The sequence below is a fragment of the Weissella sp. ESL1156 genome (assembly GCF_058505625.1).
Map to the genome: position 1 here is coordinate 1,384,118 of NZ_CP196372.1, position 57,671 is coordinate 1,441,788.

Here is a 57,671-nt window from a genome sequence, read left to right on the forward strand (position 1 = left end):
AAGCTGAGCCCATCACCAAACCAACCGTTCCCATAACGGTACCGCGATGTTCTTTGGGTGTAATCGCTAAAATAATTGATTGGTATGATGGAAATAACACGCCAACACTAAAACCTTCCATCAAGCGTCCGACCATCATTAATGGAAAATTAGGTGCCAAAATAATAAATAACGTCCCAACTGCAAAAATACCTAACAAACTCAGATATAATTTTTTAAATGGCATGTTGCTCATTAACCATGGTGATAATGGCATCACCACTGACATCATTAACATAAAACCCGTTGTTAACCAAGCAATGGTACTCGCAGGTAAATGAAAATATGCCATAAATGTCGGATATGCTGTCGATAAACTTGACTGGCTAATTGACATCGTAAAAGTGCCTAACAACAATGTTAAAACAAATAGGTTCCTTTTTGATTGACTTAATGCCATACAATAAACATCCTTTCATGATAAATTAAGATTCGAATTTATTATAATCTTATTCATATGACTTTATTTTTAATAAAAAAATATTTTTTATCGAAAAATTTTTCAGTGTTTCACTGTTATTTCGTACTTATTTTGATATGATAAAAGCAATCAATCATTATTTCATAAACGAAAGTGTCGGACTAATATGGCTATTAACTTAACTGTCTGTATTAATCAAAAAACAACAGATATCATTTGGACAGAAAAAAATATCAGTATCCAATTATTACCAAAGATGCCCGCAAATATTGCGACACAAACTATTGTCTTACTATTTCAAAAGAAACAATTACAAAATATTGTCATGGCCACTGACGTTCAAACAACCAATGCAGACGATATAATGTTGATTACCTTACCAACTTCAAATTGGGAATCTACACCAACATATATCTGCCGCCAATTAATTCTAACAGCACAAACGAATGGCTTACTCTCTGATAAAATTGTTGAAAAAGTACCTCATCATATTCAAACCCAATTAGAACCAACAATCGCTGGTTTAATAACAATTATGGCTCGCTTTGGCTATTATTTTCAAAATATTAAGTCCAAAAAGGTTGCTAAACCTCGACATCAATGGACAAAGGAAATTGCTACTGAACCTTTTTATATCAATTATGAAGGAGCCAAAGCAACTGTTTATTGGCAGCAACGAAATCAATTATTGATTAAGAAAGGCGCAATCATGCGTTCAGATACGCCTTTAAACAAAGATGGCTCAGTTGGCTTTTCTGCACGTTTCGGTGAAAAACTTCGTAGTGAACACACCAACGACTTTGATAACAATATAACGACTACTGACATTATTCTGAAAAGTGTTAATGAAGTTGGCCTTTTTCTATACTTTGCAGGTACTAACAGTTGGTTACAAATCAAAAACGAAGCTGGCAAAACATTAAATGAATTAACTATCATTAGATAATCATTATGACAATGCGGTTGCAGTCTTTTGAGCCATTTTTAAAGCCATCAATCTCCCTTATAAAAATAGGAAAATTGATGGCTTTTTCAAAATGCAATTACAATTAGTGCATGAGCTATTTTTTAAATTAACATAAATCTGTTATTACTTTGTTGTGTTTTCTCTTTTCAAGAGTAATAAATTTAGTATAACAGCTGTAATGGCTGCAACTGTAATGGGTGAGCCCAACAAATATTGTAACAACTGTGGCGCTGCGTTTGTTACCTTATCAGGTAGAAAAACAAGTGCTAGCGTCATCACAATTGGTACACCAATGACATAACCCTTATTGCCAGTCATATTCAAGTCACCGATAACATTCAAACCACTCAACATGATAATAACGACAATCACTGCGAATATCCCACCAATCACCGCAGAAGGTACAGCTGCCAATAGTGCTGATAATTTACCAAAAAATCCCAGAATAACAAACCAAATACCAGCAGCAACGAAAACACGACGACTTGCAACACCAGTAATTGATACTACCCCAGCGTTCGTTGAATAACCTGTCATTGGTGTGCTACCCAACAAAGCTGAGATAGCACAACTCACACCTTCACCAATAATGCCACGATTCCATTGCTGATCAGTTATCTTTTCGTTGGTTACTGCACTCATTGCAAACCAAGTACCAGTTGTCTCTGAAGTTAGCACCATAAAAATAATAATAAATGTAATAATAGCTGATAAATTAAAGCTAATGCCATAATGTAGCGCTGTAAACTTAGGTAAACTAAACCAAGCTGCATCATTAACCGTTTGCCAATTCATAACGCCCATAAAAGAAGACGCGATTGTCCCAACTGCTAAAGCAATCACAATCGAACCAATCTTAAATATTTTTTGCAATTTTGGTAAATATGTACCAATCGCAATTGATACAAGTAAAGCAGCCATTGTAATTGCTGCTAATTCAATATTTTGAAAAACATTACCACTCGCTTTAAAAATATTATCATTTAAGGCTGACGGTAATAACGATAGTCCAACACAAGTAATAATTGTTCCCCCAACAATTGCAGGGACTAATGCATTAACAATCTTTTGATAAACACCTGAGAGTCCTAACAAGATTAACAGAATAGCACCAACTAATGTTGCGCCAATAACAGCGGACATTCCCCCATGAGCAGCGCCATTGGCAAAATAAACACCAGCAACTGCTCCAACAGGTACATAAGATGGACCTTGTGACATTGGCATCTTCATAAACACTGATGTTTGTAGCAATGTTCCTATGCCACAAGCCAAAAATGCAACCTGTAAAAATCCTGTTGTCTGCGTAGCACTTAATGATAGTAGTCCTGCAATAATTAGCGGTGGTACGTAAACATCCATTGCTAGCACATGTTGTAATCCTAATAAACCTGCCTCAGCAACCGGTACCTTATCATTCGCACCAATTAGCAACCCGCTCTTCTCTTCAGCCATGAACTTCTCTTCTCCTTTTAGTCCACTATGTTTCACATGAAACAATTTACTTAACAAATATTCCTTGCGTCATGACATGATCAATTTCCGATGATGTTGTCTGATACATTAATTTTTCAAACATCTCCGTCGCATTTTGGTGTCCAAATGTTGGATACTTGGTATGCAAAATTTGTAAATCCGCTGCATAACCTGTTTTTATCTGACCTGTTGTTAAATTCAAACTTTCGGCACCACCAATCGTTGCCATATAGAAGGCATTTTTAGCAGTAATTGATGTCTCTTTACGCCCACGTTCTTCAGGCGCTAAACGATTATCAACACCATCATTTAACAGCCGTGCCGACATAATTGCTTGCCGAATATTTTGATAAATACTGGCATCAAATCCACCAGAAATATCTGTTCCCAAACCAACTTTTACATTCTTAGCCAAAATTTTTCTGGCGGGCATAACAGCATTTCCAAAATAAACATTTGAAATTGGACAGTGCGCAATACCAACACCCCGTGTTTTAAATCTATTCAAGTCCTCGTCATTTAGCATGGTACCATGTGCCATAACTGCTTTATTCGTTAATAAACCAAATTGATCAAGCACTGCTGCATCTCGTTGACCATGTGTTTCCAATGCATAGCCATTTTCCCAATCACTTTCACTACAGTGTGATTGAATCGGCAAATCATATTTCGCTGCCAATTTTCCCAAACCAGCCAGTACCTCATCCGTACAAGACGGTAAAAATCGAGGCGTAATAACCGGTGTGACAGGTATTGGTTGTTGGTCATTTAATTTTTCAACGATATGAATAAACTCTTCTGTGTCTGCTAATGCAGATTGTGCTGATTTATCACGATAATATTCAGGTGTTTGTTCTGGATTATCCATCACGACTTTGCCAACAAATCCTCGTTGATGATGTGCTAAACAAGCTTTCGCCAATGCCACATTTCCGGTATTGTCTACAGAACCAAAATAAAGCGCTGTTGTCGTCCCATTAGCCAGCATCGTCTCAACCAGATTGTCATAAACTAAGTGCGCAAATTGAGCATCTTTAAATTTTGCTTCCAACGGAAATGTGTATTCTTCCAGCCACTCATATAATGGTCGATCAAGGGCCAAACCTGCATTTGGCCATTGTGGAGCATGTACGTGTAAGTCAATAAATCCTGGCAGAATGACTTGATCATTTGCCAATACGACTAATGAATCATTAGCTTTTGCCTTTTCTAGGATTGCTGAATAGTCGCTGTCAGTTGGCTTTGCAATGTGCGCAATGTTTCCCTGTTCGTTGATACAAATTAAGCTATCTGCTTGATACATAATTTGATTTTTATCAAGGGCCGTATAATAGCCACCCTTAAGAACTGTTTGATAAATAATAATAGTCACCTCAAAAATTCGATTGTTTGTGAACAAATCAAATTATAACAAACATTTGCACCATCCGCACCTAAATAAGTATAAAAAAATTAACTAAAACAAATCAATCATTTAAATTGTTCGTTTTTATCCATTAGTAACCTACACATTGATTTAAGGGTCACTAACGAATATAATAATTGTATATTAAAAATTTAGGAATGGACACACGCTTTTTATGAAAAAAAATCAAACACACAGATTAGCTCTCGCTGCCATGATGACTGCGATTTTAATCGTTTTAGGTATCTTTCCAGGAATCCCCTTAGGCTTTATTCCTATCCCAATCGTCTTGCAAAATTTAGGTGTCCTATTAGCTAGTGAAATTCTAGGACCGAAGTATGGTACATTATCATTAGCCTTATTTTTGGCATTAGCCTTGTTTGGATTGCCTGTTCTATCTGGTGGTCGTGGTGGTGCTGCTATTTTTATTGGACCAACAGGTGGTTATCTTTTTGCTTGGTTATTCGTACCTGCTGTCCTTGGTTCAATTATTTATCTATTTCATCAAAAGGGATTACTATCTTGGTGGCTAGAATTAATCATTGTTCTCGTTGCTGGTGTTTTATTGATTGATTTTATCGGTTCAGTCTGGCTATCTATCCAGTCACATATGCCATTCATGACTGCCCTAACGTCAAATATTGCTTTCTTGCCTGGTGATACGATCAAAGCCATTTTATCTGTCATCATTTCAAGACGATTAAGAAAGCTCCCTGTTTTACAAGGTATTTTTTAAAGGAGTTCTATTTTGGTAACAACAAAACAACAAGTATTATATGAATTATTAGCAAAGAAAGGCACCTGGCTTTCAGGTGACAAATTAGCGACAGACTTAAACGTTAGTCGCGAAAGTATTTGGAAAGCAATCAATGCGCTAAAAAAGAAAAATCATGACATTATTAGTCGTAAAAATCTTGGTTATCAATATATAGGCACGCCCTTTTTAGATGCTGACATTATTCATTACTACGAAAACGAGCCACTCTTTGAAGCAATCTATATTGAAAAAGAAGTGACTTCAACACAATTTTTAGCAAAACAATATTTAACAACGCACACTATCACACAGCCAGTTATTTTTGCTGCTGAATCACAAACAAATGGCTATGGTCGTCGAGGACGTGCATTCTTTTCACCAGCTACTAGTGGCTTGTATTTTACTATTATTTTGCCAAATACATCTGATGATTGGTCACAAGTCGGTTTACTAACTACCGGCATGGCCGTTGTCATTGCACAAACCCTTGAAGAATTTTTCCCAGAACAGCACATTGACCTAAAATGGGTAAATGATTTGTTTATCGATGATAAAAAAGTTGGAGGTATCATCACAGAAGCCAACATTGAACTAGAATCACAGTCTACATCAGCTTTTATTATGGGCGTTGGTCTAAATCTAACAACGAAAAATTTCCCAAATGAACTTGCTAATATTGCGCAAGGTATCAACCAAACAGCGTCAATCGATCGCAACTGTTTATTAGTTACCTTAGCAAAACGTATCATTACAGCTTACAATGACGGTAATGTTGCGTCACTGTTAACAGAATATCGTCGTCGTTCAAACGTCATTGGTAAACGTGTCACGTTGAAATTAGGTACCCGTACGATTACTGGTGTTGCAAAACAGATCGCTGACGATGGTGGTTTAGTCATCCAAGATGAAAATGGCATGACAAAATCATTTACAAGTGGTGAGGTGATTAAAACTCATGTCTTCTAATCCCACCCCCCTTGATCCAACAATATATGGCATTGACATTGATCAAGACGGTCGTTGCCAACACTATCATACTGAAAATGACGTTGCTGCACTCCTTTGCCAGACATGTCAACAGTATTTTGCTTGTTATTTGTGCCATGATCAATTAATGACCCATCAATTTGTCCCAACAAATCCGGATGAGCAGTCGATTCTTTGCGGTGTCTGTCGTCATACAATGGATTATCAAATTTATGCTAAAAATCGTTGTCCGTTTTGCCAACATTCGTTTAATCCACGTTGTCAATTACATCACCATATTTATTTTAAAGCTTAGTTTTTTAAACATATTTAAACTCCAAATATGACGTGAAGATTATCGTGATACAGATTGAGACCCAAATAGGCAGTACACTCGTTGTTATCATAACTTTTATCTTTTGAAACACACTTAAAAGGACCGTGAATCTACCAAATTAACCTGGTTAGACTCATGGTCCTTATTTTATATATCGTCTTATTTTTAGACCATTAAATATTTATAGCGCTTATTGTAATGCCGCAACAAAACGCGCTGTCATTTCTTTTGGCCGTGTAATAGCGCCACCAACGACGACGCCAGCAACACCCATTTGTTGAATTCTTTTTGCCTCAGCAGGTGTATGTATCTTACCTTCTGCAATGACATCAATACCTGCATCTACTAACTGTTGTATTAATTCAAAATTAGGACCATCAATCACTTGACTATTCGATGTATAGCCAGCTAGGGTGGTACCAACAAAATCAACACCTGCTTGCCAAGCATTTTGACCATCAGCAAAAGTTGCAGTATCTGCCATTAACAATTGATCAGGATATTTTTCCTTGATTTGGCCAATAAATTCACTAACCGTGATGCCATCATGTCGGGGACGTAACGTTGCATCAAAAGCAATCACATCAGGTCTGACTGTCATTAACTCATCAATTTCTTGCATCGTTGCCGTAATGTAAGGTTCTTCTGGTGGATAATCTCTTTTAATGATACCAATAATTGGCAAATCAACCGCCGCTTTAATTTCTTTAATATCGCGTACTGAATTTGCCCGAATACCAACAGCACCACCTTGTTGTGCTGCAAGTGCTAATAAAGGCATCACACCGCCCTTTTCAGTATAAAGTGGTTCACCCGGTAACGCTTGGCATGAAACAATTAAACCATTGTGAATCTGATTCACAAATGTCTGCTTATCCATCTGACTTTCCTCCTAGTCACTCTTCTAATATTGTAACATGATAAAAAACGGTAATCGCACAACATATCTCTATGCACCATTACCATTTTATAAACTCTTTCATATGAAGAAATTTAACCCGTCGTTGCTGGGCTTTAATGCTAATCTCTGTTTTTCGTTCAATCATTTTATAGGTCATGCCTTGCTGGCGTAACTCGTAAGCAAAGCGAATTTGTTCATCTGTATAGGCTGCTTTAGGTCGTCTCTCTCTAAAATGGGGGGATGTTTTTCGCATAGGCTTTGCCTTCCTACGTTCTCGTCACAATCATATCTCGTTCAAATTGAGCAAATGCACTAAAAATCGCGAAAATAAAATTTCCTGTGGGTGTGTTATCAATAACGCCCATGTTCAATATATGAACTTTAACACCTTGTTTGAAAAATTATTGAATGCTGTCTAAGGCGTCTCGGATGTTTCTAGAAAAACGATCACTTGGTAATGATTAGCGTATCGCCAGTAACTAGTATTTTTAGCAGTTGATTAAATTTTTTTGAGGGCGTTGCGTGGTTTCGTCGGTAAATTTTTTCAGCACCTGCGACTTGTAATTATTGGACTTGATTTTCTAGTTTTTAGTCAGGTGTACTCACTCGTGCATAGCCATACTTCATAACATTACCTACTTTCTAAAACCGTTAATTTTTGAGGTATACTCTTGAATTAACTCATTTGAATATTTATTAGGTTGGTTACTTTTTAACTTTTTGCCATAGAAGAACGGCTACTTTTAACTTATTTGTAAAATTATTATTTTCAGGGCTTTGATAAAAATCTTTCACAAAATTATTCCATTGATAGGTTGTTTCTGCGGGGGTTTTGGCTATAACATTAAGCTTTTTGGTACTGTTCTTTTTAAGAAGCATAGATTGTTTAATTAGGTCATTAACTGTCAGGCTAGTGTTATTATCAGCTTTGGCTTGCCATTTAATGATTGCCATTAAAATAATCTGCAAAAAATTTTCTAGCTTCGTTATTAAAAGAAAACCAGAACTGACTAGCTTAGTATCTAAAGTAATTTCATCAGCTGTTAACGTTGTTTTTTCTGTATAACTCGGTGGCGTTTAATTTTTCTAACAGATATGCCTGTCAAATATAGATAAAAATAGTGATTAAGTTCTGCTTTAGTCCCATAGATGGGTAAATGATGTTCGTGACAACTGAAGCAACCAAGGAAGTGTTAGCGTTACAGATTAATGCGCACCCAGATAAGCAATTAATTACGAAAACGATTGACCAATTGTGTGTTCATTTACCAACTGGTACAAAGCCAATTATTCATTCTGATCAAGGCTGGCATTATCAAGCAAAGCTAAAGACTATGCACTTTATTCCCAGCATGTCACGTAAAGGAAATTGTTTGGACAATGCGCCCATTGAAAACTTTTTTAATCTGTTAAAACGGGAAAGTCTTAACCAACAACATATTAAAAATATTGCAGAATTGTACGTTATTGTCCATAAATATGTTCACTCATTTAATCATAAGCGTATTTCATTGAAAACAAAAGGCCTGTCTCCGGTTGCATATCGGAAACAGGTCTTAGGTAATTAAAATTTATTTAAATGTCTAACTTTTTTGTAACACTTCAAACAACTTCCATTTCGATAGGCATACTGCTTTTTAGTATTCTTGCTAAAATATTCATAAATTTTGAATCATATATGAACTAATTGATGTGTCCTTTTAACAATGCTTGTCCATTTGTACTAAAAATTTTTTCCCGTTGTATGTCATTTAATATAGATGTACTACGAAGAGCCTCATTAAGCTTCTGAGATTGTGCTAGTGGTGTATAAGGAATATCGCTGCCGTAAAGAAGATGGCTTTCATCCACGAGCGAGAGCAGTGCCGGTAATTGGCGTGGTAAAACAGCACCAGCAGTGTCAAAGTACAACTTCTTCATTACTGCATAGACGTCTTGCTGGTAGAACGTTTGGACATACCCTGCAATACGATCATCCAAGATGCTTAGAAAAGCACCAGCATGAGGAAAGATAACTTTAATTTCAGGGAAACGTTCGAAGAAATGATATTTGAGCATATTAACAAAGGTGAGCGTTGTATCAATAAAAAATCCTAGAAGCGGTGTAGGAAAATCAGCGGCGACATTTTGTGGCAGTGCGGTAGGTTCGTTAGGATGAATCAGCATAATTGCTTTACGACTATTTAATTCATGGTAAATTTGATCTAAGAGTGGTGAACCAAGATAAATTCCTTTAGAATTTGATGGTAGAGTGACTCCTAGAGCGCCGAGTTCATCAAATGCTCGCTTAATTGCAACCAGAGACTCATCTTGGTAAGGAAGCGGTAAAGTCGCAAGATAGCCAAGCTTTTCTGGATGTTTTTGACTAAGTTTGAATCCGAGTTGATTAGCATCTTCAGCTAATTGAACAGTCTCAACTTTATTACCGAAATTGACATGTGGCGAAGAAAGCGACAAGACAGAATAGGCAATCTGATTTTTTGCCATGAAATCTAACGTAGTGTGAACATCCCATTCTGGGGTTGGCCAACCATCAGGATTGCCGCTAAAATGTTTTTTCAATGCGGTTGTATAACTTTCAGGTAAATAATGGGTATGAAAATCAATACTTTGAAGTTGCATCATAAAAAACCTCCTAATTTGGTATAATTAAATTATAGAGGAAAAGCACCATTTTTTAATGTACAAAAAAGCACTTTTTGTCTAATTGATGTGAGGATTCGAGGAGGTTATGCTGAATGAAATATGCTCAATTAACTGAGGCGCAGAATCGGTTGTTAGATTCGTTAGTTGTTTTGCTTGAAAGTGTTCCGTTGACCAAAATGAAAGTTTCGCAATTGGTAACGCAAGCACATGTTAGTCGTGGAACCTTTTATTTGTGCTATCAAGATTTACCTGATTTTTTAAAAAAGTCGAGGAAATCATCTTCAATGATTTAACAGAACGACAACAACCGATTATTGCACCGGCTATTTCACAGATGCAAGCGCATCCGACACCGGCAATTACGCAAATGTTTTTAATATCTTGGTTCAGACAATTGCGCAGCATTTTCTTTTATTTAAACGATTATCAGGTGCTAATCGCGATCCCTTTTTTGGGCAGAAACTATTAGAGTATTTATCTGACAAGGTGGGTTCTTTGTCCTTAGTTAAATTGTTTAATTCAACTTTGTACTTAGCTAAATCAGTTCTTTTCGTTCCGACCTCAACATGTATCAGAGAAAAATTATTGTTGTTAATTCTTACTACATCATTAAAAATGTTACCTCCCCATGATTCAATTAAAGGCGCTGCCAATTTGTTTATATTATCTAGCGGAAATGGCCCAGGTATATTTGTATTCAAAATAAAACGCCATTCATTTAACTACTTATTTTTAAAGATACGTTATTTAAGACAAAAAGTTTAATCACATTATTTATGTTATTTTTTTAAATTGTCTAAACTATTAGCATACTTATGAAATATAATTTTTCCCATTAAACCCCGTTTTTTTAGTAGTATAGTTTTGAATATATATTTCTAAAATTGTTATACATAATATATCACAATCGGCTGTTATTTTTTCAGGTTCTACAATATTTGGTACTGATGGCTAATCTGACGGATTAGTCATCAGTACCTTTTTCTTCGTTTTTTTATATAATTTATAAAAAAGGACCCCCAAAAAACAGACCAGCTGTAACTAGTTTGCCAAACAAAATTTCTTTGGAAAGGACCTCTAATGTGGATAAGTATATAAAAATTTTGAACAAGTACTCATGCCTCCAGCAACTACCAGAATTCACGAAAAAGTGCCTATTTAAAGGCGCTTTTGGTCTTATCGTTGAATAGTTGTTAATTTCGGCTCTATGCTTTTTAGCGTGAAAGTAAAAATTTCACGCTTTTATTGGTGTCTTTTTCACAAGAAAAAACACCAATAAAAATACCGGCATAAAATATAGTTGTCTAAAAAATAAAAAACAAGGTATTCATTGATGTCTATAAATGATTCTATCCTAAATTCAGTTGGTTCAACAGATAAGAATATTATTTTTTGATTTCTGATGATGGTAATTTTAATGAAGTCGTACCTGAAGGACGTGCTCATCACCTCGTATTAAACAAATTAATCGTACAGCGTATGATTTTCATCGTTTTAAAACGTATGCTTTAAGAATTCGCTTTGCACTATTTAATCATCACACATTACAAAACACTTTTAACGGTTTATTAATAAACAAAAAGCTCATAAATTCGATGTAATGAACATCAAATTCATGATCAGTTTTCACAAACTCAATGAGACAATTTCACGGTTTTCACGCTATTTGAAATTGAGCCTAATTTTAACTATTAAATCTTCAAAAATAGGTAAATTAATTAGCGAAATATTATCCAAGTATAATGTTATTCATCATAAGTTTTTGTCGGATAAATTGCTGGTTTTAAGTGAACATAAAGTCAAGTGTTAAGCGGAAAAGTGAGCTCGTTATTAATCTAGATGATTAATTTAGTAAATGTAGGCAATATCAACAATGTGGAATACACATTTCAATTTGTTCTCAACATCCAATGGTGTATTGTTGTTTAGATCAAATTACTTATATAAACTTTATTTGTTTTGTCGCACTTCTACGCCTTGAATGCCATTTTGGTATGTCCACTCTTTAATGGTTTGCATGTCATTTATGTCATAAAAATCAGCAATTAACTCATGCCACTTAGCCCATTTATCTAACGGCACATTGATAAGACCTGCACCACCGTCAATCAGGAAAATTAGGATAAAATGTTTACATTTATCTTTGATTTATTTAGGTAGGTTAAAAAATTATAAATGGTCATATCTTAGATTGACTCCTAGATATGACCATTATTTTATCGCTAAAGTTAAGTATATGCCTGATACCCTAAATAAAGGGACAACATTATGGCAAAGGTGCCAACACTGACCTTAATAAATTTAGAGGGAATATATCGTAAAATAATAGGTCCAAGATAACCGCCAATAAATAATCCAAACATTAAAGGTACAATGACCGCCCAATCTATTTGCAACATAAAGACAAATAAAATCGCGGATACAATATTATTAATTAACGACGCAAAATTACGCATAGCATTATAAATAATATATTTTTCATTTGTTATTTTAGAAAGTACTGCAACCATTAACAAGCCTGAAGCTGCACCAAAATATCCATTATACATTCCCACCAGGAAAAGACTGATCCAATTAACACAAATAATTAATTTATTATTTTTATATGATTTTGCAGAATTTTTAGGAATTAAAAGCATTATACCAGCAAATAAAATAAAAAATGGGACAACTTTTTTAAATTCAGTATTAGAACTATGAATTAATATAAAAGCTCCTAATACGCCTCCAACTGCATTCAAAATGGCAATACGAATACTACTCTTCCAATGGCCATGTAACTCCTTTAATGACGATAAAACTGTACCACATCCACCACCAATTTGCGCCACAGTAATTGTGGCACTAGCCGAAATTGGTGGTACACCAACTGAAAGTAAAACAGGATACAACGTTAACGAGGCCATGCCAATAATACCTGTTAAAATGCCGGCAATCAAACTCATACAGATGAGATAAATTATTGGTAACATAAATTCCCTTCACATCAACGGCACTGTTTTCTTGGTTACGCCTGCACTTACCAATATTAAACTCATTATAACATTTTTGAAAATATACCATCAAAAAATACGATAATCCAAACAGATTATCGTATTTTTCAAAGTTTTATTTACTTATCGCCTAATTTTGCTAATTCATCAATCTTATCATAAAAAGCAGCTGCATCTACACTCGTGACAAAAGTAATTTCACGACCATCATCTGTTTGATAAGTACGACCTTCTGATTCACCAGTCGTGATAACATCTGTTTTTACTTGCACTGATTCGACTAATTCTGGATAGCGACTAGCTAATGTTGTTAGCACATCCCATAAATAGTAGATTGAATTGGCTTCAAAAGAGTGAACCAATGAATAGCCCTGACCTATCAAATCAATGGCTGGATGCTGACGTTGCTTTGCCCAACGTGACCGCAATTCTGGTGTCAATGGCACCTGATCAGTACTATCCAAACCAACCATCACAATCTTTAAATCAGAATCCCAAACACGCTTAACTGCTTCTGCATCCCAGTAAGCATTCCATTCCATCGTATCATCAGCACCTGGCTCAGCAACGTTACCCTTACTATTAAGCGCACCGCCCATCCAGTGTAAACTTTCAATATTCTCGGTAATGCTTGGATCAACCTCTAAGGCACGAGCTAAATCTGATAAGGGACCAGTCATAACAAGAGTCACTTTTTCTTCAGATGCCTTAATTTTATCAATCATATCAAGGTGTCCTGGTTTTTCAGCAACTGGTGTTTTTGGTGCCCCGTGTTCGTTTAAAATTGGGAAATCATCAAAAGAAAATGAACTTAAGCGCCATTCTTTTGGAAATTGATGACTTGCACGTGAGTTTGACTTCGCAATGTCTAATGGTTGACGACCTTCATGACCAAATAAATCAACAATCTTTCTTGATGCCGAAACTGACGGTTCAACGTACCCATCAGCATCAGTCACCCCAACACCCAAAAGATTAACATCCGGCATCTGTAACAAAAGTAATAATGATACTAAATCATCAACGTTGCCATCGTGATTGAAATACACGTTTATCATTAAAAATTCCCCACTAATTCTCGTTATTTTCTTTAAACAATACGAAATTTAGTCACACTAGTCAAGTTAAAAATTCGGAAAACACACTTTTTACTTTCTAAATTTTAAATCATTGTTACCGAAATCAGAATATTTAATTAATAATACGTAAAATTTATATGCTAATATAAAGCATTAGGGAAAATTTTTATAATTACCTAATCAGGTAATCACTAAAAGGATATTATTTATGACAAAAAAACAATTAATTATTAAAAATACTGATGAACTCACAAGTTCAAATATGATAACCATTATGCAAGAGCGCACCAAAATATTCGTTGTTGAACAAGAGTGTGCCTATCAAGAAGTTGATCAAGCCGACTTTAAAGCCCGCCATGTCTACCTGACGATTGATGATCAATTAGTTGCCTATACTCGAATTATCGCTGATGATAATCCGCAGTATATTCGTTTTGGTCGTGTACTTGTCACAAAGCCTTTCCGTGGTCAGCATTATGGTCGCGAAATTGTTTCAACAACCATTCAAGAAATTCACCGTATTTATCCTAATCAAACCATTAAAATTGGTGCACAAAACTATCTACGTCAATTTTATGAATCATTTGGATTCAAACCGGTTTCTGACGTCTATTTAGAAGACAACATTCCTCATATTGATATGACTTTAGTTGGAGGACATTAGTTTGCAATATCTTGTTTTAATTGGTGCTGCCTGTTCTATTATATTTGGCTCATTCTATTTAATAGCGACTCTGCAGGGCAAAGTACAACCTAATAAAGTGACTTGGTTATTGTGGGGGATTTCTCCCTTAATCTCTGTTGTTGCAAGCATTTCAGCTAGCGGATTTGATTGGGCAATTTTGCCTGTTTTTATGGCTGGATTTATGCCAATGCTCGTGTTTATTGCATCGCTCTTTAATAAATCTGCTTATTGGCAATTAAATACCATTGATTATTTATGTGGTCTTGTTGCTATCTTTGCATTAATTATTTGGCGACTAACTAATAATCCAATCTTAGCAATTGTGTTTTCAATTTTAAGTGATGGGATTGCATCTATTCCAACTTTACGTAAGGCCTGGTTCTATCCGACGACCGAGACACCTGTTTATTACTCAGGTGGCGTTATTTCTGCAACAACTGGTATTCTTGCTGCGACAACACATTGGTCATTTAGTACCTATGCATTTCCTGTTTATCTATTAATACTGAACACCTCATTAATGCTTATCGTGATTAAACGAAAACACCTGTTATCAACCAACAAGATGGCTTCCTAAATTAGCGATCCTATATTCAATGTAAATCTGATAAAATGATTCTATAAGCGATACAAAAATGCTTTTATAGAAAGGATATATCATGAAAATAGCAATTGCAGGTAGTGGCGCTATGGGAAGCCGTTTTGGTTACATGCTCCAACAATCTGGTAATGAAGTCACACTATTGGATCTATGGCCAGAACATATTGCCAATATTAATAAAAACGGTCTTTCCGTAGAAATAGCTGGAAAACAACAATTTGTTAAAATTCCAGCTGCTTTTCCTGAAGATGTTCATGATCACTTTGATCTGATTTTACTATTTACAAAAGCTATGCAGTTAAGTGATATGCTTAAAAGAATTGCACATTTATTAACTGACAAGACGGCTATTTTATGTTTATCAAACGGTATTGGTAATTTAGAAACTATTCAAAAGGTTGCTCCAAACCTAGCTTTACTAGTGGGTACCACTTTATGGACTAGCGAGTTAATTGGTCCTGGAGCTATTGCTTTGACTGGTTCAGGTTATATTGAATTTCAAGCAATTAAAAATGTTTCACATGAAACAGTTGTTAAAATTAACAATACTTTAAATGAAGCCGGATTAGATGCTCGACAAAGCGATAATGTTTTATTGTCTATTTGGAAAAAAGCTTGCTTAAATAGTGTGCTAAATACACTATGCACCATTTTAGATTGTAAGATTATGGATCTTAACAAAAGTGATGCTACACCAATGCTAATACAGCAAATCGTTAATGAGTTTACAGCTGTTGCTCAAGCCAAAGATATTCCTTTAACTGTTGAATTAGCGATGGCAACGATTAATGCATCACTAGCGCCTGATCAAGCTGGTGACCACTACCCATCAATGCATCAAGATATTGCATCTGGTCGTCGTACGGAAATTGACTATCTCAATGGTGCAATTGCACGTATGGGAAAAGAGCAAAGTATTCCTACCCCAATAAACGAATTCATTACAAGGTTGATCCATACTCGAGAAGACATTGTATTGTAATTAAAAAAAGCGACTTGATTAAAAATTAAGTCGCTTTTTATTTATCAAAATATCAAAGTTTGTTTTGTATCTTTTGATACGATTTGTACTTGATTACCTGAAATTTGTACATATTTAAATTTACTAAAATATATTTTTAATTTATAAGAATGATTTATTTATCATACCAACTTATTTTTAAATATTTTCATTTTATTATTTTAGATGATACCGTAATCAAACACGCAGACCAAATCTGCTTGGTATGTTTCTTCCAAATAATGAATCATTAAAATAATCGTTAACTCTTCCCATTTTTGTAAATTATTTATTTTTAATTTTTTTATTGATAGCATCAATACTTCTTTTCACACGAATCATTGTATAACTCCAAGTGGCAACATATATAACAACGAAGACAATCAATTCACTTGCAATACTGTTAATATTTAACGGATACCATCCTGCAAAATAAGCAATCATCATAAACCCTAAAACCGTTATGACAAAATGGGTTAGTGTTTGTCGCGTCAAACTCCAATTTTCTTTTTGAAATAATACTGACGTAGTTGAAAAAAGTGATCCAATTAATGCCCATAGGATAATAGCAACAGTAAATGCATGTAACGAACTAGAAAAGTGCTCAGCAAATCGTGCTTCGTATGGTTGGTAAATTTGGCTGCCTCGTCCATAATCATTTAGCAGTGAAACTAACAGCCCATATGTAATTCCAAAAGGCATGCCCATAAAGAAACGTTTCGTCATTTGTCGAATCATATGCCTAACCTCCTTCTTATTTTTGAAACAAACCGTCGCGATACATAGGTTTCTTCTTTAGTGATTAGAATTAATTTAATGTTTCCACTACCACTCAGTTCCAGATGATCAATAAAATCAAAATTAATAATCTCACCACTCGAAATTTGAATAAATTTTTCTGGTAATAATGCTACTAATTGATAAATGCGCTGTTTCGATCGATACGTACCTGAATCAGTTTGCACGTGAACTTCACCAGATGATGTCATAATTCTAATTATTTTATCTGACTGCAATGGGACTACTGTCTTACCTTGATATCCCCATAATTGCGTGTGTTGTTGCTGTAAATTATTGACAATTGCTTGCATTTCAGGAGTTATTTTTTTGACATGAAAATCAATGTGTTCTGGCTGGTCATCATCTATAAAAAAATTCACTTTCAATTGAATAATGCTCCTTTCCAATAAGTCTTATATTTTATAAGTATTATTATACCCGCTTTATTCTCATGAATATTTAATTTTATATAATTGGTCAATTTAATTGATTAATCGGTACAAATTTTTTTATAAACGTTAGTACTTTTAAAAATGACCATTTAACTGATGCCAGTAACTCACCTTGAGCAGCTATGTTTGCTACGCCAATTACTTTAAGGCAAAGTGGCAATGAACTAGCAATCACACAACCAATGTTATCCCAAACTGTTTGCCAGTTTATCTTCATACAATATTCATTGTATTATGAAATTAGAAATTTTAGAAAGCGTTTTCAGTGTAAAGCATCGAGGTCAATATTATGGTTTCAATATCAGACGTGGCAAGCGAAGCTCATGTATCAAAAATGACTGTTTCTCGTGTGATCAATCATCCTGACCAGGTATCATCTGAAATTAAAACAGATGTTCAACGGGTCATTGAACAATTAGGTTATGTACAAAATCGTGCTGGTAGAGCACTAGCAAATAATCGTCATTACAATATTGCCTTTATCTTGTTGGACGATATTAACGAAATTGAACCCTATTATGCCCACTTACTGATGCACTTAACCGATGCCTTACAAGCAAAAGGTTACACTTTAGAAATGCGTCATGATCGTAATTTTGATTTAACAAATGTTGATGGTTTCTTAGTCAGCGGTGCTCGCCAAACAGATTTCGATGTACTACATAACTTACCGATTCCAGTTGTATTGTACGGTACCGAATCTGGTGTCACATCCGTGTACATTGACAATACAGCAGGTACATATTTAGCAACGCAACTACTACTGAATCAAAACTATCAACGTATCCTATTCTTAGGTATGGACATTGATGAACCGTTTGAAACAAACCGTGAAAACGGCTACCACAAGGCAATGCAAATTGCTGGCTATCAGCCTGAAATTCATCGTTTACCAAACGATGAACATGTTGTCCAAGACTTCCTTATGAACGGTAATTTAGTTGCCCATACAGGCATTGTAGCCGCAACAGATCGTTTAGGACTTGGTGCGTTACATGCTAGTCGTGAACAAGGATTACAAGTACCTACTGAGGTTGGCATTGTTGGGTTTGATGGTATATATATTCACCAATTAGCTGAACAACCATTGACAACAATACAACAACCCCTTAAAAAAATTGCTGAACACATGGTGAAGTTATTATTGGCAGAATTAGCTGGGAAAAATGTAGACTCTGTCTATGTACTGCCAGAATTAATCATTGGTGAGGCAACTTTACCAACAAGCTAGTCTCGTATTATTGTCGTATTTTAGGAGACTTTTCATGAAACGTCAGGAATTAATTAATCTTGTTAAAACACATACCAATTCATTTGAAGATTATCCATTCAATGGTGGTAAACGTACTGAAAAAATTCTTTGGACCGTGATGAAACAAAAGACTAACGGTAAAATCATTGCCTTTATTTTTGAAAAAGATGGTGAATTACTGATTGATCTGAAATTGCTACCTGAACATGGCGAATTAATGCGTGAACGCCAAGGTATTTTCCCCGGCTACCATATGAATAAAACCCATTGGAATACCATTTCTGTTAACAATACAGATGTCTCAAAAAAAGAACTATTGCATATGATTCATGAAAGTAGTTCCTTAACATCATAAAAAGCAGCATCACATAACAAGTCGTTATCTGATGCTGCTTTGGTAGCTATTCAACTTTTAATGTTAGTGAATTAATGGCAACGATAATTGTACTTAATGACATTAACACTGCACCTACCATTGGGCTTAATACAAATCCAACTGGCGCTAAAATACCTGCTGCTAATGGGATTGCAACAATATTATAACCAGCTCCCCACCAAAGATTTTGGGTCATCTTCCGTGTGGTCCGCTGTGCTAATTCAATAAATTGGATAATATCATGTGGATCACTCTTAACTAATACCACGTCTGCCGATTCGATGGCAACATCTGTCCCACTACCAATGGCAACACCAATATCCGCACGGGCTAAACTGGGTGCATCGTTCACACCATCACCAATCATCATGACTTTTCCCATTTTCTGATACTTTTTGACAGCTTTTTCTTTGTCTTCAGGTAGTAATTGTGCTTTAAACTCTTTTATGCCTAATTCTTTGGCAACGCCTTGGGCTGTTTGTTGATTATCACCAGTTAACATCACAGGTATCATCCCCTGCTCCTGCAATCTTATCACTAACTGCTTTGCTGCTGGCTTAATTTGATCACCCTGTGCAACAAATCCTAATACCTGATCATTCTGTACAAGGAAACTTAATGAATTACCTTCACTTGCTAGCTTATCAAATCGTTGATTATCAATGGCTAGCTTATTTTTGTCCAAATAACCAGGTGAAACAATGAAATAATCCTGATTATCTACTTGTCCTTTTAAGCCCACACCTTTAATTTGATCACTATTAACCGTCTGATATGAAATACTTTCTTTTTGTGCTTTCTTTGTGATACCAATAGCTAGTGGATGTGACGAACCTGACTCTAACGTTGCCATGATCCGTAATATATCATGATTTGACAAATCATTAGTCAAGCTACCATATGCATTAACTTTAAAATTTCCTTCTGTTAAGGTCCCGGTCTTATCCATTAACACATATTTCAACGCTTTAACCTGTTCCATGGCATTACGATCACGAATTAACAATCCTTTTTTAGCGCTTAAAGAAGTACTTCTAGCAATAACTAATGGAATAGCCAATCCCAGTGCATGTGGACAAGCAATGATCAAAATAGTCACTGCACGTGGTAAAGCTGTTGCTAAATCACTTATCACCCACCAAGCAATAAAGCTGATCACCGCTACCGTTAATGCCACGTAAAATAGCCAAGATGCAACACGATCAGCAATATTTTCACGATCTGACTTTTCATTTTGTGCAGATGTAACCATCTTTGTCACTTGTGCCAAAAAACTATTTTCACCAATTCCGGTAACTTTAATTTGAATTGTCCCATCCCCATTAACAGAACCACCAAAAACTTTAGCATCAACTTGTTTTTGAACTAACTTTGCCTCACCTGTAACCATCGCTTCATTGACGGCTGATTCACCTTTAATAACTTGCCCATCAGCTGGTATTTTTTCACCACCACGAACAATTAAATGATCACCTGTGACAACATCTTGTAATTTCACGTCAATGATTTGTCCCTGATCATTAATTAAATGTGCCTGATTAGGTAATAATTTTGCTAATTCATTAAGTGCTGAACCAGCATGACTGACCGCATTCATTTCAATCCAATGACCCAACAACATAATGTCAACCAATGTCGCCAATTCCCAAAAGAAATCCATCACATGTGGTGAAACATGTAACATATTGTTCACCACAACTGAATAAATACTGTAAACATATGCAACGGTAATACCCATTGTAATCAAGGTCATCATTGCTGGTTTTCTTTCTTGTAATTCTCCTTTTGCACCAATAAAGAATGGCATACCACCGTAAAAGAAGATAATTGTCCCTAATAGGGCAACTACCCAGTCACTACCTTGAAAATGAATAAGTGGTTGATTCATCCCCATCATTGATGACATCAATAATAAGGGAATCGTTATAATAATTGACCACCAAAATTTCTTTTTTAAATTACCCATGTGCATCATGTGACCACCATGCATCATCATATCATCATGCCCCATATCAGATTGATGATGCATATCCATCTGTTCCTCATGCATCCCCATATTCATATGTTCTTCATGTTCATTCATGTTCATCTGATTAAGCCCCCTTCGTTTCATATTCTACCGATAGTTTACAATTGTAAACAAAAAATAGCAACTAAAATCTATTTCAATAAGTATTACCCATTGGTAATCACCAAAGTTAATGAGATACTTTGATAAAAAATAACTACTTAATCAGCAATAAAACACCGCCTTTGACAAAATTAGCAGTGGCGCAAACATTGATTTCTCATTAGGTATTTTCTTTGCACGTCGTCTGAAAATGTCTATTAACACTGATTCTTTAAATAACACTTTTATTGTCGCATAGTCATGCCACAATTCTTAATGTTTTGAATAATCAATTACGCCGCTGTTTCATTCACTCTCAGCAAGTCATCATTTTAGTGCATTGAATGGGTATAGAGATTATTGTAGATTGTTAACAATTGCGCTATTTGAATAGACATGTTAGATTAAATTTAATCATAATTTTGGAGGCTTTTTCATGAAAATCGATGTGACATTAGACAACAACCATTTCATACCGGATAAATATGCAAAATTTGCGCCAGCAGAATATCGCTTGGATGATACACCTGTCGTTAATTTTCCAATCCGGGTACATGATATTCCCACGGGCACAGCATCACTTTCAGTTGTATTTATTGACTACGATTCTGTACCCGTTGCTGGATTTGTTTGGATTCATTGGTTAGCTGCTAATTTACCAGTAAGTGATATTCCTGAAGACATTGCCCATACAGACATTTCGTACGTACCAGGTACTAATTCAAAATACGCACAATATCGTTTAGATAATCCAACACTAACGCAAAGTTATACTGGACCAATGCCACCTGATAAAACTCATGATTACACTATTAAAGTGTTCGCACTAGATACTAAATTAGATCTCAAAGCCGGCTATTTCTTAAATGATTTCCGACGCGCCATTAAAGGTCACGTTCTGGCAGTTGATTCATTAGACCTACCTGCACGAAGCAACTAATGTTTCATGTGAAACATTAGTTGCTCATCAAACATATAAATGAAAAGAGGCTGAGGCATAAGTCGTTATAATCAGCCAAAAAAGGCGCTAATCTATCAATTTTGATTGGTAGATTAGCGCCTTTCAACGTGTTCCAAAAGACCGGAGCCTTACTATAATAACAATTAGGCGCTTCCGGTTCTTCGTTATACTGCAAACCAAAATCATCTAATTGTTGTTACAATCGGCTTCAAAGCATCTTTTTTCACACTCTCTTAAATTTTATCCAACTTGATGTGCAATTGTCTTGCCATTAATAATAGCTAACGTATCATCCAAACTAATATCTACCATGTTTTGCACAGCAATATTAGTATAGAACCCAACATGAGGCGTAATAATGACATTATCAAATTCTCGTAACGTGATTAAATCTTGATTTGGTAACTGCTGTCCACGTAAATCAAAATTGAAGAAAGTCTCTTCACCAACCATCGTATCTAATGCTGCTCCTGCTAATCGTTTCTCGCGCAAAGCAGCGATCAATGCTGTTGTATCCACTACCGGACCGCGACATTCATTGATTAAGTATGCTGTCGGTTTCATTTGTGCTAATGCTGCTGCATTTATTAATCCCTGTGATGTTTCATTTAAATCAACATGTAAACAAATAACATCTGCTTGTTGTAAGACTTCTTCAAATGATTTAAACGTTAACACATCATCTAGCTCATGATTTGGTTTAATGTCATAAGCAATCACATTTGCATTCAATGCATGAAATAACCGAGCAGCAGTCCCACCAATTCGTCCAGCACCAATAATACCAATCGTTAACGAATGAATTTCACTACCTTGCAAACCAGCCCAACGAAAATCTTGTTCTCGGACACGCTGATCAACTAATTCTTGTTTCCTAATCAAACGTAGTGTATGTGTCAAAGATAACTCAGCAACTGACCGTGGTGAATAAGCAGGTACATTACTAACCACAAGTCCATTGGTCTTAGCTGCTTGAACATCGATCACATCATAGCCAGCTGTTCTTGTTGTTATTTGTTTGATGCCAAGTTCATGCAAACGTGGATAAACGTCTGACTCAATTTGACTACGTTGCTGAATTACTACCCCATCATAACCAGCAACCTTATCAACTGTATCTGAATGTAATTCCCATTCAGCTATTGTTAAATCAATATTTGGATGCTGTTCACCCCATGATTTAATCGCTGCTTCTTCATCTGGTCGAACACTTAATAACAAAATTTTCATTTCTATTTGCTCCTTTAATCTATACTACTCTGTGTTGCCCGTTGCTTGGCAACATATTCCTGTAACTGGGTCATACCACGTTTAATTTCGGCCATACTAGTGGCATAACTCATTCTGAGATAATGTTCACCACCAGGTCCAAAGTAAGATCCTGGTACCGCTGCAACACCCCCTTGTTTCGCTAAATCATATGCAAATACTTCATCATCTTGTTCTAAATCAGATGGCATCTTGGTATAAATATAAAATGCCCCCTCTGGCTTCACGGTTTCAAAGCCTAATTCATCCAACGTCTCTAAAATAAAGTCTCGCCGTTGCCGATATTCATCTCTCATAGGCAATGCATCATCCTGCCCATGTCCAAGAGCTTCTGTTGCAGCATCTTGCGCCACTGTTGCGGCACTTGTGATCGTAAACTGATGGATCTTGCTTAACTCATCACTAATTACTTTGGGTGCACATAGGAAGCCAATTCGCCAACCAGTCATTGCATGTGATTTTGAAACACCCGTAATTAAGATGGTCTGTTCTCGTAATGATTTCACTAATGACGCATGCGGTTGATCATAGTTTAATTCACTATATATCTCGTCACATAGTACAAAAATCGGCTTACCCCGCAGAACATCTCCTAAGGCATCTAACTCAGCTTGTGAATACACAACCCCAGTTGGATTACTTGGATAATTAAGGACAACCATTTTCACATCATCGCCAACCCGATTTAACGTCTCAATGAGTACCGTTGGTGTTAATTTAAATCCAGTTGATGACGTATCGACTAAAATTGGTTGACCACCTGCCACTGTGACATCTGCAATATACAATGGGAATGTTGGTGTCGGAATAATGACTTTATCACCTGGGTTGAGTACTGAATTAATGGCTGTATAAATTGCTTCAGTTGCCCCTTCTGTCACAATGATTTCATCTGGTGCATACGTTTGTTGATATTTAGTGGCTAAGAAATTGCTAGCTTGTTCTCGTAATGCCTGTGTCCCATTAGCAGGAGCATAATGCGAATGATTTTCTTGAATACTATGAATAGCAGCTTGTTGAATATGCTCTGGTACATCAAAATCTGGTTCACCAATCGTAAAATTAACAATATTCGGTATTTGTTGTGCAAAATTTGCAAATGCTAAAATGCTCGAAGCTTTGACATATGCTAGTCGTCTATTAAGATGCGTTGTCATGTCCATCATTTTTCTCCTTTAATCATTAATACAAGTATGATTTCTACGAAAAAAAGCCCTCTTGATTGAAAACAATCTCAAGGGTCATTACAGACATGTCATTCTCCCCCAACAGATTATTTTCTAACCTGTTGGGCTTTTTAAATCGAGCCAAATCGCTCTCATTCCCACAGGTACAAACATGATCTCGTGTTTGTACCTAATATTAGTTAGACACAAACACTACCTAAAGAAACGAAAGTAATAGTTCCAGTTATTCAATTTTGTCATATTGTGTAATTTCATGAATAATAACTCCTGGCTCTTAATATAGTTCTAATCATAGTCTAATTTAATGAGATTTGTCAACGAAAAATTGTGATGATTTTAAAAAAAAACACTTTGTGCTAACCTAATGTTAACGTTTTATTGAGGGGGATAATATGAATTTAGAAGAAAAATTTGCGTATATGGCCACTGGCAAAACATATAATGACTTAGATCCACTTTTAGTAGCCGAACGACATCGTTCAACCAAGTTAACGACTGAAATCAACGCTGAAACTGATCCAGAAAAAAAAGAACAGCTCATCCAGCATTTATTTGGTAGTGCTGGTATTGCACCTGATCTTAATCCAAATTTTCGATGTGAGTTTGGTCGTAACATTCATGTTGGTGATTATTTTTATGCGAATTATGACGCTGTCATCTTAGATGGTGCGAAAGTAACGATTGGTGATCGTGTACTTTTTGGTCCTAAAGTTGGCCTATACACAAGTAATCATTCCTTTGATGCACGTGAACGTGAATTGGGTGGTTGTATCGCTAAGCCAATTACAATTGGTAATCGATGCTGGCTAGCTGCAAATGTCACTGTTCTGCCAGGTGTGACTATTGGTGACGATGTCATCATTGGTGCTGGCAGCGTGGTGACCCATGACATACCAAGTCATGTTGTCGCAGTTGGCAATCCTTGTCATATATTACGTCAAATCACTGATGATGATAAAACTGGTTTTATCGGTCAAGACTTTGTTTAAACAAAAAAACTGAGAAGCGACAAGCTGAACAAGTTGTTCAGATGTTACCTCTCAGTTTTTAGTTTATACGTGACGGATAATTCGTGCAGGGTTACCTGCAACCACCGTATTACTAGGCATATCGTGAGTTACCACGCTACCAGCACCAACAACAACGTTATCACCTATCGTGACACCAGGTAATACGATGACTGAACCCCCAAACCAACAATCATCACCTATCGTGATTGGCAAATCATATTGCCAATTTTCGCGCCGTAATTGCTTATTATTAGGGTGATGATTTGGCGTGTATAACTGCGTATTAGGTCCCAAGAAGCAATTTTTACCAATCGTTATTTTACCAGCACTTAAGATAGTGAAATTCAAATTAATAAATGTGCCTTGGTCAATAAATAAGTTATCAGGATATTCAATATTAACAACTGGAAAATAAACTTCCACATCGTCAGCCATATTTGGCACTAATTGATGTAACGCTTTTAATGCTTTATCAAAATCAGTAATCGCAATCTGATTAATTTTTTGAATGGCCTGCGTACTTGCTTTAACAATCGCCTGCAACTGAGGTTCCTGACCATATTGATACCAATCACCATCGGCTATCTTATCAAAGATAGGCTTTTTCGCTAAAGCTGCAACATCTGGTTCGTCTAATTTTTTAGGCATAGTCTCTCTCCGACTCACGATAAAAGTTAAACTCTCATTAGTTATTATAAATGTTTTAAAAACAACTGAATAGTTTTTTATCAAAAAAGACCCGATGATTTTCATCGGATCTAGCTATCTTTCAATTATAGACCAAATAATACTAATAGTACTGCAGCCATAACAAAATTCAGCACCATGAATAACTTTAAGAACGTTGAAGATGAATCTGGTTCAATTTGGCGATAAACACGAAAGCCAATTAAATTAGCCATAGAAGCAATAATGGTTCCTAATCCACCAATATTCGTTCCTAGAAACAACTCGTGTGCATGATTCGTAAATGTCGAAATTAAAATTGTTGATGGCACATTTGAAATGATTTGGCTTAATGCAAAACTACCAAATAAGACATGTGCCGGCGTATTAAATAGGGAACTAACTAAATCTTGTACGATATGTATGTTGGCTAAATTGTTAGTTGCAATAAAAAAGAACAAGAATGTGGTTAATAATCCATAATCCACCATTTTATATATTTTATGATTATAAATAAGGAATATAATCAACATAATTGGTACAACCGTATTAAAGGGTAACCAACCAAAAATGGTCGCAATTAAAATCAAACCTGTCACAACCAAAAAGAATAATTGACGCCGGTCAATGCTTTCCACGGGTTTTAAATCGATAGACAGCGGTGTTGCTTTGATAAATCGCGTAATAATAAACATTAAAATCATAGATGCAATGGTCAATGAGATTGACCAACCAAAGAATTCACCAACGCCAATCCCATAATGCCCGAATAAGAACAAATTTTGTGATTTACCAAATGGAAATAAAATTGCCCCTGAATTAGCAGCCATGATAATCAGCGTTGAGCCGATAATTTTTAGTTGTGTTGATAAACTTGATGCTAATCGTAAGTAAATTGGCATTAATGTCAAAATTGCAATATCGTTTGAAAGTAACATTGCCCCAAAAAACGATAAAAATGTCACACTCGTCATTAACGCTCGAGCATGATGACTACGACTAACTAACCAGACAGATACCGCATGTAAGACACCTGCATTTTCTAATAAACTAACCCAGATCATCATAGTCATCAAACTAAAGATGGTATGCCAATTAACTGCTCCTAAATCAGGCACCACAAAAAAAGAAGTGACAACTGCCAGCACCATACTGACAGTAAACATGATGTCACTTTTTAAGTACGTAAAAATACGATTCACCATGCACTTATTTCTCTTTCTCGATTGCCTGACTTTTGGCATTCGCTAATCGAATAATTTCATATGATTTTGCTGCCATTAAAGATGTTATCCCCACTGATAATGTCATCACAGGTACTAACAACACGGCGAGCTTTGCAGTTGTCATTTCGACATTGTCATGATGCTTTTTAAAAATCATGCCTTATCTCCTTAAATGATCCTCAAAATAATAACGTTGCAAGTATATTATCGAAAAATATCATGGCAGACGCAACAAATTACTTGTAACATAGGAATCTTTAAAAAAGGGGAAAATTATTATTTTTAGTTAAAAACCGCCTTATTTGCCCCACTATCAGTCATTCATTCGCATTATAGCGAACAATAACAACTTTTATAAAAACTTTTATTAGTATTTTTGTTGTAACAATCTTTACAATAAATTGACAGCCTATTTATAATCATCAACAATTCTTTACAACTGCTATACAAACTACTTGAAATCGTTTTCTGTTTGTTTTCAATCAAATTAAATGCTTTCTTATTTAATAAATCTATTAAAATTGCCTCAATAATCCCTAATTTGGTATTATTTCATAAATTTGTTACAATATTGGCTATTACCTGAAGGAGGTATTATGAAGTCAAATAAAACAAAAAAAATTGGCTTATTTCAACTTGTCATGCTGACGCTTGGATCATTAATTGGTTCAGGCTGGTTATTTGGATCATGGGAGGCAACCCGCGTCGCTGGTCCAGCAGCAATTATTTCTTGGGTGATTGGTGGTGTCGTTATCGCATCAATCGCGTACAACTATATTGAACTAGGCACAATGTTTCCTGAAGCTGGTGGTATGAGTCGTTATGCCCAGTACTCACATGGACCCTTACTTGGTTTTATTTCTTCTTGGTCTAACTGGGTATCTTTGATTGCTTTGATTCCGATTGAAGCAGTTGCCGCCGTTCAATATATGAGTTCATGGCCGTGGTCATGGGCTAATTGGACTAACCAATTTTTCAGTAATGGTGAAATTACTACACCTGGACTATTGCTAGTCTTTGGTTTTATGTTAGTATTTACCCTTATTAATTTTTGGTCAGTCACCTTACTAACAAAGTTCACTAATTTTATTTCTATTTTCAAAATAGGTATTCCGACTATTACGGTTATCATGTTGACACTTTCAAGTTTTCACCCTGGTAATTATGGTCACTCAATGCATGAATTCATGCCTTATGGTTCTGCGCCTATCTTTTCAGCAACGGCAACAGCTGGTATTATTTTTTCGTTTAATGCCTTCCAAACAGTTATTAACATGGGAAGCGAAATCAAAAACACGAAAAAGAATATTAATCGTGGTATCTTCTTATCATTACTAATTAGTGGTGTTATTTATGTGCTAATTCAAAGTGCCTTTATCACAGCCATTGATCCTAGTATACTAGCAAAGCATGGTTGGAACGGCATTAACTTCAGTTCACCGTTTGCTGACTTAGCAATTCTGTTAGGTATTCATTGGTTATCTGTCTTGCTATACTTAGATGCGTTTATTTCACCTGTTGGTACTGGGGTATCATTTGCTGCTTCAACTGGTCGAGTACTATACGCTATGGAAAGTAACAAGCACATGCCAAAGTACTTAGGTAAACTTACTGGTAAATTCCAGATGCCACACGCTGCGATGATTACTAATTTTGTTATTAGTATGATCATGGTTTCGGTATTTCGTTCATGGTCAACACTGGCAACCGTTATCTGTGCATCAACATTGATTGCTTACTTAACAGGACCAGTTACTGCCGTTGCCTTTAGACGTTTAGGGGCTGATTTCAAGCGTCCCGTTAAATTACGTTTCTTATCAATTATTGCTCCGGTAGCGTTCGTATTAGCTTCACTAGCAATTTACTGGTCAATGTGGCCAACAACTGTTGAAGTTATTATTGTTATCATGCTTGGATTACCGATTTATTTCTATTATGAATATAAGGCCAAACACAATGATACCTTCAAAGCTTTCAAGTCAGCGCTATGGTTAATTGTTTATCTTGTCTTTATTTCAATCATTTCATTTGCTGGTAGTCATGAATTCAACGGAATTGGTTGGATTCATTATCCATGGGATTTCGTCGTCATTATTGTCGTCTCATTAATTTTTTATTACTGGGGTGTCAAAAGCGCCAAAGTCTTCCCTGATTTATATCAAGCAAAAAAGTTAAACGATACAGTTAAAGAATAGATTATAAAAAAGCAGCTACTTCAAAAGACATGAAGTAGTTGCTTTTTTAGATTAATTTACTTATGTTTTGTGTCACAAACGTCCCAATAAATGTTTCGATATCCTGTTTTATAAAGCGACTATCACTACTCCACAAACTAATTAATCCCAAAATTGCTGAGCTTGTATAATTTGCTAATAATTCTTGCTGTTTATCAGAATGCCGTCCAGTGTGATTACCAAGTTTAGTAACTGTTGCCATCCCTTCATCCAACAAAAAATCCTTAAACTTCACGTAAAAATGATTATCCCCTAAACGATTTAATAAGGTATCAATCATCTCTAAATTATCAGAAATTGTATCTAACAACGGCGTAATAATCGTCGGTACCAGTTGAATTTCATTTAATGAATTAACTTGTTTTAACAGCTGTTCGTGTTCAATATAGAATTTACTCAAAATGCTTTCTTCGCAGTCCTCAATTAAAGCCTCTTTATTTTCAAAGTAACGATAAAATGAGCCTCGATCGATTTGGGCTTTTTTTGTAATATCAGAAACCCTAACTTCTGTTGCGGGTATTTCTTGCAAAATTTCAATAAATGCCCGCACAATTTTCTGTTTTGTTTGTGCTGTTCGATCAAGTTGTTTCAAAATCTTCCCCCTATACAACATATTAAACCAGTCTGTTGCGTTTTTATGTTTAGCTAAATATTATAATACAACATGTTGTTGGATAAATTATAAATAAAGGAGAATATGTTTATGTGGAAAGTCATTTCTAGTAAAATGTTTTGGCTATATGCAGTTGCCATTTTCGCAGTATTAGCAATTTTTTCATTTGCACAAATCGGCGCTCGTAATTCCGTAAAGCTGAAGCAATTACCAATTGCTGTTGTCAACAATTCTGGCGACAAGCAGAGTAAAGCAATTATTGATAAGCTTGAAGACAAGTTTGATGATGATGACGCCCAACTTAAGTTGATCAACGTCAAAAATGAAAACAAATTACAAAATGGTTTGGATGATAAGAAGTACTACGGTGCTTTGGTCATTGATAAAAACTTTGATAAGCGTTTAGCAGGTCAACAAAACTACCTTAAAGGATTGGTCATCCAAGCTAAGACAAAGGACTTACCTAAGGAAGCTATCGCTGGTAATTCTCAGTTAAAGGCGCAAACTGAAGCTGCTGCTGGCTTAACTAAAACGTTGCCAGCTCAAGCTAAAGTTAAAATCATTACGAACCAAGGTATGAATGCAACCGCATCTTCTATTGTTACAACTGCACTACCTAAAATCATTAACGGTCTAAGTACAGGTGTTTCACAAAAAATGCAAAATGTCTTAACAGAAAATAAAATCACATTATCACCTGCGCAATGGCAGACGATTAATCAACCAATCACTTCAACGACTAAAGTTATGAACAAAATTCCAGATAAGAGTGTTAGCGGTATGGCGTCATTATTGATGGTTGTTATTTCATGGTTAGGTTCACTAATCGGTGCTATTCTACTCTGGCGTGAACACAAAAAGCGCTCTGAAAATGGTCGTTTCAATGCTAGCCTGGTTACCAGTCAAATCATAACGGGTATTGTGCTAGCAGCTATGATTAGCTTAACGATTTATTTCTTTGCTCACATTTGCTTCGATGTTCCTGTTCCTAATACTGGTAATTTCTTGTTAACAATCGGCTTTAGCGCCTTCATTTTCTACCTAATCCAAACTTTCATTGTGGATTGGTTGGGATTTGCTGGTGCACCGATTCTCGTCATTATCATGTTGCTATCAATGGGTGTCCTAACATATCCAAAGGAAATGTTAACACCACTATTCGCAAATGGTATTTACAGCTGGACACCATTACGCTTCCCATTGGATATGATTACTAACAGCCTATATATTCATGGCACCCCTGCTTCAAACATGACTGATATTATTGTCTTGTCATGCATTGGTGTTGGCTCAATAATTTTCATGTATCTATCAATGTTAAAGAAGCCTAAGACTAAAAAATAAAGTATAACGACAAAAAGGAAAGTTCCACGTGGAACTTTCCTTTTTTAGTTGCCTATTAATTTTAATAACCAATCAGCACCATACAACATCGCCATACTATAAATAAAAATAGATAACGGCTTACCAAGTACAATAATTAGTGTAAATTCACGCCACGTCATTTCGGTTAAACTTGTCAGTAACACCAACGCATCATCAGGTGCAACTGGTGAAAAAATTAGCAATGCAAATGTCCAATGCCACCCTTTTGAATCTAATCGATGCATATATTTGTTCAGTGTATCTTCACTCACAAATATATCAATAACTCGGCGACCATATCGCCGTCCTAACCAGAATAATATTATTGATCCCAGTACAATGCCGACATAATTATAAACAAAACCTAACCACGGACCAAACATGACTACTCCCGCAGCTAATGAAACACCTCCTGGTAATATTGGGATAACAACTTGGACAATCTGTACGAATACAAACAGTATGGGCGCCCAAATACCATATTTTTTGAGTAACTTAATCAGTGAATCTGTATCATTAAAAACACCAATCCGATACAAATGAATCACTAGCCATCCCAATAATACCAACATCATAACCGACAATATTTTTATCAATAAACGTATATAGCGTATTCGCATGTCATCCCCCAAGACCGCCATCAAATTTTTTGACTAATTTTTTTCAACTTGATCGACCTAAAATATGTCGTGCGTGCCCCATTGTCGCATCAACAACCGTTAAAACATGCGTATCATCTAGTGAATAAACACTATGTTGGCCATCTTTATTAAATGATACCAATCGATAGTCGCGTAATATCCGTAGTTGTTTTGAAACACCAGGCTGTGACATGTTTAATGCTTGCACCAACTCATTGACTGTCATAGGGGTCCGTTCCAATAGTAATAAAATTTGTAAACGTGTTTCACTACTAAGCACTTTTAAAATTTCATGAGCAGTATCAAATTCCTCTTGATCAAATTTCATTTAATTTTCCTCTTTTAAATGTCGTATGATAATGATAACATATACCGAAAAGGTTATATAATCAAATGGTTATATAAAGCAAGGAGACTTATCTATGCACATCACTCTAATGACCACCGTATTTATTGGTGCGAATGTTGATTTCTTTATTGTTTTAATTTTTATGCTTCAAAAATATCGTTTACGCTATACGATGCTTGGTTACACTTTGGGCGTTTTGACATTATTTACGATCAGTGCCGTTGCTGGTCAAATGATTCAAACTTTTTTACCCACTTGGTCAATTGGTTTATTAGGTTTGCTTCCTATTTGGTTTGCTATTCGTGGTGAAACTGACGATGATGACCAGACAAAATCAACAAATAGTGCTAATGCCACTTGGTTTGTTTATGTGATGTACTTGGCTTCGTGTGGTGCTGATAACTTTGCACTATATATTCCTGTATTATCAACCTTTAATCTATTTGAAACAATCTTTGCTGGCATTTATTTTATCATTTGGGCCTTATTGACAAGCATATGCGCATACTATATTTGTCACATTCGCTTTGTAAAAACGCTATTTACCAAGTATGGTGATCTAATCACCCGTATTTTCTATCTTGCAATTGGTCTGTTCGTGATGTTCGACACGGGTCTCTTAACAAAGCTTTATTATCTATTCATACACTAATCCTAATACCAACAATACGACAGTTTAAGCCATCATAAATTATTAAAGTTTACATGTTATACTATGACGTATACAAGTAATCGTCATATATGGAGGTATTATCCAATGCTAGCCGTCTTAAATTTTAAAAATTTAGTTGACTTTGAGCAACAAAAACAATTTTTGACTGATCTTAGTCAAGCAAGTGTCGACATCGATTTAAAGATTGCACCGACTTTGCCCGTACCTAACACGTATGATAATTTTGAAATTATCAGCCAAAATTTGACTATTAAACAACGAACTGTTGGCGAAATTTCGCCAAGTGTTTTACAGTCTCTTGGTATTACAACGAGTTTTATTGGGCATTTGGAACGTCGCAAGTCATTAAATGAGGGGCTATTGATTGTCCGGAATCGATTAGAAAATGCACTCGAGAATGATATCACACCAATTATTTCAGTTGGTCAATATAGCAATATTGAAATGGTTGTTGAAGAATTGGGCATTTTACTGAAGGATGAACCAATTCATAAACCAATCATTATTGCCTATGAGTCATTGGCTTCAACTGAAATGGGTCGCGCACTTTATTCAATCGATGAAATTCGCGAGATTCATCATGCGATTCGTCACTTTATGGCACAACATTATCCTGAAATTAACTATCAACTAATTTTAGGTGGTCACATGGATGAAGCAGGTTCACCAATTGCCAAGGCCATTGGTTATGATGGTGTCTTAATTGGCGATCGTTACCACACCTTAGCTGAGTTCCAACCTGTTCTAGATGCTCTCAATAAGCTGAGTCATTAGAATATCTACATAAAAAGTCATCTATTTGCCGTTAGTTAAGAAAGCCATTATCTTAACCATAACGTCATAATAGATGACTTTTTTGAACGAATCATACAACAACTGACTAATTTGTCATTTCACACAAATTGCGAGATAATGAAAGCGTTATCAAAACAAAAAGAGGGGAAACATTATGAGTAAGGTATATCTATCTGCAGAGCTACCATCACTGGCTGTACAAACACTGTCTAAACATGGTTTTACTGTTTCTGTTTATGATGGTGATGGCTTAATTTCACATGAAACATTACTTGAAAACGTTCGTGATATTGATTTTTTGATTACACCACTCTCAACAAAGGTTGATCAAGAAATTATTGATGCTGCGCCAAAGCTCAAATTAATTGCAAATTTTGGGGCTGGCTTTAATAATATTGATACAAATTATGCCAAAGAAAAGGGCATTGTTGTGACAAACACGCCTGCTGTTTCAACGAATGCCGTTGCCGAAGTAACCATTAGTTTAATGTTGGCACTCAGCCACCGCATTGTCGAAGGTGACCAAAAAATGCGCCATGATGGCTTTCCTGGCTGGGCACCTTTATATTTCTTAGGTCATGAAATTGCAGGCAAAACATTAGGAATCGTCGGCTTAGGAAATATTGGTAGTGACGTTGCACGTAAGGCAAATGCATTGGGGATGCATGTGCAATACTACAAGCGCACACCACTATCTGATCCAGAAGAGCGCTCAATGAAAGTTACTTATAGATCACTTAATGAATTAATTACCACTAGTGACTTTATCTCAATTAATGCGCCACAAACCGATGAAAATTATCATCAGTTTGATGCAACTGCTTTTAAAGCCATGAAATCAACTGCCGCCATTATTAACGTGGGTCGTGGACCAATCATTGATGAGGCTGCCTTATTAACTGCTTTAAAGAATGGTGAAATTGCTGGTGCTGCGTTAGATGTTTATGAACACGAACCTAACGTAGATGATGGCTTTAAACTACTGAAAAATGTCATTCTCACACCACATGTTGGTAATGCAACTGTTGAAGCGCGTGATGCAATGGCAAAAATCGTGACTGATAACGTTATTCTTGTTAATAATGGGCATTCTGCTAAATTTATTGTTAATCCGTAAAAAATAATCATAACAGGCACAAGACAATCTTTCGGTGACGATTGATTGTCTTTTTTTATAAAAATGACTCTGCAAAATAACCTTAGAAAATGTATAATACTATTAAAATATAATGAGAAAACTAGAGGTGATTTATATGACACGTCGTCTTGCTAATTTATTTCAGAATCAACCAACTAATATCATGTCAGATATTGGTAAAAACGCTTCGTTAATGACCAATGTTATTAATTTATCAATTGGTGATCCAGACATGATCACACCAGAACCTATTTTAACAGCTGCAAAAGAAGCATTGACCGCTGGTAAAACGCACTACACAGCTAGTGATGGTGACCCAGAATATTTACAAGCCATCATTGATTTTTATCAACAAAAATTTCACATAACCTATCACCAGGAAAATGTCCGTGCCACCGTTGGTGCTAGTCATGCAACTTATTTAGCATTGGGTGCCATTATTGACCCTGATGATGAAGTGATTGTATTTGAACCTTATTTTTCTCCTTACAAAGTCCAGATTGAAGCACACTATGGCAAGATGGTCATTGTGCCTTGTTCAGCTGATAATTATTTTCAACCAACGAAGGCAGATATTATGGCTGCTATTACCAACAAGACCAAAGCCATCATCGTGAACACACCAAATAACCCAACTGGTGCTGTTTATAATCAAGAAACATTACAAACACTCGCTGACTTAGCAAAATCAAATGATTTCTATCTAATTGCCGATGAAGTCTATTGGCCATTTGTATATGGCAATCATGAATTTATGCCATTAGAAGTACTCGCACCCGAACATACCTTAGTTGCTGGTTCTTTATCAAAAATATTTGCAATGACTGGTTTTAGAATTGGTTATTTAGCTGGCCCAGCCGATGTTGTCGCTGCTGCTGGCTTGTTAAATGAAGGTGTCGATTTTTCTGCACCAAGTGTTTCACAAGCTGCTGGTGCTTATGGCTTACAACATATCGATGAATTTACACCAACGTTGAAGGAACAATTTGGAGAACGCTTAAACTACGTAGCGACTGAACTAAACAAGTTGCCTTGGTTAACTATCCTACCTGTTTCCGGCAGTATTTACTTGTTTGCTGATATTTCAGCAACAGGCATGGATGATATTGCATTTAGTAATTACTTATTAGAAAAAGCAGGTGTACTAGTTATCCCAGGTCAAGCATTTGGCGATGCTGGTAAGGGCTACATTCGAATTGCTGTGACACAAGATATGGCTACTCTAAAACGCGCCGTACAAGCTTTCTCAACGTTGACCTTTTCATAATGCTATTTACAAAGGAAAATGATAAATGACAAAAATTTTAATGTATCATATCATGGATGATGAAAAAGTGGTTGTGAAACAGTGGTTAACCCACCATCCTGACGTCCAAATTGATTATAATGACGTCACCTTAACTCCTGAAACTGTGGCTTTATCAAGGGGGTATGATGGTATTTCAACGCAACAAGATAATCTCATTGATGATCCCATTGTTTACCAAAAATTACATGAATTTGGTATCAAACAAATCACATTACGGATAACTGGCTACGACACGATTAATTTAAATTTTGCCACCCAAAATCATCTAAAAGTCACTAATGTGCCAGCATATTCACCACGTTCTGTTTCTGAAATGGTCTTAACACAAGTCATGTGGTTATTACGTCATTTAAATACTGCACAACGACGTGAACAATCTGGTGACTTTACATGGGAAGGTCTGCAATCTCGTGAAATTCATGATTTAACTGTTGGTATTATTGGTGCTGGTAAAATCGGTAGTGAAGTTGCTCGTATTTTTAAAGCACTAGGTGCCTCTGTCATTGCAGCAGATCCAATTCATCGTCCTGAATTAAATAGTGTGTTAGATTATGTTGATCACGATATGGTCTATCAAGAAGCAGACATCGTGACAACCCACACACCACTTTTAGACAGTACCTATCATTTATTTGATGAAACTGTTTTTAAAAAGATGAAATCAAGTGCGATATTTATTAATGCTTCACGTGGTGGTGTCGTTGATACCCCTGCCTTAATTACTGCATTGCGTCATCACGATATTACTGCCGCTGGTTTGGATACCATTGAAGGTGAAGCAGATATCTTTAGTAACGACTTTTCTAAAACATCATTTCACAATGATTATTTAAAAACTATTTTAGAGTTACCTAATGCCATTATTACCCCACACATTGGTTTTTACACTGATAATGCGATTCGGAATATGGTTGAAATTTCTCTAAAGGACATGCTGACTATTATACATGGTGGCACCAGCGACCATGAACTAAACTAAAAAACAGTCGATTGAAAATTTCAATCGACTGTTTTTAATGTTTCACATGGAACCATTAACCATTTGTTTGTATAATAAAGACAAATAAGATAAACAACAATCCCAGACCATACATAATTGGATGAACTTTCTTACCGCGTCCAGTCACGATCATCAAAATTGGATAAACAATAAATCCAAGAGCGATACCATCAGAAATTGAATATGATAGTGGCATACCCAGAACAGTTAAGAACGATGCTGCAGCTACTGGGAAATCATGCCAATTAATTTCAGCCAAGTTGCTTGCCATCAAAATACCAACGATAATCAATGCTGGTGCTGTCACATTAGAAGTCACAACGACCAGCAATGGTGAGAAGAACAATGACAACAATAAGAAAAATCCTGTAAACACTGATGTCAAACCTGTACGACCACCTAAGGCAATACCTGTTGATGATTCAACAAAGGCTGTTGTTGGTGAAGTTCCTAATAATGAACCACCCAACATACCAATGGCATCTGCCATCAAAGCTTTACCAGCTCGTGGTAACTCATTGTTAACTAAGAAACCACCAGAACGCGCAATACCAATTAACGAACCAGCTGTATCAAAGAAAGCAACTAATAGGAAAGTTAAAATAACCGGTACCATCTGCCAAGTAAAGACATCCTTCAAACCAAAGATAGCTTGTCCAAAAGTTGGTGACAAACTTGGCACACTTGAAACAATTGATGAAGGTAACGGAATCAAACCTGTAACTAAACCAATAATAGAAGTAACAACCATACCAATAAAAATGGCACCAGGAACTTTACGTGCGTACAACGCAAAAGTAATGAGTACACCAGCAATCGTCAATAATACTTTCGGATCACTCCAATTACCCCAACCAATAATGGTGGATTTATTAGCAGCAATCAATCCACCATCGACCAAGCCGATCATGGCAATAAAGAAGCCAATACCACCAGCAATTGCCGCTTTTAAATCAGCTGGAATAGCATTAATAATGATTTCTCGGATTTTAAACACCGTCAAAAGCCAGAAAATAACACCAGCAACAAAAACACCCGCTAGCGCAGTTTGCCATTTAATACCCATACCGATAACAACACTATAAGCAAAGAAAGCATTGATACCAAGCCCTGGGGCGATAGCAAATGGATACTTTGCAACAACACCCATAAAGATGGTTGCAATCGCACCAATTAGACCAGTTGCAACGAAAACAGCATTTTTATCCATGCCAGTTGCACCTAGTACTGAAGGGTTAACGAATAAAATATAAGCCATCGACAGGAATGTTGTTAATCCAGCTAGTAACTCGGTTTTAACAGACGTTCCTGATTCAGATAGCTTGAAATAACGTTCAAACATGAAAACCAGACCCCTTAATAAATAATTCAATTTTTAAACAACTTCCCTATTGTATTATATTTGATTATCAAAAATCAAAGATTATCTTATTTTTTTCGTAAAACGGTGTCTTAAACAAGTAAAAAGCGAACTTTAATTCGATTTTACCGAACAATAAGATGCTTTATCACTGTACTTTATGATCTTTTTACAAAACTAATCGAACACATTTGCTAAAGTTTGTTAGAATGAAAATTGAGGTTAACTATGATTGAGGTATTTTTATGTATAACGAACATGGGCATTTAAGACGTTTATCGTCACACGAAATTATTATTTATTTTATTGCAGGTTTACTTTTTAATACATTTGGTAACGGCGTGACCGTTGCTGCCAATATGGGGTCTGCACCGTGGACAGCATCAGCCGCTAATATTGCTAACGCTACTCAAACACCAATTAGCATCATTCTCTTCTTCTATGGTGTTTTGGCAGCAATCGCTGTTTGCTTGTTACAACGACGCATTGATTGGCCACATCTAATTGGTAATATTCTCTTTGTTGTGGCATTCAGTGGCATCATTGGTCTTGTTTCAAACCGCTTAACTGCCATGGGATTAGGTGATTTACCAATCACTTGGCGAACTGTTATTGATTTTCTAGGGATTGTTTCGATTGGCTTTGGTGTTTCCATTACCCAACGTCTACAATTTATTCTGCATCCGATTGATGATTTAGCCAATCTAACGCGGTTCATGTTTTTTAAGGGTAATGCTGCTATTTCACAAATCATTAATTTTTCATTCCCAATGATGATATCAATGATTGTTTGGGCATTCTCTGGTGATTTGGTCGCCATTAATGTTGGAACACTGTTCTCATTCTTTTTCCAAGGCATGTTTATTGGATACGCTGATCATCACATTTTTGGTCATCTAGACCATAAATTAAATCATATTAAAATGAGTCACTAAACGTATCATGTCACGTATCGATTTTTTTAAACACATCTAAAAAGGGCATCAATTTATCTGATAAAAACAAGATAGATTAATGTCCTTTTTTGTATATATTAAAAATATTATTTAATTTACTTTGCATCATTATGGTATCTTAATAAATACCATATTAATCCCATCATAACAATATCTACCAGAATATCTATAATAACTGTTCCAAACCATCCGAACCCATAGCTTGTAATGCCAGGTATCCATTCAAATACGTACCCTGACACATAAATTAGTAGAATGAGTGCCAGCACTTTCACCCGTTGTTGCCATTTATCACCAACAAACCCCATTAACCAGTTATTTGTCACAACTGCTAAATTGAAAAAGAGATAAAATACAATCAGTATATTAAACACCCAACCAATGCCTCCGACGGTAATGGATGTCAAAGCATTCACAATTGCTTCGTGGAATGAAGAATTAACAAACCACTCTAATCCCAAAAAAATAATACCTGTAAGAAAAATTGCAAACACATGAATGATAAATCGAACAACTAGATTCCAAAATAGTAATTGATCGACACGCGCAGGCAACAACACATATTTTGATTTACTCCATGTTTTCGAAGCAGAAATAAACATCCGAATGCCTAATACAACAATAATACAAACGGCTAATAAACCTTCATAAACAACCAATCGGTCCTTGAAAGCTGATGAGACAATATTACCCGTAATTGCTTCATGTGGTACAAAAGGAAATAATTGCCAAATAAAAATTAAGATACCAATAACGGCACCAATACCCATGATAAACATAATGCGATTCATCGAATCTTTGGCAAAAATTTTAAAGAGTTGCGTATTTGTTAACATTATTCGCGCCCCCCGTTATCTTCAATATATAGTTGTGTATAGTACTGTTCCAACGACAATCCTTCCGTTTGACGAATGTTTTCAACTGAATCATAAGCCAGTAAGCGACCGTCTTTTAAAATAATCGCATCATCAACCAAACTTTCAATTTCTTGAATATAGTGCGTAGAAACTAGTACCGTGGCGTCTTCTGGTACCCAGTGCAAAAGTGACTGCATAATTTTTTTACGGGCTAACACGTCAACACCACCAAACGGTTCATCTAATAGATAGACAGCTGTATCACGTGAAATTGTCAAAGCAATGAGTAATTTTTCCATCGTTCCGGTTGATAATTTTGTCAGCCTTAACGTACGATCGATCCGCATAAACTTAATCAATTCATCCATTCGTTGTTCGTTGAAATCTGGATAGCCCATTTTGAAAAAGTCGACTATATCAGTCACACGATCATAATTATTCGCCCAATCTAATGTTGAAATATAGGATAATTTAGCTTTAATTTTAGCCCCTGTTGCACCATCAATCATAATATCCGAATGTGGATTAGGTTCAATTAGACCTGCAATCAGACGCATCAACGTGGTTTTACCAACGCCATTTTCTCCTAAGAGTGCAACCGTTCGTTTAGCAGGTATTTTAAAACTCAAACCGCGAAGTATGACATGCCTACTTTTTGTGTAATGCAAATTATTAACCTGTAACATTGGTCCTCCTCTTACTTAACTCCTCATAATGTGCCACAGCATTTGCAACTAATGTTGGTATTTCATCAGCTTGTGCAATATGCATAATTTCTTCAATATAACTTTGTGTGACCTGCATTTTTTTATCTATTTTCACAGCAGAGATTTTTTCTGCATTTTCAGTGACAAAATTTCCTTGCCCACGTTTTGTCACAATCAATCCAATATTAACTAATTGATTAATCGCATTTTGCACAGTTCGTGTACTAACAATCAATTGGACTGCCAGATCACGTACGCCAGGAATTTTACCCCCAGTTTCATAATGTCCTGCAAGAATTTGTTGTTCTAACCAAGTTGCTACTTGTAAATATATCGGCTGACTTGAACTAAATTCCATATTGGCTCCTTTCAGTGTTGCACCGTTATACTACACTAAAACAATAGGTACTGTCAACTTGTCAAAATTCAAGAAAATACTGTATCATTAAAAGCAATAAATTCAGAATTAAAGGGACTATTCTCATGAAAACTTATGCCATTATTGGTAACCAATACGAAGGCTTATATACCAAGCCTTGGTCAGCCGTTAAACCCTATACCCAGACAAAGCCAGCACCACGATTTAAAGGTTTTACAACCAAATCTGCTGCACAAGCCTGGTTTGATGAACAAGTGACTATTAAAAATGAACCATCTCGTCAATACAAAATTGCTTATAATGGCAAATTTAATGCCGATCCCAACCAATATTACATTTTTACCGATGGTGGTAGTCGTAATACTGGCAATGTTGCTGGTGGTCATGTTAAGAAAACGGATAAAGCTGGTTGGGCTATTGCCATTTATCGTGGCTCGAACCTCAATGAACCTATTTTTACCGACCAAGGGGCTTATTTTGGGCGAACAAATAACGATATGGAAATGTTAGCGTTAATAAATGCCTTATTACAAGCTGCTAAGGTTACAACCCCCATAACAATCGTTAGTGATTCAAAATATGTCTTAGATACCGTCACCAATTGGATGTACAACTGGGCAGCTAACGGTTGGCACAAACAAACTGGAGAAATTGCTAACTTAGAAGCCTGGCAAAAAATTTATACATTGATAAAACCAGTTGCACCAAGATTATCGTTTATTTGGGTTAAAGGGCATGCGACTAGTCACGGAAATGTCACGGTTGATCATTTATTGAACGATGCGATGGACCAGTTATCCGAATAACATTAAAAATGAGGCTTCATATATCGTCTCATTTTTTATTAATATTTCGCCCATTGTAACACCTATCACAAAGTTCATGTTAAAGAACATGTTAACAAAATTTTACAATCGTAATTCATAGGGAAACAAAAGTTTAACACGCTTAATGACTATTCAAATAGATTTCACAACGTTATTCTATCTATGCATATCATTTTTGTATATTTATGCACAACAAAAAGGCCAACCTTATAGGTTGGTCTTTTTAATTAAAGTAAGGTATCGATCGTCTTTAAGACACCATCATGATTGTTATCTGCAACTGCAGTTGGATAGAGGGCTTTCAAAGATTCATCACCGTTGATCATTGCAAAGGGATATGCTGCAACATTTAACATCTCAGCATCATTTAAACCATCACCAAAGGCTGCCAAATTTTCATTTAATTTCAATCCATAATGACTAGCAAGTACTTGTAAGCCATTGGCTTTATTAATGTTTGGTGCCACAATATCAACTGATCCATAACCAGATGTTGTCACGTGAGCACGACCTCCAAGACGTAAGCGTGCCAAATCAATAAATTTCTGCATTTGTTCTTCGGCAAAGGTCACGGTAACTTTCAAAATAGGTTCGTGCACTTGATCGACGAAATCAATTAATTGCAAATTATGATGATATTTTAACATTTTCGCTTTATGCACTAAATTCAAACGTGCCTGTGACTGTAGCATGTACGTCTTGGTTGTTCCCGTGAAAACTGCACCATGTAACGGTTGAAACGGTAATTCATTAATAACCGCCATGATATCCGTCACATCAGCAACGTGTAGACCAACCATTTGCAAAATTTCACCATCAGACGTTCTAACAATAGCACCATTATCTGCAACTAAATCATAACGTCCTTCAAACGCCTTAAAAGAAGGGTCAACTGACTCAATATCACGACCACTAGCAACGATAAAATGACCACCTTGAATCGTTAGTTTATCTAAAATATTAGCAAAATGCGTTTTATGATAGCGCCGATTATCGTTAAAAAATGTACTATCTAAATCCGAGGCAATCATCTTTATTTCTGACATGCTTGAACTCCTATCATTTTTATCTACAAGTTTACGCAACTTAATAGCTTTTAGCCAATAATTACTTCTTCAGTTGGATATTGGTAATTCCGTGTCTTATCGCGAATATTCATCACTGAGAACATCACTGTATACAAACCAACACGTCCAATGAACATCACGATCATAATGATGACTTTACCAAAACTCGTCAAATGAGGGGTTAATCCTAACGAGAATCCCGTTGTGGAGAAGGCTGAAATGACTTCAAAAACAATGTATTCCATACCTTGACCTTTTGGTATGGTTTCCGTCATCGTTAGTAGTAACGAAACAGCGGCAACGAACACAATTGAAATAACTGCTAACATCATCGCTTTAATGACTACTTTGGGACTGAAACGCCGTCCACCAAAATTCACTTGTTCTTGACCACGTAACGCTGCCAATGATTGCATCCACAAAATACCGAGCGTGGTTGTTTTAATACCACCAGATGTTGAACCTGGTGTACCACCAATAAACATTAATAAAGTGATAATCATAATACCTGCAGCAGATAATTGCGATAATGGGATAACTTCCAGACCTGCCGTACGTGGGACAACAGCTAAGAACAACGTATCAATGAGACGATGACCTAGTGATGAAGAATGCACTAACGGCGCTAAAATTTTTTCTGTAAAGAGGAACATCACAAAACTTAGTCCAACTAACCAAGCTGATACATGCAGGGCTACTTTCGTATGTAGACTAACGCGTCGTTGTTTGTGATAAAGCAATAAATCGCGCCAAACTAAGAATCCTAGTGAACCAGCTGTAATCAACAACATCCAAATAATCAAAATATAAGGATCATTTTGTAAAAACGTCACTGGTCGGTCGAAGAAGGTGAAACCCGCATTTCCAAATGCAGAAATTGACGAAGCAACACTCAAATAGATGCCTCGACTGACACCAAAACGAGGAATAAAGTCAGGTAGCATTAGCAAAGCACCCAAAATTTGAATAATTGCTGATAACGAGAAAACATATGACAACACACTCTTAACATCAGCTAAATTACGCAAATTTAAGGCTTGCTGTGCCATCAAACGTGCTTTCAAATCAAGACGTTGTCCCGTAATTGCAAATAACAAAACCGCAAACGTCATGAATCCCAATGCACCAATTTCAATCATAATCAATAAGATAACTTGCCCAAACATTGTCCAAGTTGTTGCGGTATTAACCACGGTCAACCCAGTAATCGCCGTTGCTGATACAGCTGTGAATAAGGCATCTAAAAAATTAACATGAACACCATTCTGCTGTGAAATCGGCATCTTTAATATCAACGCCCCAACAAATATAATCGCCAAAAATCCTAACGTTAATACTTGCGGTGGCGTTAATTTGTTAAATATTTTTTTCATAATTAAGTATCTCCCAACACTCTTTTATTATACATGAGCGCACCAAAAGTTTTTCACAGAATTTTGTGGATAAACAGAGGAAAAGTCCACGTATTCCACCGCCTTCTGTGGAAAACATGTTAATAACTCAAAATTTATGCCTGATAAACCCTATTAAACCAGGAAATAATTCAATGTGGAAAACCTGTTTAAAATAATTGTAATAGGCAAAAGGTTGTTAAATTAGGGTTTTAGCTTAAAATTAGGTTAAACTGTAATCAATTATTGGGTTTTAACTTAATTGTTGTCTTTTTAAGCAAAAATGTACGTATTTACCGTTATTATCCTACAATTATCACCTATTTCGCACAATTAAAAATACAAAAATCGAATGTTAATATCGTAAATTTCAAATATCCTTTGTTAAATTAATAAAGTGGCCGTTTTTGGACTGTGTATAACTTTTAAAATACTGACTTTTATTCTATATAAATTCACTAATTTATTAGTTATAAATCCCGTTATTATCCGTTTTTTATAGTTATCCACAAGCATTGTTCACAACAGTGGATAAGTGACTACCAATACTCATAAAAATCAGCTTAAACTCTGGTATAATAATGATTACAGGCATTTTTTAAGTTGTTATCAATTTGTGGATAACCCATGTTTTACAATTTATTTTGATACTTATCCACATCTTATGAAACATTTTTCGAAATGAAATAAACATATAAAGAAGGGATACGAACAATGAACATTAAAATTATCGGTGTTGGCAAATTAAAGGAAAAATATCTGAAAGATGGTATTAACGAATACACAAAACGTTTACATAAATTTGCGAAAGTTGATATTATTGAGGTCCCTGATGAAAAAGCACCTGAACAATTATCACAGGCACAAATGGATCAAGTCATGGCAAAAGAAGGTGACCGTATTCTTAATAAAATTAAAGATAAGGAATATGTTTTTGCATTAGCCATTAAGGGAACCGAACGCTCTAGTGAAGAACTAGCTGCTGAAATTGATCATTTAACGACGACCGGAAAGTCTGATTTAACCTTTGTGATTGGTGGATCATTGGGATTAGCCCCAGAAGTACTCAAACGAGCCAACACACAAATTAGTTTTGGGCGTTTCACGTTGCCACATCAACTCATGCGCCTCGTATTGACGGAGCAAATCTATCGTAGTTTTATGATCAATGCCCATACGCCTTATCATAAATAGTCCGTATTCATCGCGCTTTTTGTATAGACATCCTACTTTCCATAGAACCATAGAACATCCCATATGTGATTAAATAAACAATGACTTTGCATTAAAATGATATTAATTCTAATATTAAATCTTGTTTTTCGGAATCAACCGGTGTAAGGAACTCCTTGTAGGTTTAATGTAAACGCTTGCATTGTTTGCGCTTTTATTTAATTTTTAGGAGATTAATACACATGACAGAGTACATTGCTAGTGAACGTGAAGAAAAAATTGATTTTGTTAACACAAATGATTTGGAAGAAGCTGCAGCAGCTGTCATTCCAAAGGGTGGCTATGGATATATCCAAAGTGGTGCCGGTGATTTGATTACATACAAACGCAATATAACATCATTTGATAAAAAGGGCATCGTACCTAGTGTTTTACGTGATGTTGAAAATCCAGATACAGCTGTTGATTTCCAAGACATGCATCTTAGGGCCAAATCATTATGGCACCTGTTGCTGCACATGGTTTAGCGCACGTCGAAGGTGAGAAATATTCTGCCAAAGGGGTTGCTAACTTTGGATCAATTTACACTGCTTCTTCCTTTGCATCAACCACACTAGAAGATATCCGTGAAGCTGGTGGTCCAGATGCTAATCAGTGGTTCCAATTCTACATGAGTAAGGATAATGGCATCAACGACCAAATCATCACGACTGCTGAACGTAACGGTGCAAAGGCCATTGTGTTGACCGCTGATGCAACACTAGGTGGTAACCGTGAAGCTGATAAGCGTAACCACTTTACTTTCCCATTGCCAATGCCAATTGTTGCAGCTTATCAATCAGGTGTTGGTCAAACAATGGATGCCGTTTATAAGTCTGCTAAGCAAAAATTAGCGCCTTGTGATGTGGAATACATCGCGAGCCACACCGATATTCCTGTATATGTAAAGGGCGTTCAATCTGCTGAAGATGTTTATCGCTCATTAGATGCCGGTGCTCATGGTATTTGGGTAACAAACCATGGTGGCCGCCAATTAGATGGGGGACCAGCAGCGTTTGAATCTCTAGAGATTGTCGCTGATGCTGTTAATGGTCGGGTCCCAGTGGTCTTTGATAGTGGTGTTCGTCGTGGACAACACGTCTTCAAGGCTTTAGCTTCTGGTGCTGATCTGGTTGCGATTGGTCGACCTGTCATTTATGGTCTATCACTTGGTGGTGCAACCGGTGTTGAACAAGTCTTTAACTTCTTTAAGGATGAATTGGCACTGGTCATGCAATTAGCCGGTACGCAAACAATCACTGATGTTAAAAAATTTACTTTACGTGACGCTTGGTAATAATTTTTAATCAATTAACTAATCATAGAATATGTAACAAAGCATTGTAACTATCAGGTTACGATGCTTTTTTCCACTACTTAATACTTTTTCAAACAAAATGATTAACTTACTAAATGTAAGTTATATACTAGAAATTGTTCGTTAATCGAACACAACTAGAAAAATAACGCTAAGAACGATTTTATATTGCTCTTTCAGATTTGAAAGGAAGTATGTATTCATGCCAAAGATGATAGCAGGACAAGCATTAGCAAAAGTATTAGAGCAGTGGGACGTTGATCACGTTTATGGTATTACTGCTGATTCAGTAAATAATCTGGTTGATGGTCTATACCAAGAACGAGATAACATTAAGTATATTCAAGTTCGTCATGAAGAAATTGGAGCTTTGGCAGCATCTGCAGATGCAAAGTTAACAGGTACAATTGGGGTTGCTTTTGGATCAGCTGGTCCTGGTTCAGTACATCTATTAAATGGTTTGTATGATGCAAAGATGGACCACGCGCCCGTATTAGCATTAGTTGGTCAATCGGCTACTGGTGTCATGAATACGAACTTCTTCCAAGAAATGAATCAAGATCCAATCTTTGCGGACGTTGCAACTTTCCATAAGCAAGTCGTTAGTGCAGAGCAAATTCCAAAAGTTGTTGATGAAGCCATTCGTTCAGCATATGCAACCCGTTCAGTTTCAGTCGTCATCTTACCTGATGATCTATCAGGACAGGAAATTGACTACACTGATATGCAAACAAAGCCTTTGAAACAAAACCAATTGGATTTGGCGATTTCAGATATTGATGTTACAGCTGTTACTGAAGCCATTAAATCGGCGAAACGCCCAATTATGTGGCTAGGAAAAGGGACTCGCGGTGCGCGTGAAGAAGCCGTTGCAGTTGCTGAAAAATTTAGTATGCCGGTTTTGTCAACTGCGCCAGCAACCGATGTCTTCCCAACTGATCATCCTTATTACATGGGGGCTCGTGGTCGACTTGGCACTAAGTCAGCCTTTGAAGTCAGTCAAGCAAGTGATTTGATTCTATTCGTCGGTACCAACTATCCATTTGCTCGTTTCTTACCACAAGACAAAACATTTATTCAGGTTAACAATAATCTGGCTGATTTAGGTAAACAATTTGATGCAAATATCACCGTTTTAGCTGATGCGCACCGTTTCTTGGCCGAATTAGCAGATACCGATTATCAAGCTGAAACTACGCCATTCTTAGCAGCTGCTAAAAAGGATCGTGCGCTATGGTTAACTTGGTTAGATAAGTTAGCACAAGATGACAAAAACGGGTTGCGTGCCGAAGGTGTCCTAAAGGCCATTGCGGATCACGCCACTGATGATGCCATATTCGGTCTAGATGTTGGTAATAACACAGAATGGTCTATCCGCCAGTTGCCATTCAATAAGCAACAAAAGTTCACCATGTCTGCTTGGTACGGTACCATGGGATTCAGTCTACCTGCCGGACTAGCTGGTAAACTAAACTTCCCAGACAAACAAGTGTGGTCAGTATCAGGGGATGGTGGTTATGCTATGGTCATGCCTGATTTATTAACTGAAGTTAAATATGATTTGCCGGTTATTAATGTTGTTTTGGAAAACCGCGCCTTTGGCTACATTGCGCATGAAAAAATTCAAGCCAACCAAGCACCTTATGGTATTGACCTACTTGGCGCTAATTGGGTGAGATGGCTAACAACATGGGCGCCATTGGTTTTACAGTTACAAACTTACAAGAACTACATGATGCTATGGACAAAATTAGTGATTTACAAGCAAAAGGTAATACAAAACCAATCTTACTTGATGCCAAGATTCAAAACATTGATCCAATTGATACCAGCTTTATGCCACTAGAAATTAGCCAATTTGGTAATGAGATGGTCCAAAATTATCGCGAAATTTATGACATTTCAGCTGAAGATATGCCAGCATTTAGTGAAATTTTGAAATAATTTTCTTATTTATTACCACATAAATAAAGATAAAAAATAAGTCACGCCGTAATTGTTAGACATCGATGTCTAATAATTACGGCGTGACTTTTTGTGTACGTCTACGTCTGTATGGTACAGTTTAGGACTTTATTAGTCAATAATTAATCTTCTGCGAATAAATCATCGTCAATAACCACAATCGTCTTTTCACGGACACCCATTTGATTTTCATACAATAAATCTATTAACTCATCACCATTAATGAGTGTAATTAAATTAGCTCCTTGACGAGACCGATCAATGGCATCTTTTGTATAAACTGACGTTGTGACAAAAATACCACGGTCGGCATTATGTCCACTAATACTACCCGCAAAATTACTAATATCTGGTCCAGTTACCTGACCCTTATTAAACCGCTTCGTTTGTAAAACAACTTTATACGTTAATAATTCTGGCGTTCTTAAATAACCAATACCATCAATCCCACTATCACCTGATTTCGGCGTTTGTTCCATTTTAATACCTATTTTACGCATCAAACTAACGATTAATTCTTCGAATTTATAAGGATTCATTCGTTGTAGTTTATCCAACAACTTTTCACGCCATATTTCACCTTCGTCAATATCCGTAACGTAATCTTCACTCGTTATATCATTTGTTATCTCAGTAATTTCTGTTTCTTTGGTTGAAAGTTCTTTTTTCTTCTTCTTTTTCGCCTTCGCTGCTTCCCAAACCGGAATAGATTTTGAATAAACATCATCCCAAATATCAAATGTCTCTAAATTGATTTGACGTCCTTTTTCAGTCAATTCCCAAACACCACGACTAGGGGAATCTAACAAACCGGCACGTTTTAAATTAGACATCGCAAATTGTTGATGAAGATTCAGCACATTATATCCTGAATTTCCAGTTTCGTCTCGATCTGCTTGCGTGTAATATTCATATTCACTCGCACGATCTTTCACTAATTTTGCCTTTGTTGGTCCACCAAATTCTTTTAGCGCTTGGATAATTGCCACGACTGAAATCTTTTCAATTTGTGATGAATTGCTATTAAATTGCGATAACCAAGAACCTGGCATATCAACAAGTTCAGACTTTATATATCTATCCATGCCAAATTTATGTGTCCAAAACCGCTCATTTTTATCGTCATTTGTCATCATACTACTCCATTAATTTAACTACTTATTTCCCATTATTTACGTATTTAAATACCCTAAAATATCATTAACCTATAAAATAATTATACTCGTGATAATCTATTTATTTGCTTTTTTATTTGAACTTTCTAATCATAACAATACCTTACAAATGATATCGTAAGGAAAAATTTTTAGGAGGTGACATCATGTCACAAAGCAACACAATGGTTTTTCACGAGTACTATGCACAGTGGATGAAGCTTTATAAAGAGGGAGCAGTGCGCCCGGTTACCTATGCAAAATATAAACAAACGTATAAGCATCTACGCCAATTGATTCCTAAGTTACGTTTATGTGATTTAAATAGACAAAATTATCAAGATTTGCTCAATCGTTATGCTGAAACACATGAAAAACAGACTGTCTTAGATTTTCATCATCAAGTGAAATCTGGCATTTTAGATGCTTTAGAGGAGGGACTTTTGACAGTTGACCCGACTCGTAAGATCGTTATCAAAGGTACCATTACACAACACCATAAAGTAAAATATTTAAATCAGCAGCAACTCACGAAATTATTGGCACAACTTGAGCTGGGAGACACACTATCTTTGGATTATTTTTTCTTACTTATCGCTAAAACTGGATTACGTTTTAGTGAAGCCCTAGGTATCACACCTGAAGATTTTGACTTATCTCGACTAACGTTATCGATAAATAAAACTTGGAACTACAAATCACGAAAAGGAGGGTTCACACCAACTAAAAATACAGCATCAGTGCGTAAAGTGCCCATTGATTGGCAAGTGGCTATGCAGTTTGCACAACTCATTAAAGACTTACCTAAAAATCAACCGATCTTTGTGGTACCAGGTAAAAAATTTTATAACGAAACGGCCAATGATCGACTAGAACGCTATTGTAAAAAGGCGGGCATCCCAGAAATTAGTGTCCATGGCTTACGTCATACACATGCTTCATTATTGCTTTACGCTGGTGTCTCAATTGGCTCTGTTGCCCAGCGTCTTGGCCACTCCAATATGAACACAACCCAACGAACTTACCTCCATGTCATTCAAGAATTAGAAAACTCCGACACTGATAAAATTATGCGCTACCTAACCACATTAATGTAAATTCAATACATTTATATTTAGAGGGACCATGTAATTTTTCTAACTTACATGGTCTTTTACGCCATCATAACGCTGATTTACAATAAATTTACCGCGTAAAGGTAGTCATTTACTGTTAATGATTCATTGGGTGGTGGGCGTTGGTTGACAGCTATTAGCACATCAAGTTGCTTAAAAAATAAACTTATATTTTTTTGCTCCCTCAGCACTGGTGAATTTACAAATATATTTTTTAACAATGAGTATTTTAAATTCCATGTGTCCGATGTCAGTCCTTGAGAATTTTTTTGGAATATATGTTTCATAAATGTTCTTTTGAAATTATATCCAAAAAAATTTGAATCAATATTGTCCTTAGGTATTAGCACTGTATAAGCAGGGCTTACAATGCCATTATATTCTGAAACTCCACTTGCCGATTGCCACATTCTCATTGAGTTATAAGCTATATCACCTTCTTTAACAACTTTATAATTTGATTTATCCGCACTAGAATTATCTTTTCTGCCTAAACTGTCTGCTAACACCACACCATTGTCGATGGTGACAGACAACATGGTCCCATTTCCAGATCGATCTGTTCGTTCTTTAAATATTTCTCCCAACCGACGCTTTTCCCAAGTATCAACGAATTGTTTAAAAATTAAAAATATATTTCCTTGGGAAAAGCGTCGGTTGGGAGAAATTGCAAACATTTACGATGGTACACATCAGACACCACAATATACAAAAAATGGTATTCCATTTGTTTCAGTAGAAAACATTAAATCTTTGGAAACAAATAAATATGTTTCAAAAGATGATTTTCTGAAAAACTTTAAAATAAAGCCTGAAAAATCGGATATTTTAATGACCAGAATTGGAGATATTGGAACTACTCATGTTGTTCCAGATAATCAGAAGCGTGCTTATTATGTATCCCTTGCACTTATTAAACTACATAATCAGAACTCTGATTTTATTGCCCAATATTTAGAGTCTAATAGTGGTCAATCAGAACTTTGGAAAAGAACTTTACATGTTGCATTTCCTAAAAAGATAAATAAAAATGAGATTGGAGAAGTACCTTTAAAAATTCCCATACTTCAAGAGCAAACAAAGATTGGGGCTGTGTTTAACAATATAGATCAGCTAATAACTGTCAACCATTTGATATCTACCATAATCATCTATAATTCACAGAACGATATTTACGCTGCAAAAAAGCCACTGGGACTAACCAGTGGCAAACACTTAAAGAATATTTTGAATAGTCTTCTATTAACTTTGCATAATATGATTTTAAATTTCCTAACAAAAATATAAATCATACTATTTGTATTTTTAAACAAACATCTGTTGTAGCAAGGCTTTTTTCTTTTTTTGTAATAAATCTACTTTACGCTGGTTGACAGTTATTAATGAATCTATACATTCTAAAATTCGTGCAATTTTTTTCTGCTCTAATTTCTCAGGGAGTGGTATCGGCATTTGTATAAAGTCTTTATCTTTAATTGCAAAACGATCTGCTCTTGCACCCGTATCACCATTTAGCTTCATAAAACGATGCCACTTTGTACTTTCAAAATATTTTTCTAAATAAAGTTCATCAATATTATATGTTCGAAAAATGTAATATAGCGGAGACATCACGCCAGAACGTCCTAATCTATTTCTCTTAATAGGGCCAACTGGTGCGTAATTCGAAATACGTGGATTGTAAACAAAATCACTATTATGAACTACATAATATGCATTCAAATTTTTTTCATTAGAAATACTTTTATCAAAATAATCTTGTTGACTGATAATTCCATACTCAGCAGAGTTGGTAAATGTTTCAGAAAATAAATTTTCTGAGTTTTTCTCAATTACCTTATTTGAAACATCACCTAACTGACGCTTTTCCCAAGCGTCAGTATATCCTTTAAATCTTAATTCAGGAATCGTAGAACCATTTTTCGGGAATAATTTTTGCAAATAAGCTGATTTTTTCTTTTTCAGCAAATCTACTTTACGCTGGTTGACAGTAATAAAATTATCAAATTTCTTAATAAAATTTCCTATCTTCTTTTGTTCATTTAATAATGTAGGAACTTTCAGTTGAAAATGTTCAAAAGTTCTTTTATTAATAATGGCAGTAGCAGTATGTCCAGCTAGTAATGCAAACCTTTCTATATTGTAATTCATTGATGACAAAATAAAATAAGGGTCATTATTATTTGGAACAATTGCATTTATTTGTTGATTAAAAGCTACTGGAACCGTGTTTATCGTGTTTTTCCCAATGGATGCAATACTTGTTATCATTACAGAATTTTGGGGGATCTTCCGTGCTTTTGCCCATCCTTTATCACTTAAATGTCGCTCAGAACTATCTTTTGTTAATCCATCGATATCAGATGGAGTTATCCAAACATGACTGTCATCATTTTTTGACCAATTAGCGAGATCTGACGTAGAAGGAGTATTTCCCGTATAAATTTCCCCTAGTTCTCCCAACCGACGCTTTTCCCAATCGTCCGTAAATCCCTTAAATCTTAACTTTGGTTGCATCCCCATTATTCTTCACCTGTTTCTACCAAATCTGCAGCCATTGCCTCAAATTCTGCTGTTAATTTAGCAATTTCAGCATCAACTTCGGCAATTTCTTGATTAACGGCATCTAAATCAATTGGTTCTTCTTCTTCAAAGGTGTCGACATAACGCGGTATATTCAAATTAAAGTCATTTTCAATAATTTCATCACGATTTGCCACGTGTGCGTATTTTTCAACATCGACACGATTACTGTACGTTTCTACGATTTTTGCTAATTGTTCATCAGTCAAATTATTCTGGTTTTTACCTTTTTCAAACTCTGATGACGCATCAATAAAGAAAATATCTTGATTCGTACGGTTCTTCTTAAATACCAACACAGTTGTTGGGATAGATGTACCAAAGAACAAATTAGCTGGCAAACCAATGACTGCATCCAACACATTATCTTGTTCAATCATATAACGACGGATAACGCCCTCAGCAGCCCCACGGAATAAAACACCGTGTGGCAAAACAACCGCCATCGTTCCTTCATTGTTCAGGTGCGCCAACATATGTTGTACAAAGGCAAAGTCAGCCTTAGATTTTGGCGCCGTTTTACCGTACTTACGGAAGCGCTCATCGTCTAATTTACCCTCCGTATTCCACTTAGCAGAATAGGGTGGGTTAGCAACGACAGCATCGAATTGTTCGCCAGCAAAATGATCATTTTCCAAGGTGTCACCTTGTTGCACACTAAATTGGTTATAACTAACACCATGCATTAATAGATTCATACGTCCCAAATTATATGTCGTACGGTTTAATTCTTGACCATAGTAGTTACCAACAGTCGTGTAATCACCAATACGAAGTAATAATGAGCCAGAACCCATCGTTGGGTCATAGACACTTTGTAATTTATCATGACCTTTCGCCACAATTTGGGCTAGTAACTTTGAAACTTGTTGTGGTGTATAGAATTCACCTGCTTTTTTACCTGCATTCGCAGCAAATTGACCAATTAAGTATTCATAGGCATCCCCAAGCACATCAATTTGCACTTCATCATGACCCATATTTAAGTCAGCTAAATTCAAAAGCACTTTTTGCATCAACGCACTTCGCTCAGCAACCGTATTACCCAAACGAGTTGAGTTCAAATCCATATCATCAAACAAGCCACGAAAATCTTCTTCAGAACTTTCACCAATTGTTGATGCTTGTACTGCATTGACGGCTGTTTGCAACTTTTCAACATCAAAACGACCAGCTTGCGCATCAGTCACTAATGTTTCGAATAAATATTCAGGCGCAATAAAGAACCCCATTGCATTCGTAATATCATTGACTAAATCTTCACGCACATCTTCATCAGCATAAGCTTCAGCGAAAGTTATCTCATCATTACTCAACAACCCTTTAACGTATTCAGAAATGCGATCAGATAAAAATCGATAAAAAATTAGTCCAAGAATATAATTCCTAAACTCGCTGGCATCCATATTACCGCGTAAATCATTCGCAATTGCCCATAACTTTCGTTGTAATTCTGCTTGTTGTGTTGCTTGCACTGTGTGTGTATCTGACATAATTTTCTCTTTCTTACATGTATAAATTAAACTAGCGTAAAGCGTTTAATCGTATCATCAATAAAAGTTTTGATACGTTTTTTAATATTAATTTTGGCCTTAAAGCCATAGCCAGCAGTACTCAAATTTTTATTCATTTCATTAACGTTGGCTTGTCCATAAAATTGGGTTTCAGTAATTTGCTTTTCAATGACATCGACAGGTAATTTGACATCTTCTGCAAAATCATTGATTGCCATGTCACGACGTCTAGCTAAGTAGGCATTCAACGAATCGCCAACATTATCACCGCTTTGCAGCGTAGGTACCATTTCATCCAAAAAGGCCGCAATTAAATCAGCTTTAGATTTTAGTTCATCTGTTGCCGCTTTATCTAACAAATGTCTAATTTTATTTACATCTGCTTGACGACTATCTTCATCATCTAAGTTAATAGCCTTAACTAAATTAACAATGTACTGGACATCAATACGGTCTGTTGATAATAAATCAATTTGGAAATCAATATCGTCTAAAATAGACGTTTTCTCTTTTGAATCAACTTGTACAAGTCGGTGATAAACTTCCTGATACTTACCTTGGAATGATTCTAATTCTTGTTTACTAAAATCCGGTACATTGTCCCATTTAAAGTCATCATAGACACGAATCTGATTATGCGTGCGCATGACATCACGAAAAGCCACCACAAATTGACGTAAGGCTTCATCACCTTGATTGTATAGATTATCAACATCTTGTGGGTGTGGTACCAGCTCGTGCAAAGCATCAATATTATCTGTAAATTCTGTTAGTAATTCATCATACTTTTTAACATAGAAGGCTGATTCATCACCTGCAGAAAATAACGTAATGGCGTCATCCGTTGCTGCTTTTAAATTACGATAATTAACAATCGAGCCAAATGGTTTGGTATCTTTTTCAACACGATTCGTTCGTGAGTATGCTTGAATCAAACCATGCCATTCTAATTTTTTATCATTATACAAAACTGATAAACGGGGTGAATCAAATCCGGTTAAAAACATCCCAACAACGATTAAAATATCAATATTACTTTCACGGTTTCGCACATCATGACTCTTCATACGTTTTGAAATGTCATTAAAATAGCCCTTAAAATCTTCGGTACTAAAGTTTGTTTGATACGTCTGATTATAGTCATCAATGACGCGATCTAACCCATGTCGTGACGTATCATTTTTATCACCTTGCCGGTCTTCATTTGTATCTTCATTTGCCGTCCAAGTAAATACGGTCGTCACTTTTAAATCACTGCCACTAGCCTGAATTTTTTGTTGGAATAAATCATAATATTGTAAGGCGATCGTTGTATTAGGTACCGCCAAAAGGGCATTATATGTCCGGCTCTTGGTCTTATTATCATGATTCCACATAATGTGCTCAACAATACCCTCTAATCGTTCTTCATCGTTGAACACCTCTTGTGTATCAATACCCGCAACTTGTTCGTCTGTAATGCCATCTTTACCTTTAACTGTACTCATTTGTTCAACATTAAATCCGAGTACATTATGGTCACGAATAGCATCTTTAATTAAGTAACGATGCAATTCTTCATCATACAAAGACTCTGTTGTTCGTTTA

56 protein-coding genes and 6 pseudogenes (2 of these 62 running past the window's edge) are annotated in these 57,671 nt (G+C 36.0%); 28 read left to right on the forward strand and 34 right to left on the reverse strand.

Translation table 11 applies throughout. The annotated features are described in order from the left end of the window. Positions 1-439: the beginning of an MFS transporter gene (locus ACSKY2_RS07140; RefSeq protein WP_489877275.1), read on the reverse strand. It extends 899 nt beyond the left edge of the window; 439 of the gene's 1,338 nt are visible here — the first part of the coding sequence; its start codon is at positions 437-439; the stop codon falls past the left edge of the window. Between the two features lie 187 nt (positions 440-626). On the opposite strand from ACSKY2_RS07140, the gene ACSKY2_RS07145 reads away from it, so the two are divergent. Then, positions 627-1,406, forward strand: coding sequence for a hypothetical protein (locus tag ACSKY2_RS07145; RefSeq protein WP_489877276.1), 780 nt, complete (start codon positions 627-629; stop codon positions 1,404-1,406). Positions 1,407-1,550: 144 nt separating this feature from the next. Here ACSKY2_RS07145 and ACSKY2_RS07150 read toward each other — a convergent pair whose 3' ends face one another. Both ACSKY2_RS07150 and guaD read right to left on the reverse strand, forming a co-directional pair. Beyond that, positions 1,551-2,882, reverse strand: a complete 1,332-nt coding sequence (locus ACSKY2_RS07150; RefSeq protein WP_489877277.1) for a uracil-xanthine permease family protein — start codon at positions 2,880-2,882, stop codon at positions 1,551-1,553. A 46-nt stretch (positions 2,883-2,928) separates the two neighbouring features. Continuing rightward, positions 2,929-4,275, reverse strand: a complete 1,347-nt coding sequence (guaD, locus tag ACSKY2_RS07155) for a guanine deaminase (RefSeq protein ID WP_489840485.1) — start codon at positions 4,273-4,275, stop codon at positions 2,929-2,931. 208 nt (positions 4,276-4,483) lie between these two features. Between guaD and ACSKY2_RS07160 the strand changes: the two genes are divergently transcribed. From ACSKY2_RS07160 to ACSKY2_RS07170, 3 genes are read left to right on the forward strand one after another with little or no spacing between them, the layout of a single operon-like run. Next, complete coding sequence (locus ACSKY2_RS07160) at positions 4,484-5,044, forward strand: biotin transporter BioY (RefSeq protein WP_489877278.1); 561 nt, start codon at positions 4,484-4,486, stop codon at positions 5,042-5,044. 12 nt (positions 5,045-5,056) lie between these two features. After that, entirely contained in the window at positions 5,057-6,031 is a 975-nt protein-coding gene (locus tag ACSKY2_RS07165; protein ID WP_489877279.1) for a biotin--[acetyl-CoA-carboxylase] ligase, read from the forward strand. Beyond that, entirely contained in the window at positions 6,021-6,347 is a 327-nt protein-coding gene (locus tag ACSKY2_RS07170) for a CHY zinc finger protein (protein ID WP_489877280.1), read from the forward strand. Before ACSKY2_RS07165 ends, ACSKY2_RS07170 begins: the two co-directional genes overlap by 11 nt. 211 nt (positions 6,348-6,558) lie before the next feature. On the opposite strand, the gene ACSKY2_RS07175 is transcribed toward ACSKY2_RS07170, so the two are convergent. The 3 genes and pseudogenes from ACSKY2_RS07175 to ACSKY2_RS07185 form a co-directional block, all read right to left on the reverse strand. Beyond that, positions 6,559-7,248, reverse strand: coding sequence for an N-acetylmannosamine-6-phosphate 2-epimerase (locus ACSKY2_RS07175; protein ID WP_489877281.1), 690 nt, complete (start codon positions 7,246-7,248; stop codon positions 6,559-6,561). Between the two features lie 79 nt (positions 7,249-7,327). Further along, positions 7,328-7,896: pseudogene (locus ACSKY2_RS07180) on the reverse strand (recombinase family protein). A gap of 78 nt (positions 7,897-7,974) precedes the next feature. Continuing rightward, a complete protein-coding gene (locus ACSKY2_RS07185) occupies positions 7,975-8,223 on the reverse strand; it encodes a hypothetical protein (RefSeq protein ID WP_489877282.1) in 249 nt (82 codons plus the stop codon). Positions 8,224-8,555: 332 nt separating this feature from the next. Between ACSKY2_RS07185 and ACSKY2_RS07190 the strand changes: the two are divergent. Then, positions 8,556-8,714, forward strand: a pseudogene (locus ACSKY2_RS07190) (IS3-like element IS1223 family transposase); the annotation flags it as partial. Positions 8,715-8,720: 6 nt separating this feature from the next. After that, positions 8,721-8,837 (forward strand): annotated as a pseudogene (locus ACSKY2_RS07195) (IS3 family transposase); the annotation flags it as partial. A 115-nt stretch (positions 8,838-8,952) separates the two neighbouring features. Here the strand turns inward: ACSKY2_RS07195 and ACSKY2_RS07200 are convergent. Continuing rightward, the gene (locus ACSKY2_RS07200) at positions 8,953-9,891 is read right to left on the reverse strand and encodes an amidohydrolase family protein (protein ID WP_489878241.1); all 939 of its coding nucleotides are present in this window, start codon (positions 9,889-9,891) and stop codon (positions 8,953-8,955) included. A 116-nt stretch (positions 9,892-10,007) separates the two neighbouring features. On the opposite strand from ACSKY2_RS07200, the gene ACSKY2_RS07205 reads away from it, so the two are divergent. Next, positions 10,008-10,208, forward strand: a complete 201-nt coding sequence (locus tag ACSKY2_RS07205) for a hypothetical protein (protein WP_489877284.1) — start codon at positions 10,008-10,010, stop codon at positions 10,206-10,208. Between the two features lie 93 nt (positions 10,209-10,301). Here the strand turns inward: ACSKY2_RS07205 and ACSKY2_RS07210 are convergent, their stop codons facing one another. The 4 genes and pseudogenes from ACSKY2_RS07210 to ACSKY2_RS07225 form a co-directional block, all read right to left on the reverse strand. Beyond that, positions 10,302-10,616: a hypothetical protein gene (locus ACSKY2_RS07210; protein WP_491737214.1), complete on the reverse strand. Its 315-nt coding sequence runs from the start codon at positions 10,614-10,616 to the stop codon at positions 10,302-10,304. A gap of 1,249 nt (positions 10,617-11,865) precedes the next feature. Continuing rightward, positions 11,866-12,027: pseudogene (locus tag ACSKY2_RS07215) on the reverse strand (filamentation induced by cAMP protein fic); the annotation flags it as partial. A gap of 116 nt (positions 12,028-12,143) precedes the next feature. Then, on the reverse strand, positions 12,144-12,887 hold the full coding sequence (locus ACSKY2_RS07220; RefSeq protein ID WP_489877286.1) for a sulfite exporter TauE/SafE family protein: 744 nt from the start codon (positions 12,885-12,887) through the stop codon (positions 12,144-12,146). A gap of 140 nt (positions 12,888-13,027) precedes the next feature. Then, positions 13,028-13,966 carry a nucleoside hydrolase gene (locus tag ACSKY2_RS07225; RefSeq protein WP_489877287.1) on the reverse strand — a complete coding sequence of 313 codons (939 nt, stop codon included), beginning with the start codon at positions 13,964-13,966 and terminating at the stop codon, positions 13,028-13,030. Positions 13,967-14,195: 229 nt separating this feature from the next. Between ACSKY2_RS07225 and ACSKY2_RS07230 the strand changes: the two genes are divergently transcribed. The 3 genes from ACSKY2_RS07230 (at position 14,196) to ACSKY2_RS07240 (ending at position 16,255) form a co-directional block, all read left to right on the forward strand. Beyond that, the gene (locus ACSKY2_RS07230; protein WP_489877288.1) at positions 14,196-14,651 is read left to right on the forward strand and encodes a GNAT family N-acetyltransferase; all 456 of its coding nucleotides are present in this window, start codon (positions 14,196-14,198) and stop codon (positions 14,649-14,651) included. A 1-nt stretch (position 14,652) separates the two neighbouring features. Then, entirely contained in the window at positions 14,653-15,249 is a 597-nt protein-coding gene (locus tag ACSKY2_RS07235) for a hypothetical protein (RefSeq protein ID WP_489877289.1), read from the forward strand. An 82-nt stretch (positions 15,250-15,331) separates the two neighbouring features. Further along, positions 15,332-16,255, forward strand: coding sequence for a 2-dehydropantoate 2-reductase (locus ACSKY2_RS07240; RefSeq protein ID WP_489877290.1), 924 nt, complete (start codon positions 15,332-15,334; stop codon positions 16,253-16,255). Positions 16,256-16,558: 303 nt separating this feature from the next. Here ACSKY2_RS07240 and ACSKY2_RS07245 read toward each other — a convergent pair whose 3' ends face one another. From ACSKY2_RS07245 to ACSKY2_RS07255, 3 genes are all read right to left on the reverse strand, one after another. Next, on the reverse strand, positions 16,559-17,011 hold the full coding sequence (locus ACSKY2_RS07245) for a DUF3021 domain-containing protein (RefSeq protein WP_489877291.1): 453 nt from the start codon (positions 17,009-17,011) through the stop codon (positions 16,559-16,561). Then, the gene (locus ACSKY2_RS07250) at positions 17,008-17,433 is read right to left on the reverse strand and encodes a LytTR family DNA-binding domain-containing protein (protein ID WP_489878242.1); all 426 of its coding nucleotides are present in this window, start codon (positions 17,431-17,433) and stop codon (positions 17,008-17,010) included. Before ACSKY2_RS07250 ends, ACSKY2_RS07245 begins: the two co-directional genes overlap by 4 nt. Before the next feature lie 97 nt (positions 17,434-17,530). Further along, positions 17,531-17,722, reverse strand: a complete 192-nt coding sequence (locus ACSKY2_RS07255; protein ID WP_489877292.1) for a hypothetical protein — start codon at positions 17,720-17,722, stop codon at positions 17,531-17,533. A 72-nt stretch (positions 17,723-17,794) separates the two neighbouring features. On the opposite strand from ACSKY2_RS07255, the gene ACSKY2_RS07260 reads away from it, so the two are divergent. Beyond that, entirely contained in the window at positions 17,795-18,736 is a 942-nt protein-coding gene (locus tag ACSKY2_RS07260) for a LacI family DNA-binding transcriptional regulator (protein WP_489877293.1), read from the forward strand. 34 nt (positions 18,737-18,770) lie between these two features. Beyond that, complete coding sequence (locus tag ACSKY2_RS07265) at positions 18,771-19,112, forward strand: MmcQ/YjbR family DNA-binding protein (RefSeq protein WP_489877294.1); 342 nt, start codon at positions 18,771-18,773, stop codon at positions 19,110-19,112. A gap of 46 nt (positions 19,113-19,158) precedes the next feature. Here ACSKY2_RS07265 and ACSKY2_RS07270 read toward each other — a convergent pair whose 3' ends face one another. Beyond that, entirely contained in the window at positions 19,159-21,216 is a 2,058-nt protein-coding gene (locus ACSKY2_RS07270) for a heavy metal translocating P-type ATPase (protein ID WP_489878243.1), read from the reverse strand. A 463-nt stretch (positions 21,217-21,679) separates the two neighbouring features. Between ACSKY2_RS07270 and ACSKY2_RS07275 the strand changes: the two genes are divergently transcribed. Continuing rightward, positions 21,680-22,183 (forward strand): YbhB/YbcL family Raf kinase inhibitor-like protein, encoded by a 504-nt coding sequence (locus ACSKY2_RS07275; RefSeq protein ID WP_489877295.1) that lies wholly within the window; start codon positions 21,680-21,682, stop codon positions 22,181-22,183. 261 nt (positions 22,184-22,444) lie between these two features. Here ACSKY2_RS07275 and ACSKY2_RS07280 read toward each other — a convergent pair whose 3' ends face one another. Further along, positions 22,445-23,434, reverse strand: coding sequence for a D-2-hydroxyacid dehydrogenase (locus ACSKY2_RS07280; RefSeq protein ID WP_489877296.1), 990 nt, complete (start codon positions 23,432-23,434; stop codon positions 22,445-22,447). Between the two features lie 14 nt (positions 23,435-23,448). Continuing rightward, entirely contained in the window at positions 23,449-24,639 is a 1,191-nt protein-coding gene (locus ACSKY2_RS07285) for an aminotransferase class I/II-fold pyridoxal phosphate-dependent enzyme (RefSeq protein WP_489877297.1), read from the reverse strand. A gap of 413 nt (positions 24,640-25,052) precedes the next feature. On the opposite strand from ACSKY2_RS07285, the gene ACSKY2_RS07290 reads away from it, so the two are divergent. Beyond that, a complete protein-coding gene (locus ACSKY2_RS07290; protein WP_489877298.1) occupies positions 25,053-25,649 on the forward strand; it encodes a sugar O-acetyltransferase in 597 nt (198 codons plus the stop codon). Between the two features lie 63 nt (positions 25,650-25,712). Here ACSKY2_RS07290 and ACSKY2_RS07295 read toward each other — a convergent pair whose 3' ends face one another. From ACSKY2_RS07295 to ACSKY2_RS07305, 3 genes are all read right to left on the reverse strand, one after another. After that, positions 25,713-26,318: a sugar O-acetyltransferase gene (locus tag ACSKY2_RS07295; protein ID WP_489840464.1), complete on the reverse strand. Its 606-nt coding sequence runs from the start codon at positions 26,316-26,318 to the stop codon at positions 25,713-25,715. Between the two features lie 125 nt (positions 26,319-26,443). Beyond that, positions 26,444-27,541, reverse strand: a complete 1,098-nt coding sequence (locus ACSKY2_RS07300; protein WP_489877299.1) for an SLC13 family permease — start codon at positions 27,539-27,541, stop codon at positions 26,444-26,446. Between the two features lie 4 nt (positions 27,542-27,545). After that, positions 27,546-27,719, reverse strand: coding sequence for a hypothetical protein (locus ACSKY2_RS07305; protein WP_489840462.1), 174 nt, complete (start codon positions 27,717-27,719; stop codon positions 27,546-27,548). 439 nt (positions 27,720-28,158) lie between these two features. Between ACSKY2_RS07305 and ACSKY2_RS07310 the strand changes: the two genes are divergently transcribed. Next, a complete protein-coding gene (locus ACSKY2_RS07310; protein WP_489877300.1) occupies positions 28,159-29,757 on the forward strand; it encodes an APC family permease in 1,599 nt (532 codons plus the stop codon). A 46-nt stretch (positions 29,758-29,803) separates the two neighbouring features. Here ACSKY2_RS07310 and ACSKY2_RS07315 read toward each other — a convergent pair whose 3' ends face one another. Then, positions 29,804-30,388: a TetR/AcrR family transcriptional regulator gene (locus tag ACSKY2_RS07315; protein WP_489877301.1), complete on the reverse strand. Its 585-nt coding sequence runs from the start codon at positions 30,386-30,388 to the stop codon at positions 29,804-29,806. Positions 30,389-30,499: 111 nt separating this feature from the next. On the opposite strand from ACSKY2_RS07315, the gene ACSKY2_RS07320 reads away from it, so the two are divergent. After that, positions 30,500-31,753, forward strand: coding sequence for a YhgE/Pip domain-containing protein (locus tag ACSKY2_RS07320; RefSeq protein ID WP_489877302.1), 1,254 nt, complete (start codon positions 30,500-30,502; stop codon positions 31,751-31,753). A 44-nt stretch (positions 31,754-31,797) separates the two neighbouring features. On the opposite strand, the gene ACSKY2_RS07325 is transcribed toward ACSKY2_RS07320, so the two are convergent. After that, positions 31,798-32,394, reverse strand: a complete 597-nt coding sequence (locus ACSKY2_RS07325) for a TVP38/TMEM64 family protein (RefSeq protein ID WP_489840458.1) — start codon at positions 32,392-32,394, stop codon at positions 31,798-31,800. Positions 32,395-32,437: 43 nt separating this feature from the next. After that, the gene (locus ACSKY2_RS07330; protein WP_489840457.1) at positions 32,438-32,743 is read right to left on the reverse strand and encodes an ArsR/SmtB family transcription factor; all 306 of its coding nucleotides are present in this window, start codon (positions 32,741-32,743) and stop codon (positions 32,438-32,440) included. 94 nt (positions 32,744-32,837) lie between these two features. Between ACSKY2_RS07330 and ACSKY2_RS07335 the strand changes: the two genes are divergently transcribed. The 5 genes from ACSKY2_RS07335 (at position 32,838) to ACSKY2_RS07355 (ending at position 37,658) form a co-directional block, all read left to right on the forward strand. Continuing rightward, positions 32,838-33,416: a cadmium resistance transporter gene (locus tag ACSKY2_RS07335; RefSeq protein WP_489877303.1), complete on the forward strand. Its 579-nt coding sequence runs from the start codon at positions 32,838-32,840 to the stop codon at positions 33,414-33,416. A 105-nt stretch (positions 33,417-33,521) separates the two neighbouring features. Further along, on the forward strand, positions 33,522-34,211 hold the full coding sequence (locus tag ACSKY2_RS07340) for a triose-phosphate isomerase (protein ID WP_489877304.1): 690 nt from the start codon (positions 33,522-33,524) through the stop codon (positions 34,209-34,211). 175 nt (positions 34,212-34,386) lie between these two features. Continuing rightward, complete coding sequence (locus ACSKY2_RS07345; protein WP_489877305.1) at positions 34,387-35,349, forward strand: 2-hydroxyacid dehydrogenase family protein; 963 nt, start codon at positions 34,387-34,389, stop codon at positions 35,347-35,349. 136 nt (positions 35,350-35,485) lie between these two features. Further along, positions 35,486-36,637 carry an aminotransferase class I/II-fold pyridoxal phosphate-dependent enzyme gene (locus ACSKY2_RS07350; RefSeq protein WP_489840453.1) on the forward strand — a complete coding sequence of 384 codons (1,152 nt, stop codon included), beginning with the start codon at positions 35,486-35,488 and terminating at the stop codon, positions 36,635-36,637. A 25-nt stretch (positions 36,638-36,662) separates the two neighbouring features. Then, entirely contained in the window at positions 36,663-37,658 is a 996-nt protein-coding gene (locus tag ACSKY2_RS07355; RefSeq protein WP_489877306.1) for a D-2-hydroxyacid dehydrogenase, read from the forward strand. A 55-nt stretch (positions 37,659-37,713) separates the two neighbouring features. On the opposite strand, the gene ACSKY2_RS07360 is transcribed toward ACSKY2_RS07355, so the two are convergent. Beyond that, positions 37,714-39,021 (reverse strand): NCS2 family permease, encoded by a 1,308-nt coding sequence (locus tag ACSKY2_RS07360; protein WP_489877307.1) that lies wholly within the window; start codon positions 39,019-39,021, stop codon positions 37,714-37,716. 263 nt (positions 39,022-39,284) lie between these two features. On the opposite strand from ACSKY2_RS07360, the gene ACSKY2_RS07365 reads away from it, so the two are divergent. Next, positions 39,285-39,974 (forward strand): DUF6198 family protein, encoded by a 690-nt coding sequence (locus ACSKY2_RS07365; RefSeq protein ID WP_489840450.1) that lies wholly within the window; start codon positions 39,285-39,287, stop codon positions 39,972-39,974. Between the two features lie 116 nt (positions 39,975-40,090). Here the strand turns inward: ACSKY2_RS07365 and ACSKY2_RS07370 are convergent, their stop codons facing one another. The 3 genes from ACSKY2_RS07370 to ACSKY2_RS07380 are packed head-to-tail and all read right to left on the reverse strand — an operon-like array spanning position 40,091 to position 41,917. Next, the gene (locus tag ACSKY2_RS07370) at positions 40,091-40,831 is read right to left on the reverse strand and encodes a hypothetical protein (protein ID WP_489877308.1); all 741 of its coding nucleotides are present in this window, start codon (positions 40,829-40,831) and stop codon (positions 40,091-40,093) included. After that, entirely contained in the window at positions 40,831-41,538 is a 708-nt protein-coding gene (locus tag ACSKY2_RS07375) for an ATP-binding cassette domain-containing protein (protein WP_489840448.1), read from the reverse strand. The genes ACSKY2_RS07370 and ACSKY2_RS07375 overlap by 1 nt, the downstream gene beginning before the upstream one ends. Then, positions 41,525-41,917: a GntR family transcriptional regulator gene (locus tag ACSKY2_RS07380; RefSeq protein ID WP_489840447.1), complete on the reverse strand. Its 393-nt coding sequence runs from the start codon at positions 41,915-41,917 to the stop codon at positions 41,525-41,527. Before ACSKY2_RS07380 ends, ACSKY2_RS07375 begins: the two co-directional genes overlap by 14 nt. A 125-nt stretch (positions 41,918-42,042) precedes the next feature. Between ACSKY2_RS07380 and ACSKY2_RS07385 the strand changes: the two genes are divergently transcribed. Further along, positions 42,043-42,744 (forward strand): ribonuclease H family protein, encoded by a 702-nt coding sequence (locus ACSKY2_RS07385; protein ID WP_489877309.1) that lies wholly within the window; start codon positions 42,043-42,045, stop codon positions 42,742-42,744. Positions 42,745-42,992: 248 nt separating this feature from the next. On the opposite strand, the gene ACSKY2_RS07390 is transcribed toward ACSKY2_RS07385, so the two are convergent. Further along, positions 42,993-43,811: a Cof-type HAD-IIB family hydrolase gene (locus tag ACSKY2_RS07390; protein ID WP_489877310.1), complete on the reverse strand. Its 819-nt coding sequence runs from the start codon at positions 43,809-43,811 to the stop codon at positions 42,993-42,995. Positions 43,812-43,861: 50 nt separating this feature from the next. Further along, positions 43,862-45,205 carry a TrkH family potassium uptake protein gene (locus ACSKY2_RS07395; RefSeq protein ID WP_489877311.1) on the reverse strand — a complete coding sequence of 448 codons (1,344 nt, stop codon included), beginning with the start codon at positions 45,203-45,205 and terminating at the stop codon, positions 43,862-43,864. A gap of 732 nt (positions 45,206-45,937) precedes the next feature. On the opposite strand from ACSKY2_RS07395, the gene rlmH reads away from it, so the two are divergent. The 3 genes and pseudogenes from rlmH (at position 45,938) to ACSKY2_RS07410 (ending at position 49,697) form a co-directional block, all read left to right on the forward strand. Further along, positions 45,938-46,417 (forward strand): 23S rRNA (pseudouridine(1915)-N(3))-methyltransferase RlmH, encoded by a 480-nt coding sequence (gene rlmH, locus ACSKY2_RS07400; protein ID WP_489840443.1) that lies wholly within the window; start codon positions 45,938-45,940, stop codon positions 46,415-46,417. A 221-nt stretch (positions 46,418-46,638) separates the two neighbouring features. Next, positions 46,639-47,732: pseudogene (locus ACSKY2_RS07405) on the forward strand (alpha-hydroxy-acid oxidizing protein). A 223-nt stretch (positions 47,733-47,955) separates the two neighbouring features. After that, positions 47,956-49,697: pseudogene (locus tag ACSKY2_RS07410) on the forward strand (thiamine pyrophosphate-dependent enzyme). Positions 49,698-49,840: 143 nt separating this feature from the next. On the opposite strand, the gene ACSKY2_RS07415 reads toward ACSKY2_RS07410, so the two are convergent. Then, positions 49,841-50,851 carry a restriction endonuclease gene (locus ACSKY2_RS07415; protein WP_491737215.1) on the reverse strand — a complete coding sequence of 337 codons (1,011 nt, stop codon included), beginning with the start codon at positions 50,849-50,851 and terminating at the stop codon, positions 49,841-49,843. 188 nt (positions 50,852-51,039) lie between these two features. On the opposite strand from ACSKY2_RS07415, the gene ACSKY2_RS07420 reads away from it, so the two are divergent. Next, on the forward strand, positions 51,040-51,969 hold the full coding sequence (locus ACSKY2_RS07420) for a site-specific integrase (protein ID WP_489877313.1): 930 nt from the start codon (positions 51,040-51,042) through the stop codon (positions 51,967-51,969). Between the two features lie 77 nt (positions 51,970-52,046). Here ACSKY2_RS07420 and ACSKY2_RS07425 read toward each other — a convergent pair whose 3' ends face one another. Further along, on the reverse strand, positions 52,047-52,664 hold the full coding sequence (locus tag ACSKY2_RS07425) for a restriction endonuclease subunit S (RefSeq protein WP_491737216.1): 618 nt from the start codon (positions 52,662-52,664) through the stop codon (positions 52,047-52,049). Here ACSKY2_RS07425 and ACSKY2_RS07430 point away from each other — a divergent pair. Then, positions 52,645-53,274 (forward strand): restriction endonuclease subunit S, encoded by a 630-nt coding sequence (locus tag ACSKY2_RS07430; RefSeq protein ID WP_489877315.1) that lies wholly within the window; start codon positions 52,645-52,647, stop codon positions 53,272-53,274. The genes ACSKY2_RS07425 and ACSKY2_RS07430 overlap by 20 nt on opposite strands. Before the next feature lie 18 nt (positions 53,275-53,292). On the opposite strand, the gene ACSKY2_RS07435 is transcribed toward ACSKY2_RS07430, so the two are convergent. The 3 genes in view from ACSKY2_RS07435 to ACSKY2_RS07445 are tightly spaced (at most 26 nt apart) and all read right to left on the reverse strand, a layout consistent with a single transcriptional unit that may run on beyond the window. Continuing rightward, entirely contained in the window at positions 53,293-54,510 is a 1,218-nt protein-coding gene (locus ACSKY2_RS07435; protein ID WP_489877316.1) for a restriction endonuclease subunit S, read from the reverse strand. Further along, a complete protein-coding gene (locus tag ACSKY2_RS07440; protein ID WP_489877317.1) occupies positions 54,510-56,063 on the reverse strand; it encodes a type I restriction-modification system subunit M in 1,554 nt (517 codons plus the stop codon). Before ACSKY2_RS07440 ends, ACSKY2_RS07435 begins: the two co-directional genes overlap by 1 nt. Positions 56,064-56,089: 26 nt before the next feature. Continuing rightward, positions 56,090-57,671: the 3' portion of a type I restriction endonuclease subunit R gene (locus tag ACSKY2_RS07445; RefSeq protein WP_489877318.1), read on the reverse strand. It continues 1,280 nt past the right edge of the window; 1,582 of the gene's 2,862 nt are visible here — the last part of the coding sequence; its start codon lies beyond the right edge, outside the window; the stop codon is at positions 56,090-56,092.

Coding starts and splice junctions, on each gene's coding strand:
- ACSKY2_RS07145 (WP_489877276.1), top strand. CDS start 627: ATGGCTATTAACTTAACTGTCTGTATTAATCAAAAAACAACAGATATC.
- ACSKY2_RS07150 (WP_489877277.1), bottom strand. CDS start 2,882: ATGGCTGAAGAGAAGAGCGGGTTGCTAATTGGTGCGAATGATAAGGTA.
- ACSKY2_RS07160 (WP_489877278.1), top strand. CDS start 4,484: ATGAAAAAAAATCAAACACACAGATTAGCTCTCGCTGCCATGATGACT.
- ACSKY2_RS07170 (WP_489877280.1), top strand. CDS start 6,021: ATGTCTTCTAATCCCACCCCCCTTGATCCAACAATATATGGCATTGAC.
- ACSKY2_RS07175 (WP_489877281.1), bottom strand. CDS start 7,248: ATGGATAAGCAGACATTTGTGAATCAGATTCACAATGGTTTAATTGTT.
- ACSKY2_RS07185 (WP_489877282.1), bottom strand. CDS start 8,223: ATGGCAATCATTAAATGGCAAGCCAAAGCTGATAATAACACTAGCCTG.
- ACSKY2_RS07200 (WP_489878241.1), bottom strand. CDS start 9,891: ATGCAACTTCAAAGTATTGATTTTCATACCCATTATTTACCTGAAAGT.
- ACSKY2_RS07205 (WP_489877284.1), top strand. CDS start 10,008: ATGAAATATGCTCAATTAACTGAGGCGCAGAATCGGTTGTTAGATTCG.
- ACSKY2_RS07220 (WP_489877286.1), bottom strand. CDS start 12,887: ATGTTACCAATAATTTATCTCATCTGTATGAGTTTGATTGCCGGCATT.
- ACSKY2_RS07225 (WP_489877287.1), bottom strand. CDS start 13,966: ATGATAAACGTGTATTTCAATCACGATGGCAACGTTGATGATTTAGTA.
- ACSKY2_RS07230 (WP_489877288.1), top strand. CDS start 14,196: ATGACAAAAAAACAATTAATTATTAAAAATACTGATGAACTCACAAGT.
- ACSKY2_RS07240 (WP_489877290.1), top strand. CDS start 15,332: ATGAAAATAGCAATTGCAGGTAGTGGCGCTATGGGAAGCCGTTTTGGT.
- ACSKY2_RS07245 (WP_489877291.1), bottom strand. CDS start 17,011: ATGATTCGACAAATGACGAAACGTTTCTTTATGGGCATGCCTTTTGGA.
- ACSKY2_RS07255 (WP_489877292.1), bottom strand. CDS start 17,722: ATGAAGATAAACTGGCAAACAGTTTGGGATAACATTGGTTGTGTGATT.
- ACSKY2_RS07260 (WP_489877293.1), top strand. CDS start 17,795: ATGGTTTCAATATCAGACGTGGCAAGCGAAGCTCATGTATCAAAAATG.
- ACSKY2_RS07265 (WP_489877294.1), top strand. CDS start 18,771: ATGAAACGTCAGGAATTAATTAATCTTGTTAAAACACATACCAATTCA.
- ACSKY2_RS07270 (WP_489878243.1), bottom strand. CDS start 21,216: ATGAATGAACATGAAGAACATATGAATATGGGGATGCATGAGGAACAG.
- ACSKY2_RS07275 (WP_489877295.1), top strand. CDS start 21,680: ATGAAAATCGATGTGACATTAGACAACAACCATTTCATACCGGATAAA.
- ACSKY2_RS07280 (WP_489877296.1), bottom strand. CDS start 23,434: ATGAAAATTTTGTTATTAAGTGTTCGACCAGATGAAGAAGCAGCGATT.
- ACSKY2_RS07285 (WP_489877297.1), bottom strand. CDS start 24,639: ATGATGGACATGACAACGCATCTTAATAGACGACTAGCATATGTCAAA.
- ACSKY2_RS07290 (WP_489877298.1), top strand. CDS start 25,053: ATGAATTTAGAAGAAAAATTTGCGTATATGGCCACTGGCAAAACATAT.
- ACSKY2_RS07295 (WP_489840464.1), bottom strand. CDS start 26,318: ATGCCTAAAAAATTAGACGAACCAGATGTTGCAGCTTTAGCGAAAAAG.
- ACSKY2_RS07300 (WP_489877299.1), bottom strand. CDS start 27,541: ATGGTGAATCGTATTTTTACGTACTTAAAAAGTGACATCATGTTTACT.
- ACSKY2_RS07305 (WP_489840462.1), bottom strand. CDS start 27,719: ATGATTTTTAAAAAGCATCATGACAATGTCGAAATGACAACTGCAAAG.
- ACSKY2_RS07310 (WP_489877300.1), top strand. CDS start 28,159: ATGAAGTCAAATAAAACAAAAAAAATTGGCTTATTTCAACTTGTCATG.
- ACSKY2_RS07320 (WP_489877302.1), top strand. CDS start 30,500: ATGTGGAAAGTCATTTCTAGTAAAATGTTTTGGCTATATGCAGTTGCC.
- ACSKY2_RS07325 (WP_489840458.1), bottom strand. CDS start 32,394: ATGCGAATACGCTATATACGTTTATTGATAAAAATATTGTCGGTTATG.
- ACSKY2_RS07330 (WP_489840457.1), bottom strand. CDS start 32,743: ATGAAATTTGATCAAGAGGAATTTGATACTGCTCATGAAATTTTAAAA.
- ACSKY2_RS07335 (WP_489877303.1), top strand. CDS start 32,838: ATGCACATCACTCTAATGACCACCGTATTTATTGGTGCGAATGTTGAT.
- ACSKY2_RS07340 (WP_489877304.1), top strand. CDS start 33,522: ATGCTAGCCGTCTTAAATTTTAAAAATTTAGTTGACTTTGAGCAACAA.
- ACSKY2_RS07345 (WP_489877305.1), top strand. CDS start 34,387: ATGAGTAAGGTATATCTATCTGCAGAGCTACCATCACTGGCTGTACAA.
- ACSKY2_RS07350 (WP_489840453.1), top strand. CDS start 35,486: ATGACACGTCGTCTTGCTAATTTATTTCAGAATCAACCAACTAATATC.
- ACSKY2_RS07355 (WP_489877306.1), top strand. CDS start 36,663: ATGACAAAAATTTTAATGTATCATATCATGGATGATGAAAAAGTGGTT.
- ACSKY2_RS07360 (WP_489877307.1), bottom strand. CDS start 39,021: ATGTTTGAACGTTATTTCAAGCTATCTGAATCAGGAACGTCTGTTAAA.
- ACSKY2_RS07365 (WP_489840450.1), top strand. CDS start 39,285: ATGTATAACGAACATGGGCATTTAAGACGTTTATCGTCACACGAAATT.
- ACSKY2_RS07370 (WP_489877308.1), bottom strand. CDS start 40,831: ATGTTAACAAATACGCAACTCTTTAAAATTTTTGCCAAAGATTCGATG.
- ACSKY2_RS07375 (WP_489840448.1), bottom strand. CDS start 41,538: ATGTTACAGGTTAATAATTTGCATTACACAAAAAGTAGGCATGTCATA.
- ACSKY2_RS07380 (WP_489840447.1), bottom strand. CDS start 41,917: ATGGAATTTAGTTCAAGTCAGCCGATATATTTACAAGTAGCAACTTGG.
- ACSKY2_RS07385 (WP_489877309.1), top strand. CDS start 42,043: ATGAAAACTTATGCCATTATTGGTAACCAATACGAAGGCTTATATACC.
- ACSKY2_RS07390 (WP_489877310.1), bottom strand. CDS start 43,811: ATGTCAGAAATAAAGATGATTGCCTCGGATTTAGATAGTACATTTTTT.
- ACSKY2_RS07395 (WP_489877311.1), bottom strand. CDS start 45,205: ATGAAAAAAATATTTAACAAATTAACGCCACCGCAAGTATTAACGTTA.
- rlmH (WP_489840443.1), top strand. CDS start 45,938: ATGAACATTAAAATTATCGGTGTTGGCAAATTAAAGGAAAAATATCTG.
- ACSKY2_RS07415 (WP_491737215.1), bottom strand. CDS start 50,851: ATGACAAATGACGATAAAAATGAGCGGTTTTGGACACATAAATTTGGC.
- ACSKY2_RS07420 (WP_489877313.1), top strand. CDS start 51,040: ATGTCACAAAGCAACACAATGGTTTTTCACGAGTACTATGCACAGTGG.
- ACSKY2_RS07425 (WP_491737216.1), bottom strand. CDS start 52,664: ATGTTTGCAATTTCTCCCAACCGACGCTTTTCCCAAGGAAATATATTT.
- ACSKY2_RS07435 (WP_489877316.1), bottom strand. CDS start 54,510: ATGGGGATGCAACCAAAGTTAAGATTTAAGGGATTTACGGACGATTGG.
- ACSKY2_RS07440 (WP_489877317.1), bottom strand. CDS start 56,063: ATGTCAGATACACACACAGTGCAAGCAACACAACAAGCAGAATTACAA.